This window comes from Saccharopolyspora sp. NPDC045839, from assembly GCF_056431645.1.
The window spans coordinates 1-57671 of the sequence record NZ_JBWKKH010000035.1 but is presented as its reverse complement, the minus strand read 5'-3'; the positions used below and the strand labels follow the sequence as shown (position 1 = coordinate 57671).

At 69.7% G+C, this 57671-nt stretch carries 49 protein-coding genes (1 of these 49 running past the window's edge); 29 read left to right on the top strand and 20 right to left on the bottom strand.

The features are described 5' to 3' along the window. The 3 genes from uvrA to AC07EQ_RS34890 all read left to right on the top strand — a co-directional run. Positions 1-1359, top strand: the final stretch of a protein-coding gene (gene uvrA, locus AC07EQ_RS34900; protein WP_478392085.1) for an excinuclease ABC subunit UvrA. 1503 nt of this gene lie to the left of the window's left edge; the window shows 1359 of its 2862 coding nt (coding positions 1504-2862); its start codon lies off the left edge, out of view; its stop codon occupies positions 1357-1359. Positions 1360-1632: 273 nt separating this feature from the next. Beyond that, on the top strand, positions 1633-2082 hold the full coding sequence (locus tag AC07EQ_RS34895; RefSeq protein WP_478392084.1) for an SRPBCC family protein: 450 nt from the start codon (positions 1633-1635) through the stop codon (positions 2080-2082). A gap of 117 nt (positions 2083-2199) precedes the next feature. Continuing rightward, entirely contained in the window at positions 2200-2646 is a 447-nt protein-coding gene (locus tag AC07EQ_RS34890) for a hypothetical protein (RefSeq protein ID WP_478392083.1), read from the top strand. Positions 2647-2714: 68 nt separating this feature from the next. Here AC07EQ_RS34890 and AC07EQ_RS34885 read toward each other — a convergent pair whose 3' ends face one another. Beyond that, complete coding sequence (locus AC07EQ_RS34885; RefSeq protein WP_478392082.1) at positions 2715-3173, bottom strand: SdrD B-like domain-containing protein; 459 nt, start codon at positions 3171-3173, stop codon at positions 2715-2717. 204 nt (positions 3174-3377) lie between these two features. Here AC07EQ_RS34885 and AC07EQ_RS34880 point away from each other — a divergent pair, with 204 nt between their 5' ends. After that, positions 3378-3521 (top strand): hypothetical protein, encoded by a 144-nt coding sequence (locus AC07EQ_RS34880; RefSeq protein WP_478392081.1) that lies wholly within the window; start codon positions 3378-3380, stop codon positions 3519-3521. Between the two features lie 53 nt (positions 3522-3574). On the opposite strand, the gene AC07EQ_RS34875 is transcribed toward AC07EQ_RS34880, so the two are convergent. From AC07EQ_RS34875 to AC07EQ_RS34855, 5 genes are all read right to left on the bottom strand, one after another. After that, a complete protein-coding gene (locus tag AC07EQ_RS34875) occupies positions 3575-6088 on the bottom strand; it encodes an ABC transporter substrate-binding protein (RefSeq protein ID WP_478392080.1) in 2514 nt (837 codons plus the stop codon). A gap of 90 nt (positions 6089-6178) precedes the next feature. After that, a complete protein-coding gene (locus tag AC07EQ_RS34870; RefSeq protein WP_478392079.1) occupies positions 6179-7657 on the bottom strand; it encodes a beta-N-acetylhexosaminidase in 1479 nt (492 codons plus the stop codon). After that, positions 7654-8505 (bottom strand): carbohydrate ABC transporter permease, encoded by an 852-nt coding sequence (locus tag AC07EQ_RS34865; RefSeq protein WP_132489570.1) that lies wholly within the window; start codon positions 8503-8505, stop codon positions 7654-7656. Before AC07EQ_RS34865 ends, AC07EQ_RS34870 begins: the two co-directional genes overlap by 4 nt. Then, the gene (locus AC07EQ_RS34860) at positions 8502-9383 is read right to left on the bottom strand and encodes a carbohydrate ABC transporter permease (RefSeq protein WP_478392078.1); all 882 of its coding nucleotides are present in this window, start codon (positions 9381-9383) and stop codon (positions 8502-8504) included. The genes AC07EQ_RS34865 and AC07EQ_RS34860 overlap by 4 nt, the downstream gene beginning before the upstream one ends. Positions 9384-9524: 141 nt before the next feature. Continuing rightward, positions 9525-10811: an extracellular solute-binding protein gene (locus AC07EQ_RS34855; protein WP_478392077.1), complete on the bottom strand. Its 1287-nt coding sequence runs from the start codon at positions 10809-10811 to the stop codon at positions 9525-9527. Between the two features lie 284 nt (positions 10812-11095). Between AC07EQ_RS34855 and AC07EQ_RS34850 the strand changes: the two genes are divergently transcribed. After that, on the top strand, positions 11096-12979 hold the full coding sequence (locus AC07EQ_RS34850) for a glycoside hydrolase family 5 protein (protein WP_478392076.1): 1884 nt from the start codon (positions 11096-11098) through the stop codon (positions 12977-12979). 7 nt (positions 12980-12986) lie between these two features. Here the strand turns inward: AC07EQ_RS34850 and AC07EQ_RS34845 are convergent, their stop codons facing one another. From AC07EQ_RS34845 to AC07EQ_RS34820, 6 genes are all read right to left on the bottom strand, one after another. Then, positions 12987-13595 (bottom strand): hypothetical protein, encoded by a 609-nt coding sequence (locus AC07EQ_RS34845; RefSeq protein WP_478392075.1) that lies wholly within the window; start codon positions 13593-13595, stop codon positions 12987-12989. A gap of 298 nt (positions 13596-13893) precedes the next feature. Further along, positions 13894-15054 carry a lactonase family protein gene (locus tag AC07EQ_RS34840; protein WP_478392074.1) on the bottom strand — a complete coding sequence of 387 codons (1161 nt, stop codon included), beginning with the start codon at positions 15052-15054 and terminating at the stop codon, positions 13894-13896. Positions 15055-15146: 92 nt separating this feature from the next. Further along, positions 15147-16868 (bottom strand): amidohydrolase family protein, encoded by a 1722-nt coding sequence (locus AC07EQ_RS34835; protein WP_478392073.1) that lies wholly within the window; start codon positions 16866-16868, stop codon positions 15147-15149. A gap of 330 nt (positions 16869-17198) precedes the next feature. After that, positions 17199-18614, bottom strand: coding sequence for a GntP family permease (locus tag AC07EQ_RS34830; RefSeq protein WP_478392072.1), 1416 nt, complete (start codon positions 18612-18614; stop codon positions 17199-17201). Between the two features lie 265 nt (positions 18615-18879). Next, positions 18880-20466 carry an N-acyl-D-amino-acid deacylase family protein gene (locus tag AC07EQ_RS34825; protein ID WP_478392071.1) on the bottom strand — a complete coding sequence of 529 codons (1587 nt, stop codon included), beginning with the start codon at positions 20464-20466 and terminating at the stop codon, positions 18880-18882. Between the two features lie 268 nt (positions 20467-20734). Further along, positions 20735-21970: an amino acid deaminase gene (locus tag AC07EQ_RS34820; RefSeq protein ID WP_478392132.1), complete on the bottom strand. Its 1236-nt coding sequence runs from the start codon at positions 21968-21970 to the stop codon at positions 20735-20737. 173 nt (positions 21971-22143) lie between these two features. Between AC07EQ_RS34820 and AC07EQ_RS34815 the strand changes: the two genes are divergently transcribed. Together AC07EQ_RS34815 and AC07EQ_RS34810 are read left to right on the top strand one after the other, a co-directional pair. Next, entirely contained in the window at positions 22144-22911 is a 768-nt protein-coding gene (locus AC07EQ_RS34815; RefSeq protein WP_478392070.1) for an IclR family transcriptional regulator, read from the top strand. Continuing rightward, complete coding sequence (locus AC07EQ_RS34810) at positions 22911-23297, top strand: RidA family protein (RefSeq protein ID WP_132493920.1); 387 nt, start codon at positions 22911-22913, stop codon at positions 23295-23297. The genes AC07EQ_RS34815 and AC07EQ_RS34810 overlap by 1 nt, the downstream gene beginning before the upstream one ends. 44 nt (positions 23298-23341) lie before the next feature. Here AC07EQ_RS34810 and AC07EQ_RS34805 read toward each other — a convergent pair whose 3' ends face one another. Next, complete coding sequence (locus AC07EQ_RS34805) at positions 23342-23980, bottom strand: LysE family translocator (RefSeq protein ID WP_478392069.1); 639 nt, start codon at positions 23978-23980, stop codon at positions 23342-23344. 93 nt (positions 23981-24073) lie between these two features. Between AC07EQ_RS34805 and AC07EQ_RS34800 the strand changes: the two genes are divergently transcribed. After that, a complete protein-coding gene (locus AC07EQ_RS34800; RefSeq protein WP_478392068.1) occupies positions 24074-25168 on the top strand; it encodes a calcium:cation antiporter in 1095 nt (364 codons plus the stop codon). A 60-nt stretch (positions 25169-25228) separates the two neighbouring features. Here the strand turns inward: AC07EQ_RS34800 and AC07EQ_RS34795 are convergent, their stop codons facing one another. Next, positions 25229-26503 carry an MFS transporter gene (locus AC07EQ_RS34795; protein ID WP_478392067.1) on the bottom strand — a complete coding sequence of 425 codons (1275 nt, stop codon included), beginning with the start codon at positions 26501-26503 and terminating at the stop codon, positions 25229-25231. Beyond that, positions 26500-27630, bottom strand: a complete 1131-nt coding sequence (locus tag AC07EQ_RS34790) for a M20 family metallopeptidase (RefSeq protein ID WP_478392066.1) — start codon at positions 27628-27630, stop codon at positions 26500-26502. Before AC07EQ_RS34790 ends, AC07EQ_RS34795 begins: the two co-directional genes overlap by 4 nt. A gap of 257 nt (positions 27631-27887) precedes the next feature. On the opposite strand from AC07EQ_RS34790, the gene AC07EQ_RS34785 reads away from it, so the two are divergent. Both AC07EQ_RS34785 and AC07EQ_RS34780 read left to right on the top strand, forming a co-directional pair. Then, positions 27888-28547: a DUF1326 domain-containing protein gene (locus tag AC07EQ_RS34785; RefSeq protein WP_478392065.1), complete on the top strand. Its 660-nt coding sequence runs from the start codon at positions 27888-27890 to the stop codon at positions 28545-28547. After that, positions 28544-29308, top strand: a complete 765-nt coding sequence (locus tag AC07EQ_RS34780; protein ID WP_478392064.1) for a DUF2182 domain-containing protein — start codon at positions 28544-28546, stop codon at positions 29306-29308. Before AC07EQ_RS34785 ends, AC07EQ_RS34780 begins: the two co-directional genes overlap by 4 nt. 2 nt (positions 29309-29310) lie before the next feature. On the opposite strand, the gene AC07EQ_RS34775 is transcribed toward AC07EQ_RS34780, so the two are convergent. Next, entirely contained in the window at positions 29311-29640 is a 330-nt protein-coding gene (locus tag AC07EQ_RS34775; RefSeq protein ID WP_478392131.1) for a DUF1844 domain-containing protein, read from the bottom strand. Positions 29641-29935: 295 nt separating this feature from the next. On the opposite strand from AC07EQ_RS34775, the gene infC reads away from it, so the two are divergent. The 9 genes from infC (at position 29936) to AC07EQ_RS34730 (ending at position 39081) form a co-directional block, all read left to right on the top strand. Further along, positions 29936-30529, top strand: a complete 594-nt coding sequence (gene infC / locus AC07EQ_RS34770) for a translation initiation factor IF-3 (protein WP_093266843.1) — start codon at positions 29936-29938, stop codon at positions 30527-30529. A gap of 83 nt (positions 30530-30612) precedes the next feature. Then, the gene (rpmI, locus tag AC07EQ_RS34765) at positions 30613-30807 is read left to right on the top strand and encodes a 50S ribosomal protein L35 (protein ID WP_010313612.1); all 195 of its coding nucleotides are present in this window, start codon (positions 30613-30615) and stop codon (positions 30805-30807) included. A 98-nt stretch (positions 30808-30905) separates the two neighbouring features. Continuing rightward, positions 30906-31274 carry a 50S ribosomal protein L20 gene (rplT, locus tag AC07EQ_RS34760; protein WP_093266845.1) on the top strand — a complete coding sequence of 123 codons (369 nt, stop codon included), beginning with the start codon at positions 30906-30908 and terminating at the stop codon, positions 31272-31274. Continuing rightward, positions 31274-32122, top strand: coding sequence for a TrmH family RNA methyltransferase (locus AC07EQ_RS34755; protein WP_478392130.1), 849 nt, complete (start codon positions 31274-31276; stop codon positions 32120-32122). The genes rplT and AC07EQ_RS34755 overlap by 1 nt, the downstream gene beginning before the upstream one ends. 249 nt (positions 32123-32371) lie before the next feature. Next, positions 32372-33433, top strand: coding sequence for a phenylalanine--tRNA ligase subunit alpha (gene pheS, locus AC07EQ_RS34750; protein ID WP_478392063.1), 1062 nt, complete (start codon positions 32372-32374; stop codon positions 33431-33433). A 45-nt stretch (positions 33434-33478) separates the two neighbouring features. Then, the gene (pheT, locus tag AC07EQ_RS34745; RefSeq protein ID WP_478392062.1) at positions 33479-35971 is read left to right on the top strand and encodes a phenylalanine--tRNA ligase subunit beta; all 2493 of its coding nucleotides are present in this window, start codon (positions 33479-33481) and stop codon (positions 35969-35971) included. Positions 35972-36049: 78 nt separating this feature from the next. Beyond that, on the top strand, positions 36050-37567 hold the full coding sequence (locus AC07EQ_RS34740) for a PucR family transcriptional regulator (RefSeq protein WP_478392061.1): 1518 nt from the start codon (positions 36050-36052) through the stop codon (positions 37565-37567). Positions 37568-37669: 102 nt separating this feature from the next. Next, positions 37670-38923 carry an NAD(P)/FAD-dependent oxidoreductase gene (locus AC07EQ_RS34735; protein ID WP_478392060.1) on the top strand — a complete coding sequence of 418 codons (1254 nt, stop codon included), beginning with the start codon at positions 37670-37672 and terminating at the stop codon, positions 38921-38923. Then, positions 38920-39081 carry a hypothetical protein gene (locus tag AC07EQ_RS34730; RefSeq protein ID WP_478392059.1) on the top strand — a complete coding sequence of 54 codons (162 nt, stop codon included), beginning with the start codon at positions 38920-38922 and terminating at the stop codon, positions 39079-39081. Before AC07EQ_RS34735 ends, AC07EQ_RS34730 begins: the two co-directional genes overlap by 4 nt. A 51-nt stretch (positions 39082-39132) precedes the next feature. Here the strand turns inward: AC07EQ_RS34730 and AC07EQ_RS34725 are convergent, their stop codons facing one another. The 4 genes from AC07EQ_RS34725 to AC07EQ_RS34710 all read right to left on the bottom strand — a co-directional run bounded on the left by AC07EQ_RS34725 (position 39133) and on the right by AC07EQ_RS34710 (position 47315). Then, positions 39133-39984: a hypothetical protein gene (locus AC07EQ_RS34725; protein WP_478392058.1), complete on the bottom strand. Its 852-nt coding sequence runs from the start codon at positions 39982-39984 to the stop codon at positions 39133-39135. Then, positions 39981-44501, bottom strand: a complete 4521-nt coding sequence (locus AC07EQ_RS34720) for an AAA domain-containing protein (RefSeq protein ID WP_478392057.1) — start codon at positions 44499-44501, stop codon at positions 39981-39983. The genes AC07EQ_RS34725 and AC07EQ_RS34720 overlap by 4 nt, the downstream gene beginning before the upstream one ends. A 365-nt stretch (positions 44502-44866) precedes the next feature. Continuing rightward, on the bottom strand, positions 44867-45460 hold the full coding sequence (locus tag AC07EQ_RS34715; protein ID WP_478392056.1) for a GNAT family N-acetyltransferase: 594 nt from the start codon (positions 45458-45460) through the stop codon (positions 44867-44869). Positions 45461-45518: 58 nt separating this feature from the next. After that, positions 45519-47315, bottom strand: coding sequence for a serine/threonine-protein kinase (locus tag AC07EQ_RS34710; protein ID WP_478392055.1), 1797 nt, complete (start codon positions 47313-47315; stop codon positions 45519-45521). Positions 47316-47585: 270 nt separating this feature from the next. Between AC07EQ_RS34710 and argC the strand changes: the two genes are divergently transcribed. From argC to tyrS, 10 genes are read left to right on the top strand one after another with little or no spacing between them, the layout of a single operon-like run. Next, positions 47586-48614 carry an N-acetyl-gamma-glutamyl-phosphate reductase gene (gene argC / locus AC07EQ_RS34705; RefSeq protein WP_478392054.1) on the top strand — a complete coding sequence of 343 codons (1029 nt, stop codon included), beginning with the start codon at positions 47586-47588 and terminating at the stop codon, positions 48612-48614. Beyond that, the gene (locus AC07EQ_RS34700) at positions 48611-49015 is read left to right on the top strand and encodes an ACT domain-containing protein (protein WP_478392053.1); all 405 of its coding nucleotides are present in this window, start codon (positions 48611-48613) and stop codon (positions 49013-49015) included. Before argC ends, AC07EQ_RS34700 begins: the two co-directional genes overlap by 4 nt. Next, entirely contained in the window at positions 49012-50172 is a 1161-nt protein-coding gene (argJ, locus tag AC07EQ_RS34695) for a bifunctional glutamate N-acetyltransferase/amino-acid acetyltransferase ArgJ (protein WP_478392052.1), read from the top strand. The genes AC07EQ_RS34700 and argJ overlap by 4 nt, the downstream gene beginning before the upstream one ends. Further along, positions 50169-51089 carry an acetylglutamate kinase gene (gene argB / locus AC07EQ_RS34690; RefSeq protein WP_478392051.1) on the top strand — a complete coding sequence of 307 codons (921 nt, stop codon included), beginning with the start codon at positions 50169-50171 and terminating at the stop codon, positions 51087-51089. Before argJ ends, argB begins: the two co-directional genes overlap by 4 nt. After that, complete coding sequence (locus AC07EQ_RS34685) at positions 51086-52276, top strand: acetylornithine transaminase (RefSeq protein WP_478392050.1); 1191 nt, start codon at positions 51086-51088, stop codon at positions 52274-52276. Before argB ends, AC07EQ_RS34685 begins: the two co-directional genes overlap by 4 nt. Next, positions 52276-53202 (top strand): ornithine carbamoyltransferase, encoded by a 927-nt coding sequence (gene argF / locus AC07EQ_RS34680; RefSeq protein ID WP_358572979.1) that lies wholly within the window; start codon positions 52276-52278, stop codon positions 53200-53202. Before AC07EQ_RS34685 ends, argF begins: the two co-directional genes overlap by 1 nt. Then, on the top strand, positions 53199-53756 hold the full coding sequence (locus AC07EQ_RS34675) for an arginine repressor (protein WP_132493938.1): 558 nt from the start codon (positions 53199-53201) through the stop codon (positions 53754-53756). The genes argF and AC07EQ_RS34675 overlap by 4 nt, the downstream gene beginning before the upstream one ends. Further along, a complete protein-coding gene (gene argH, locus AC07EQ_RS34670; RefSeq protein ID WP_478392049.1) occupies positions 53753-55174 on the top strand; it encodes an argininosuccinate lyase in 1422 nt (473 codons plus the stop codon). The genes AC07EQ_RS34675 and argH overlap by 4 nt, the downstream gene beginning before the upstream one ends. 34 nt (positions 55175-55208) lie before the next feature. Beyond that, positions 55209-55832 carry a DNA-3-methyladenine glycosylase gene (locus AC07EQ_RS34665; RefSeq protein WP_478392048.1) on the top strand — a complete coding sequence of 208 codons (624 nt, stop codon included), beginning with the start codon at positions 55209-55211 and terminating at the stop codon, positions 55830-55832. 33 nt (positions 55833-55865) lie between these two features. Then, a complete protein-coding gene (gene tyrS, locus AC07EQ_RS34660) occupies positions 55866-57140 on the top strand; it encodes a tyrosine--tRNA ligase (protein WP_478392047.1) in 1275 nt (424 codons plus the stop codon). Positions 57141-57671 lie beyond the last annotated feature (531 nt).

Genomic DNA, 57671 nt, shown 5'->3' with positions numbered 1-57671 from the left:
GAGGCGCAGCGCATCCGGCTGGCGACCCAGATCGGTTCCGGCCTGGTCGGCGTGCTCTACGTGCTGGACGAGCCGTCGATCGGGCTGCACCAGCGGGACAACCACCGGCTGCTGGAGACCCTCAGCCGGCTGCGGGACCTGGGCAACACGCTGATCGTCGTCGAGCACGACGAGGACACCGTGCGCAGCGCGGACTGGGTGGTCGACATCGGGCCCGGCGCGGGCGAGCACGGCGGTCAGGTCGTCCACAGTGGACCGTACAAGAAGCTGCTGGAGAACAAGCAGTCGCTGACCGGCGCGTACCTGGCGGGGCGCAAGCAGATCCCGGTGCCCGAGATCCGGCGCCCGCGCGACCGCAAGCGGCAGCTGACCGTGGTCGGGGCGCGCGAGCACAACCTGCGCAAGATCGACGTGTCGTTCCCGCTGGGCTGCCTGGTGTCGGTCACCGGCGTCTCCGGATCGGGCAAGTCGACGCTGGTCAACGACATCCTCGCGTCGGTGCTGGCGAACAAGCTCAACGGCGCCCGGCAGGTGCCCGGCAGGCACACGCGGATCAAGGGCCTGGAGCACGTCGACAAGCTGGTGCAGGTCGACCAGTCGCCGATCGGCCGCACCCCGCGGTCGAACCCGGCCACCTACACCGGCGTGTTCGACCACATCCGCAAGCTGTTCGCGGCGACCACCGAGGCGAAGGTGCGCGGCTACCAGCCGGGCCGGTTCTCGTTCAACGTCAAGGGCGGCCGGTGCGAGTCGTGCGCCGGTGACGGCACGCTGAAGATCGAGATGAACTTCCTGCCGGACGTGTACGTGCCGTGCGAGGTGTGCAAGGGCGCCCGGTACAACCGGGAGACCCTGGAGGTGCACTACAAGGGCAAGACGATCGCCGAGGTCCTCGACATGCCGATCGAGGAGGCCGCATCGTTCTTCGAGCCGATCAACGCCATCCACCGGCACCTGAAGACGCTGGTGGACGTGGGCCTGGGCTACGTGCGGCTGGGGCAGCCGGCGCCCACGCTCTCCGGTGGTGAGGCGCAGCGCGTCAAGCTGGCCAGCGAGCTGCAGAAGAGGTCCACCGGCAAGACGGTCTACATCCTCGACGAGCCGACGACCGGCCTGCACTTCGAGGACATCCGCAAGCTGCTCGGCGTGATCAACGGCCTGGTGGACAAGGGCAACACGGTGATCGTGATCGAGCACAACCTGGACGTCATCAAGACGGCGGACTGGGTGCTGGACATGGGCCCGGAGGGCGGCTCCGGCGGCGGCATCCTGGTGGCCGAGGGCACCCCGGAGGAGCTCGCGGAGATCGACGAGAGCCACACCGGCCGCTTCCTGGCCCCGGTCCTCTCCGAGAACTGACCCATCGACGGGGTAGAACACCTGCCGGCCGGTAAATCGGACAGCAGGTGTTCTGCTAGGTCAGGCTCGCCCGTCCGGAATCGTCCGGTCAGGCTCGGGTGTAGTGCACGCCGATCGCGCCATCGGGCAGGACGGTGGTTTGGGCCAGGGACCAGTTCGAGGCGGGAATTCCCGCCTCGGTTCTTCGATCCGCATCCGTGAGTTCGACGCCATCGGCTGGAAGGCGCCTTTCGCGTGTCGGGTTCGTTACCCCGGCTGACTAGGTTCGGCGGCATGGCGCAGAACGAGTTCTCGGTTTCCAGCAGCGTTGTCGTGCAGGCCCCGCCGGAGGCGGTTTTCGCCGTGCTGGCAGATCCGCGCAAGCATTCGGTCATCGACGGCTCCGGCACGGTGCAGGGGGAGATGAGCGGCCCGGAGCGGCTGGTGCTCGGCTCCAAGTTCGGGATGCGGATGCGCAGGGGCGTCGGCTACCGGATCACCAACACCGTGGTGGAGTACGAGGAGAACCGGCTGATCGCGTGGCGGCACATGCTGCCCGGCCGGTGGCGGTACGAACTGGAGCCGGTCGGCGACGCGGCGACGAAGGTGACCGAGACCTACGACTTCACCGCGATGCTGCCGAAGCTGGTCGCGCGCACCGGCCTGCCGAAGCAGAACCAGCGGTCGATCGAAGCCACCCTGCAGCGCCTCAAGGACCACCTGGAGGACGGCGAGCAGGCCTGAATCGGGCGCCTCCGCACTGTTCTCGGTGCGGAGGCGAAGGTGCGCCGCAGCTGCGCCAGTGGTTGCGGTTCGATGAACACTGCCCGCGCAGGTGAAGCCAGATGTTGAACTCGGCTCATGGGATTCTTCCGGGACAAGAAAGTCAACGCCATCGGGGATGAAGCTCAGGCAGCACGTGAAGCCGGTCAGGCACGGTTCGTCGCTCGCCTGAACCTGCCGATGACTCACCACCTTCTCTCCGGGGAAGTTCCGGACTGGTCCATGCAGGTTGAGGTGGTCGAACGCGCCGGGTGGTCGGTGGAGCACTTCTCGGTTACGGCGGACAAGCAAGGTCGCCCCGAGGCGTACGTCCTGTTTCAAACGACAGTGAAGGCGCGGCGCCGCAGATTCTCGTTGGTCGGCTGGGTGACGTTCCACGGGTCACGGGAATCGCAGGTCAGCACCGCGTATTCGAGGCAGATCGAATACGCGGTGCTGCTGCCCACCTTCGCAGGCCGTCCACGGTGTAGCGGACTGGTTGTCAGTCACCGCACCGGTTTCGGCGGGGTTGACCTCTCGCCGTAGCTCCGGCCAGGAACTCCGCACCGGGCAAGTGGTCGCCATCGGTCCACAATGGACTTATGGTCACGTCACTACTGTATGCCGAAGTTCTGAATCGCGTCGACGCCACCCGAGCCGAGCGAGCCCCCGACGGCCCACGGCGTGGTGTGGACGTGTCCGGCGCCGTCGAACTGGACCGAGTACTTGCCCTTCTGGGTGAGATCGGCGAAGCGGTAGTGCCCGTTCTCGTCGGTGAGAGTCGAGATCGTCGAACCATCGCTGGTCAAACCCAGGGATACCCTGAAGCCGGCTGCGCCGGGCTCGTCGGGTTGCTGCTGACCATCGCCGTTCAGGTCGAAGAAGCCGACTCCGGACACCGAGCTGGTTCGTTCTTCGGCATATGCCGGCAATCCGATGGCGGTGACCAGCAATGGGGCCGCGATCAACGCGGCCAGGACTCGTCGCACAGGATCCTCCTCGGCAGTAGACGGCGAACGGGCCGTCATGGACATGTCCCATCCGAAGACCGCCCCGATGCGGCCGGTCTTCACCCTTGCGACGCTCGTGACGGCCCGAGGTTGCCTGGATCGGTGGAGAACCTTCAAGGCGTGCTTGCTGGGAGCCGCGTGCCACCCCGTGGCGAGCTGGGTGAGGTGATTTCGCGTGACGCACTTTCGTGCTGTTGAGCGGGCGGTCTGGCCACTCTTCCGAAATGGTGATCCACGCCCGCGAACAACGCTCGCACGGAGGTATCGATGCGTCGAAAGCTCACTTGGCTCGCAACCCTCGCCGCGGTGGCGACCCTGGTCATGCTCGGAGAAGCCGGGATCGCCAGCGCGGCCGCCGACCCCATCACCGGCATCTTGGGAGGACTGAAGCTGCCGCTGCTGGGCGGCTAGTCGTTTCGCTGCCGCGAGTGCCGGGCATCCCGCCGGGGTGCCCGGCACTCGCATCATCTGGGGCAGGTGGGGGATGGCTCTGGAGTTCTGCCGCAGTGCATCACGACCTCGGGCGTCCGCCCGCTCTTGCCCTCCACTCGCATCACCGAGATCGCCTTCCGCACCGGGACCTGCCCGGTCGGCGAGCCGAAGTCGATGGGGCCGCTGATCGCGCGGATGCCTTCGGGGTTCTCGCTGAGCCGGGCGATCCCGTACCAGACCGCCAGGCCGTTCAACGGCGTCGTCCCGACATCGGCCTGTCCTTCGGTGACCTTCTGCACCGCCTGCCGGACCAGGTGGACCGCGTCGAAGGCCAGCATCGACCGGCCCGCCAACCCGTCGTCGCCTGGTAGCACGCGCTTCCCGGTGAAGTCGATGTAGTCGAGCTGGATCCCCTCCCGCAGCTCCCGGTCGAGCAGGAACTTCGTCGCGTCGTCACCGGCCATCAGCTTCGGCATGTTGGCGTCGCCGACGCACCGGTCCTGCACGGCGCTCAGGTAGTTGCTGAAGTCGTCCGCCCGCGCCGTGTACAGGGCCAGCGATTCGGGTCCGCACTGCACGGCGTCCGATGGGATGCCGTGCTGGGTGTTCCGGAGTTCGGCCGAACCTTCCAGCTGGTCGTCGACGTCGAGCGCGAGGTTCCTGCTGTAGGTGTCGGCTTCGTCGTAGAAGACGGTGACGTTCTTGCTGCCCAGGTCCCGCACGTGCTGCGCGATGACCTCGGATTCCCAGTGGTTCGTCGGCCCCACCTGGTGGTAGAGCCTGCTGAGACCGGGGAAGCTGTCGGCCGAGGTCACCGTCCCCACCATGGCCAGCCCGTTGCTGCCCAGCACGGTGATCGCGTCGCCGGTCTCCCGCCAGCTGCCGCCCAGCCCGACGACCGCCACCACCGGTGCTTCCTGCCGGGGCTCGGTGAAGTCGACGATGTGCTCGGCCACGGCCTCGGCGTGCTTCATCTTCGCGCCGCCGTTGGCGAGCACGATCCGGATCGCCACGCGGTCGTTGATGCGCGCGCTCCGCTGGGCCTCGGCCAGCCCTTCCAGCTCAGCCGCGACGCCGTCCAGCGTCGACGAGTCCGGATCCCGGCCGGTGAGGGTGCTGAAGTAGACGATCGAGAAGTACGCGACCTGCTTGCCGTCCGCCACCGACCGCTGGTGCAGGTCCTCGGACTCGGCGTTCTGCTGGTTGATCTGGTCCTGCGCGGCGATGAGTCGATCACGCAGGACCGGCTCCGAGATGTCGGCGGAGAAGCGGTGCTCCGAGTCGGCGATCCCGACGCACTCGCCGCCGGTCGACCACAGCGCGGTGTTGGTCCACGGCCACCAGCTCCGGCCGCAGTGGCCGTAGTACTGCTGCAGGTAGACGCCGCCGCCCCCGAGCACCAGCAGGACCACCAGCAGGACCGGGATGCGGCGCAGCAGCTTGGAGCGCTTCAGCGGCAACGTCGTCTGGCCCAGCGAAATGCCCGGCTCGTCCTCCGTCGACGGCGGTTCGTCGGCCACCCGCAGCGTCACGTACCAGGCGGTGTTCGAGCGCTTGCGCCGCGCTTCCTGCAGCGTCTCCGGCCAGCTTTCGAGGGTGACCGGCGCGCTCGGCGTCTCGCTGTCCTGCAACGGTTCCGGGCCGCTGCCGATCACCAGCAGCGGATCCGGCAGGCCGGTCTCGTTGCGCACGTCGTTGATGAGCCGGACCAGCACCTTGCCGACGGTGTCCTCGCCGAGGTTGCGCAGCAGCAGGACCGGGTAGCAGTCCTTGGGCACCCACTGCCAGCGCCACAGCCGCCGCGCGTAGGAATCGGTGAGGTCCGCCAGGAACGCGTGCACCAGGAGTTTTCGCACCTGTTCAGCGTTCTCCCAGCGCGACGGTGTGGTGATCAGGCGCTGCGCGAAGCTCGGGAAGTCCGCGGATTCGCCCGGCGACAGGTAGCGCTGCCGCATGAACCAGCGAGCGGCGCGGCTCCGGCGCACCCACCACGCGTAGTAGAGCGGGAAGAACGTCAGCGACAGCACGAAGAGGTACCAGGGCAGGCTCTGCGCGGCCGACTCCCACAGCGCGGCCTCCTGCTGCTGGGGCTGGCCGCGCCGGGGCCGGCGGCTGCGGAGGTATTCGCGCAGCAGCTGGCGGGTGTGCGAATGCGGGGCCTGGGCCAGGTTCGTCGGCGGCAGGTTCTTCTTCAGCAGCCAGCTCAGCAGCGCGTACCGGCGGAAGCGCAGCCGGCCGATCCGCGGCCAGGAGTCGGCGTCGCGCAGCCCCTGGGCCGCGTTGTCCAGCACCTTCCGGATCTGCACCGACTTCTGCCGCGGCGTCTCGGCGGGCGTCCCACCGACGTCGAGCACCACGTGCGGCACGATGGTGCCGAGGTGGTCGGAGAGCTGGTCGATGAGCCGGCCGGAGGAGTTCTCGCGCAGCAGGTGGATGATCGGCTGGTCCGGGAGCTTCTCCACGCGGCGTCGCCGGGCCCACCGCCGCCCGAGGCGGGACGGCAGCCGGGAGACCGGGACCCCCTGGCTCACGGGCGCTTCCGTCATCCTCACCTCCGGTGACCGGTAGATCATTCAACGTGACGTTACCGGTGGCCGAGGCGAATCCGGACGGATTTCAGGGTTTTCTCCGCCGGCTCACCGCGGCCGGCCGGGCACGCCGGGGCGGGTCTGCCAGGGGAGCGGGCCGCCGAGCGGGCGGTATTCGACGCCGTAGGCGTCCAGGCGGGGCAGGTGGTGGTCGACGAGGCGGCGCCGGAAGTCGGTGAAGTCCCGGTTTCTGCTCCAGGCGACCTCGGCGAACGCGGTCAGCCGCGGGAAGGTGGCGTAGTCGACGCGGCGCGGGGTGTCCAGGTGCTCGGTCCAGACCTGCGCCTGCACGCCGAGCGCGCGCTCGGTCAGCGGTTCGTAGGCGTAGACGTCCTCGAGGGTGGTGCGGAAGCCGACCGGGATGGGCTCGTCGGGGTGGTCGGACTGCCGGTGGTCGAAGTAGAGGTGGTGTTCCGGGCACAGCACCACGTCGTGGCCGCGCTCGGCGGCGCGCAGCGCGGTCCGCTCGTCGCGCCAGGTCGCGATGATGGTCTGCGGCGGCAGCGGGTCGACCGCTTCCAGGATCTCGTCCCAGGCCGATGCCCGGCGCCCCTGGGCGTGGATGTGCTCGACGAGCGAGCGCAGGAAGGGGCCGTGCTCCGGCGTCGCGCCCGGGACCTCGTCGCCGCCGATGCAGATCACCGGCGATGGGAAGACCTCCATCAGGTGGTCCAGGACGGCGCGGTAGAAGTCCAGCGTGGCCGGGTCGGTGTTGAGGATTTCGTCGCTGACGCCCCAGGATTCCCAGACGCGCGGCCACTGCGCGGTGCCCAGTTCCGGGTAGGCGGCGATCGCGGCCTGGCTGTGGCCGGGCACGTCGACCTCCGGGACGACGGTGATGTGGTGCCGGGCGGCGTGGGCGACGATCTCCCGCAGGTCGTCGCTGGTGTAGAAGCCGCCGTGCGGGCGTTCGTCGAACTCGGGCTGCTCGCCGCGGCCGACCATCGAGCGCCGCCGCCAGGCGCCGACGCGGGTCAGGTCGGGGAACCGCGGAACCTCGACGCGCCAGCCCTGGTCGTCGGTCAGGTGCAGGTGCAGGACGTTGAGCTTGTGCATGGCCAGCAGCTCGACGAACCGGAGGACTTCGCGCTTGGGCAGGAAGTGCCGGGCCACGTCGAGGTGGCAGCCGCGCCAGGCGAACCGCGGCCGGTCCTCGACCCGGCCGCACGGCAACAAGCACCGTCCATAGTGGATCAGCGCGCTCCGGTACGCGGCCGGGCCGAGCAGCTGCCGCAGGGTCTGCGCGGCGTGGTGCGCGCCGGCCGCGTCGTGCGCGACGACTTCCACGCCGTCCGGCCGGATCTCCGCGCGGTAACCGCCGGGCGCGGACTCGGCCGGGTCGACGCGGAACTCGATCGTCGGCCGCGCCGCGTCCGGCAGCGGCAGCCCGGTGGCGGCGCCGACGTGCCGCCGGAACCAGCCGGCCGTGGTGGGTTCGCCGCCCACCGTGGTGTCCCGGTCCAGCTCGAACATCCCCGCGGCCGGTGCCACCAGCGCGGGCTTCGGTACCAGCGAGTCCCAGCTCATCCCTTCACCGCCCCGGCCAGCCCGGACACCAGTCGCCGCTGCACCACCACGAAGAAGATGAGCACCGGAATCGTCATCAGCGTTGAACCGGCCATGATCGCGCCCCAATCGTTGCCCTCAGGAGTGAAGAACACCAGGATCGCCATCGGCAGCGTCTGGTTCTCCGACGCCGAGATGATGAACGTCTTGGCGAACAGGAAATCGTTCCAGGCGTGGATGAACGAGAGCACGCTGGTGGCCACCAAACCCGGTGCCACCAGCGGGAAGAGCACCTGCCAGACGAACCGGGTGCGGCTCGCGCCGTCCAGCGTCGCGGCCTCCTCCAGCTCGTCCGGGACGGCCGCGACGAACCCGCGCAGCATCCAGATCGCCAGCGGCAGGCTGAACGCCAGGTGCACCAGCACCAGCGAACCGAGGTGGTTGAGCCCGAACGCCGGGGCGACCGAACCGACCTCGCGCATCAGGAAGAACAGCGGGATCGTCAGCGCCTCCACCGGAACCATCTGCGCCACCAGCAGCATCAGCAGCAGCACGGTGCGGCCGCGGAAGCGGAACCTGGTGAGCGCGACGGCGGCGAGGAACGACATCAGCAGCGAGACCAGCACGACCGCGCCGGCCACCAGCAGGCTGTTCACGAAGTACCCGCCCAGCCCGTCCACTGTGAACACGCGGCGGAAGCTGTCCAGGGTGGGGGTGAAGGTCCACGGCCGGGGATCGGTCGAGAGCAGCTCGCCCTCCGGCTTGAAGGCCGAGAGCACCATCCAGTACAGCGGGAACGCCACCACGACCGCGATCAGCACCGCGACCGAGTTGGCGGCGAGCAGCCGGGGTTTGCGCAATGCACTCATGCGTTGGCCTCGTCCTTCCGCTGGGCCCGCAGGTAGGCCAGCGTGATCAAGATGAGCAGCACGGTCATCACCACGCCGATGGCCGAGCCGAGCCCGTAGTTCGAGCCCGCGAAGGCCGACTGGTACGCGTAGACGTTGAGGACCATGTTCTGGCCGGCCACGCCGCCGCCGTTGGTCATCACGTAGATCTGGGTGAAGATCTTGAAGTCCCAGATGATCGACTGGATGGTGGCGATGACCAGCACCGGGCGCAGCATCGGCAGCAGCACGCTGCGCGCGGTGCGCCAGGCCGACGCCCCGTCCAGCGCCGCGGCCTCCACCACCTCGGCCGGGATCCCGGTGAGCCCGGCGTAGGTGGTGACGAGCACGAACGGGAACGAGCACCAGATCACCTCGGCGGCGACCAGGCCGAAGGCCACGAACTTGTCGTAGGTCCAGGAGAAGCCCGCCGCGCCGTCGATGCCGACGCCGGTGAGCACCTCGTTGACCAGGCCGAAGTCCTGGTCGAACAGGAACAGCCAGACCGTCGACCCGGCCATCGCCGGGGTGGCCCAGGCGCCGATGGCGGCCAGGAACAGCAGCAGCCGCGGCAGCGGGCTGATCCTGGTGGCCAGCACCGCGAGCGCGATGCCGACCGCCAGGCTGCCCACCACGCAGACCGCGGCGAAGACGCAGGTCTGCACCAGGATCGTCCAGAACTTGCCATCCCCGAGCAGCGTCAGGTAGTTGTCCGCGCCGAGGAACACCACCGGCGCGCCACCGGACGCCTGCGCCTGCCCGTACTCGTACAGGGAGATCTGCACCAGCTGGTAGAGCGGGTAGCCCATCATGCCGATGAGCAGCAGCGCCGCCGGTGCGAGGTAGAGCAACGCGGCCATCACACCTGACCTCGAACCCGTGTCGTGCAGCGGTGCGGGTAGCGGTGCCTCTCCGGGACGGGCGCAATTTCCATTGAAATTGGACCTTCAATTTCAATGGAAATTGCGGATCCGCCGGTCCGTCGCGTCGAAACCGGCATCTCAGCGACCTTCGAAGACGGTGTTCATCTGCTTGGCCGCGTTGCCGGTCGCCTCGTCGACGCTGGTGCCGGTGATGATCTGCTGCACCATCGTCGGCAGGACGCCCTGCGCGTCGACCTTCGACCAGGTCGCCGAGGTGGGCACGAACCGGGTGCCCGCCTGCAACGTCCGCACGAACGGCGCGACCTTCGGGTCACCGGCCGCGAGTTCCTGCTGCACGTCGGTGAAGGTCGGCAGGTTGCCCATCGCCGCGTACATCTTGCGCTGGTACTCCTTGCCGGCGAGCAGCTGCACGAACTCGCGCGCCAGCGTCGCGCGCTTGGACGACTTCATGACGCCGAGCATGTTGCCGCCGGCGAAGGCCGGGGCGACCGAACCGGCGGTGTTGCCGGGCAGCGGCACGACGGCGTACTTCCCGCCGGCGGCACCGGCGTCGACCGCGGCGCGGTTGAAGTCGCCGCCGATCGTCATCGCCGCCTTGCCGGAGGCGAACGCCTGCACGGCCTGGCTGCCGGTCAGGTCCGCGCACTGCTCGCGCGGGCACGCCCCGCCGGTGATCAGCGACGCGTAGGCGTCGACGCCCTGGCGGGCGGCGGGCTGATCCACAGTGGACACCCACTTCTCGCCGTCCCGGCGGGCCAGGTCGCCGCCGTTGGCCCAGATGAACGGCATCAGCGCGTAGTGGTACTTGCCGCCGATGGAGATGCCGTACATGTCGGGGCGGGCGCTGCGGATCCGCTGCGCGGTGTCGGCGAGTTCGGCCAGCGTGCGCGGCGGCTGCAGGCCCAGCTCGGCGAAGACGTCGGTGCGGTAGTACAACGCGCGGATGCCGGTGTACCAGGGCACGCCGTAGACCTTGCCGTCGACCTTCGCGGTCTCCAGCACGGCCGGGTTCAGGTCGCGGGATTCCGGCCACTGGCCGAGGTTCCCGGTGAGGTCGGCCAGGCCGCCGGCGGTGACGTACCCGGCCACGTCGGTGTTGCCGTACTCGGCGACGTCCGGCGCGCTGGCCGGGTCGTTGAAGGCGCCGGTGAAGCGCTGCGACCGGGTGTCCACGGGGATGTACTGGACATCCACCTGCACGCCCTGGTGTTCGGCTTCGAAGCGGGCGACCGCTTCGTCCACAGTGGCCTGCTTCGGGCCGCGGTTGGTCTCGTCGAACAGCCAGACCCGCAGGGTTCCGGTGCGTTCGTCCTCGGTGGGCGCGGACTGCTGGACCTGCGGCGGGCCGCAGGCCGCGAGCAGCGCGCCGACGGCGGCGACGGTGATGACTTTCCAGGCGCGCATGGGGATTCTCCGTTGCATCATGTGCAATTCCCGTTTTGCATTGAGCAATCGGATCGTAAGGACCGGTTTCCCCGAAGGCAAGGTCTGAACCAATCATGGCGCGTCCGGGATCGTGTCGTTGCGCCGCCGCGACCGGTCCGCGATCTAGCTTTTCCCGGTGAAGAACGGGAAAAGCGTTGATTTAACAGATCGTTTCGACCCGCTGTACCTGCGAAGATTGAGTTCCCGCCGCCGATCCGCGAATCGTTCGACCTGATTGGGAAGCCGACTGTGGAGACGTACGCATGATCGCCGGGGTGCTCGCCGCCGTCCTCGCGCTGCCGCTGCTGGCGCCCGTCCAACCGCCTGCCGAGGCGAAAACCGGGAATATCGCGGAATCCGGCGAAGCCTGGGCCGGACCGCTGCGCACCGAAGGGCGCTACATCGTCGACACGGGCGGGAACCGCTTCAAGCTGAAGGCCGGGAACTGGCACGGCGCCAGCGGAACCTGGACCGGCAGCGGCGACATCAATGATCCCGCCAACCACCATTCGGGTGAGAACAGCAATGGTATCCCGCTCGGACTGGACCGGGCCCCGATGGGTGAAATCATCGATAGCTTCCGGGAGCTTGGGATCAACAGCATCCGGCTGCCGTTCTCCAGCGACATTATCCACGACGCGGCGACCGTGCCGGACGCGGCGGTGGCCGCGAATCCCGAACTGCGCGGCAAGACCCGGCTCCAGATGTACGACGCGGCCGTTGCCGCGCTCACCGGCAGCGGTTTCGCGGTGATCCTGAACAACCACACCAACACGACCCGCTGGTGCTGCGGGCTGGACGGCAACGAGCGCTGGAACAGCAGCCAGAGCGACCAGAATTGGCAGGACGCCTGGGTTTTCATGGCCGGTCGCTACCGGGACAACCCGCGGGTGGTGGGCGCGGACCTCTACAACGAGGTGCGTCGCGACGTGATGGACGACCCGAACTGGGGACTTGGGGACAACCACGACTGGTTCGCGGCATCGCAGCTCGCGGGGGATCGGATCCTGACCGAGGCCAACCCGAACCTGCTGATCATCATCGAAGGCATCAACTGGACCGGCATCCCACTGGACGGCTTCCCGCACGGGAGGCCGACGCTGGAACCGGCGCGCACCCTCTCGCACACGCTGGTGAACTCGGGAAAGCTGGTGTACTCGGCGCACTTCTACGGCTACACCGGCCCGAACCACACCGGCGCCACCGGCCTGGGGGAGACGCACGATCCGCGGTACCGGGACATGGACCGCGACCAGCTCTACGACGTGCTGCGCCGACAGGCGTTCTTCATCACCGAGGAGGGGCAGCACTTCACCGCGCCGCTGTGGATCAGCGAGTTCGGCGTGGGTGGTCGTGACGAGCAGGACCCGAAGGAGCGGGCCTGGTTCGGCAACTTCGTCGACTTCCTCATCGCCAACGACACCGACTTCGCCTACTGGCCGCTGGTCGGCTGGCACGAGAACCGGCAGGGCAACGGCTGGGGCCTGGTGCACTGGGACGCCGCGGGCAACCGGATGTTCGTCGACGACGGCGACGACTGGCGCGCGGAAACCTGGCACCGGCTGGTGAACGCCGAGGCGAGCCCGGCGAAACCGGCCGACACCTGGCGGATGCTGGACGTGGACCACGGTGACCTCGTGCAGTCGGCCCGGCTGCGGGCCGAACCGGATTGGGACCCGGGCGCGGGCAAGGCGGCCTGCCCGGACGGTCAGCGCCTGATCGGCCTGAGCCACACGGGTTCCCGGGGCCTGTGCACCGACACCGGAGGCGGCGGCTGGGATGCGGGCTACGAGGTGGTCCGCGACGAGCGGCACGTGACCGACGACTGGGCGCCGGGCTTCACGAAGTTCCAGTGCCCGCCGGATTCCTTCGTCGTCGGCTACGCGACCAGGGGAGCGGACCTGTCGTCGACGGTGTGCGGAAAGGTCGCGAACCGGCTCGGCACGACCGGGAGCGCGGTCTGGTTCGACAGGTCGGACGCCCGCCCACCGGAGGCCCGCGGCGGAGACTTCGCCACGGGCCACTACAAGGGACAGTGCACGGACGGCGAGTACATCGCGGGAGTCGCCTTCACCGCCCGAGCGGGCTCCCCGGCGAAGGAACCCGACGCGCTGCTGTGTCGCGCCTGGAGTTCCGGCCAGGGGTGATCGCGTGTCAGACCGGGGGTTCCAGGTCTGTTGGGAGGATCTGCTCGGTGAGCAGGCGGCGGACCCTGGTGGTTCGGTCGGCGGCTTCGAGCCAGGCGTCGAGCAGCCGCCAGCCGTGGAAGTAGCCCAGCACGTACAGGGCCATCCCGCTGGCGCGCAGTGACCCCAGCGCCGCACCGGCTTCGGCGTCGGACAGCAGTGCCCAGCGCGAGAGGTATGCGGCGAGTTCCGGCTCCGGGCGTCCCTCGGCGGCCAGGAAAGCGGCGTTGGCCCAGGCTCCGAACAGGATGTTCTGAGCTCGGTGGACAGCGGCGAAATCGCTGCCATCCCGGGCGATTCCCTGTTCGGCGAGGACGTTGTCGGTCAGCCACGCCTGGGCCTCGTCGCCGGGGAACACGATGCTCTCCGTGTGCAGGCCGAGCCCTTCGCTGATCACGAACGACGGCGCGAGCATGAACCGGACCTGCTGGTCGAGGTGGCCCTGCTCGTCGACGAGCAGGCGTTCTTTGAGCATCGACTCGGCGATGTGCCCGGGGTGTCCTTCGTGCGCGACGACGTACAGGAGATCGGCGAGGTTGAACGGCAGATCGGTGTTGATGTGGATGGTCGATAACACCCAGGCATTCGCGGGCGTACTCCGGCAACGGCGGCTCTTCTCCGGCCAGCCGCCGGGCTACCGCGCGCAGCGCCATCAGCTGTGCGCCCAGGTAGCGGGCGCGATCCGGTGCGAACGGCGACTCGTCGAGCAGCGCTTCGGCGTCATCGGCCAATCGTCCGGCCGGGACCGGCTCCTCGCCGCCCAGCGAACGACGATTTCGACGGCTCGTTCGGGCTCGGGCTCGACACGATCCTGGACGGGATCGAGGCCCGGCTCGGCACCTGGCGCCCAGCCGGGCCACCGCGGCGGAAACCGGTCAGCCGTGGAACGTGATGGCCGCGACCGAGGGGCAGGCGTAGCTGTCCTGGGTGGGGGTGAGGATCCCGGTGCCGGGGTCGCGGGCCAGGCGGGTGATCGTGCCCGCCCGCTGGTTCGCCACGAACAGGGACGTCTGCTCCGGGTCCAGGGCGAAATGCCGGGGCCAGCTGCCGCCCGTCGGCGTCGTGCCCTGGAAGGTTAGGCCCGCTTCGTCGATGGCGAACGTGGCGATGCTGTCGTCGCCCCGGTTGGAGGCGTAGGCGAACTTCGCGTCGCGGGAGATCGCGATCTCCGCCGGGAAGTTCTCGCCGGATGCGTCGGGCTCGCGGGTGCCGACGACCTGGCCCGGGGTGAACCGGCCGGCCTCCGGATCCCAGTCCAGCACCGTGATCTCGGACTTCAGCTCGGCCAGCAGGTACGCGCGGGTGTAGTTGAACGCCAGGTGCCTGGGTCCGGTGCCCGCCGGGAGCTCCAGGTGCTGGTGCTGGGTGAGCTTGCCGGTGGCGGTGTCGAAGCCGTAGACGAACACCGCGTCCGCGCCGAGGTCGACGGCGACGACCCACCTCTTGGTGGGGTCCACGAGCACCTGGTGGGCGTGCGGCTGGGAGCCGGGGTGCTTGACCAGGTCGGTGGACTCGCCGATGCTGCCGTCGGCGTTGCGGCGGTGCACGGCGACCGTGCCGTCGGTGTAGTTGGCGGTGAACAGGAATTCGCCGCTGGGGTGCATCGCGATGTGCGTCGGGCCCGCGCCGCCGCTGGGCTGGCTGTTGAGCACCACCGGGTGGTGCGCGGAGAGGTCCACGGCGGTGATCGTGCCCTGCGGGATCTCGTTGGTGACGTACAGGAACTTGTGGTCCGGCGACCAGGCGAAGAACGACGCGTCGGGCACCCCGTCGACCACTCCGGACGGTTCGAGCACGCCGGCCTCGTTGCGGATCGCGACCTCCAGGCCGCGGCCCGGCGGGTTCGCCGAGGTGTAGCTGCCGATGAGCGTCATCAGGCCCGCCTGGTGGTGCGTCGCCGGCGCGGCGGGGTGCGGCGCGGCGGCCGGGGGTGCCGCGCAGGCGGTGCTGGTCGTGGCGATCCCGGCCGCACCGGCGAAGCCGACTGCGCCGACCGCGGTGAGGAACCGGCGACGCGGCATTGCGTTGTCCCGCACGATGTTCTCCCTGTTCGGTGGATGATCGCGGGTCAGTCTGCCGCATCGCGCGCGATTGGACTAGACCAAAACGGCGCAGTTTTCCGCGCGGGTCAGGGGAGCGCCGCCGCGCGCTTCGCGGGTTTCGCGGTGGGCGCGACGTCGGCGCCTGGGTTGCCGCCACAGGGGCCCGCGGTGCTCCAGTCCGGATCGACGTCCCGGCACGCGCCGGCCGCCTTCTGCGCCTGCACCATCTCGGCGACGTCGGCGAGCAGGCGCTTCGCGTCGTAGACGATGCCGTTGCGGATCGTCCACTGCACGCCTCCGATGCGCTTGATGTCGCCGGTTTCGGGGTCGAGCCGGGGAGTTCCGGTGCCGTACAGCGTTTTCAGGTCCTGCAGCGGGTTCTCACCGACGATCGCCAGGTCCGCCAGCAGACCCTCCCGGACGAGCCCGAACTCCGGCGCGGCACCGGTCGGCTCTGCCAGCGTCTGCGCGGTGCCGTACGTCATGGCCTCGATGGCCTCGATCGACGACAGCCCCGCCTCCCGCAGCATTTCCAGCTCGGCGATGTTGGCGAAGCCGTACAGGTTGTAGATGAAGCCCGGGTCGGTGCCGCCCGCGATCCGGCCACCGATCGCCTTGTAGTCGTGGACGAGCTGCATGTACTGCAGGTAGAAGCGCTTCCAGCGCACCTCGTCCTCTGTGCGCCAGTCGTAGTAGAACGAGCCGTGCGCCTCCGGGCTCGGCTCCCAGAAGTTCCACAGCGACGGCAGCGCGAACCGCGGGTGCCACTCCAGGCCGCGCGCCCGCAGCAGGTCCCGCCCGGCCAGGTAGACGCCGAACGTCGGCCCGAACGTCACGCCGTTGTCCAGCTGCCGCGCCAGGTACGACCGCCACTGCGGCGAACCCGGCGGGAAGGTGTAGTCGATGACCTCGGCCACCGCGCGCCAGCGCGACGCCTCGTTCTCGTAGTCGTAGTCCGGCGGCTTCGGGTGTTCGCGACCCTCCTTGAGCAGCGCCTCGAAGTGGCCGTAGAAGTGGGTCACCGTGCCCAGACCGAGCCGACCGGTTTCCAGCGCGTTGAGCTGCGGGTAGATCGGCGGCGAGTGGTGCATGGTGGTGCCCAGCCCGTGTCGCTTCGCCCGGGCGATCGCGGTCTCGATCTCCGGCCGCCCGTACGGGCCCTCGCCGAAGAACTTGATGCCGTCCACGCCGTGCCGCGCGGCCCAGTCAACCCAGCGGCGCGCCTTCTCCGGCGAATCGACCGGGCCGTCCTCCCAGCCGCTGCCCGGAGTCTGGTAGTTGACGATGCGCGGCGCCACGATCTCGTTGTGCTCGCTGCGTTCCTGGTCCGCGACGGCATCGGCGTTCTTGGTCAGCGAAACACCGCGCACCGTGGTGACGCCGTGGCCCAGCCACAGCTTGTACGCGTAGGTCCGCGGCGAACCGCCCGTGCCGCTGTGGGCGTGCTCGTCCACGAACCCGGGCAGCAGCCACATGCCCGTCGCGTCGATCTCGTGCTCGGCGTCGTGCGGCGCCCGGTTCGGCGCGAGCTGTTGCGACGGCGCGCCCGCCGGGATGATCTGGTGGATCCGGTTGCCCGCGATGACGACGTCCACCGGGCCGCGCACCTCGCCGCCGGTCCCGACGATCACGTTGACGCCGCGGACCACGAGCTTGCGGAACGGGCCGAGCCCTTCGCCCGGGCCGCGCGGCGGGGTCGGCGCATCCGCCGGGATCAGCGCGGAGGCGTCCGCCAGCGTCGGCGTCAATCCCACCAAACCCGCTGCGGCACCAGCGGATCGAAGCAACGACCGTCTGCTCAGGCCCATGCGGACACTCCTCGCGTCGGCGTCGGTGAACCCGTTCCTCAGTTGACAATCCGTTGAAGATTACGGGCATTTCCGACGCCGCAGCAAGGAAATCGGCGTCCTTCCGGCCGTTCGGCCCAGCGGTGGCTACCGGGGTCGTTTCAGAATGCGGCGTCAGCCGCATGCGGTGTGGGACTCAGCTCGCACCGCCGCGGGTTCTCAGACGTCGTCTGGCGAGGACAGCCCCGATGCCGCGTATTCGGTCATACGTAAGTCGGGGCTCCCACAGTCCAGGCGGCGTCTGAGGTTCCGCTACCCGCACCGCTATGCAAGCCCATTCTGAAATCATCGCTACGGAACCAGTGCGCTGAGCAGGGCTGCCATCGCGAAGCCCACCAGCGACAGGATCGTCTCCAGCACCGTCCAGCTCTTCAGCATGTCCTTGACCGGGATGCCGAAGTAGCGGCTGATGATCCAGAAGCCGCCATCGTTGACGTGCGAGGCGATGATCGAGCCGGCGGCGATGGCCACCGCGATCAGCGCCAGCTGCGCCTGCGAGTAGTCGCCGGCGTGCAGCAGCGGGGCGATGATGCCGCCGGTGGTCACGATCGCCACCGTCGCCGAACCCTGCGCGATGCGCAGGCCGCTGCTGATCACGTACGCCGACACCAGCACCGGCAGCCCGGTGGACTGCAGCGACCCGGCCAGCGCCTCGCCGACGCCGGTTTCGGCCAGCACCTTGCCGAAGAACCCGCCCGCGCCGATCACCAGCAGGATCATCCCCAGCGGGCGCAGCGCGGCGCCGGTCAGCTCGGAGATCTCCTTGCCGGTCATCCCGCGCCGCGTGCCCAGCAGCCAGAACGACAGCAGCACCGCGATGGTCAGCGCCACGGTGGGATTGCCGAAGAAGGTCAGCACGTTCAGCGCCGTGCTGCCCTTGGGCAGCGTGACGCTGCCGAAGGTGGCGCCGAGGATCAGCACCATCGGCAGGCCGATGATGAACCCGACGGTGCCCAGGCCCGGATCGCGGCGGCCCTCGGCGGCGTTCTTCTCGGCGACCGCGTCGGCCGCGGCCAGCATGTCCTCCGGCACCGGCAGGTGGATGCGGTTGCCGATCCAGACCGGGTAGAGCAGACCGCTGGCGATGAAGGCCGGGATGCCGCAGGCGAATCCCATCAGGATCACCCAGCCCAGGTCCACCCCGAGCAGCCCGGCGGCCACCACCGGGCCGGGGTGCGGCGGCAGGAACGCGTGCGTCATGGACAGCCCGGCCACCAGTGGCAGGCAGTACAGCAGGATGGACCGCTTGCCCTGCCGGGCCACCACGTACACCAGCGGCGCCAGCACGAAGATGCCGATGTCGAAGAACACGGGGATGCCGAACACCAAGCCGGACAGGCCCATCGCCAGCGGCGCGCGGCGCTCGCCGAAGGCGGCGAGCAGCCTGCGGGTCAGCAGCTGCGCGCCGCCGGAGGCCTCCAGCATCGAGCCGAGGATCGTGCCGAGGCCGACGATCGCGGTGATGTGCCCGAGGATTCCGGCGAAACCACCTTCCAGCAGCGATTCGCTGCTCTTCTGCGCGGTGCCGACGATCTCCTGGACCGACAGGCCGGCGGCCAGCGCGATCAGCAGCCCGGAGACGATCAGGGCGATGAACGGTTCGATGCGGAACTTGATGATCATCAGCAGCAGCACCGCGATGCCGACCGCGCACAACGTGAGCAGTCCGGAGGTCTCGTGCTGCAGCCAGTGGAGGAAGGTGTCCACTGCGGGGCTCCTCTAGGGGGGAGGGGAGGGGCGAAGCATCGGGTTCAGTTTGTTCTTGGAGCTTGTTCTCAAGCGGCGCAGCCGCTTAGCCCACGCACGCAACCGGCGCCGCCGCGGGTGCTCAGGGGTCTTCTCGCGAGGACAGCCCCGACGTGGTGAATGGGCATTCATGATGTCGGGGATCCCACAGCGAGAAGGCGACCGTAATTCCCGCAGGGGGGCCGCTACTCGCACCGCCACGTAAAACGAGTCCGGAGATTCACTTTCAGGCGGGCTTGCGCAGGGCGTGGCCCGGTAGGGCGTCGGTGCGGTGGCCGTCGTCGATCACCGGCACGCCGTTGACCAGGACGTAGGGGATGCCGACCGCCTGCTGGCGGGGCTCGTCGAAAGTCGCCGTGTCGGCGACGGTTTCGGGGTCGAACAGCACCAGGTCCGCCGCGAATCCCTCGCGGACCCGGCCCCGGTCGGTCAGGCCGAGCCGGTCGGCCGCGCGGGCGGTCAGGTGCTGGACGCATTCCTCCAGCCCCAGCACCCCGAGCTCGCGCACGTAATGCCCCAGGTAGCGGGGGAAGGTGCCCCACGCGCGCGGATGCGGGCGGGCCCCGACCAGCAGCCCGTCGCTGCCGCCGGTGTGCACCCGGTGCCGCATGATGGCCTGCACGTTCTCCTCGTGGCCGACGTGCATCAGGCACGAACTGCCGAGTTCCTCCGACACCAGCACGTCGAAGTAGAACTCCGTCGGCTGCTGCCCGGCCGTGCGGGCGGATTCGGCGACGCTGCGCCCCACCAGGTGCGCGTTGCCGGCCCGCCGGACGCCGTTGATCTCGATGGTGTCCCATTCGACCGGCACGCCGTGGCAGCCGTCGGAGCCCTGCTCCTCCAGGACGACGCGAATCCTGGCCCGCTGCACCGGATCCCGCAGCCGCTCCAGGGTCGCCGCCACGCCGCCCTCCATCGCCCAGCTGGGCAGCAGCGCGTGCAGCGAGGTGCTGCCCGGCAGGTAGGGGTAGGTGTCGAGGCTGATGTCGCAGCCCCCGGCGAGCGCTTCGTCCAACATGGACAGCAGGTCGGCGGCCCGGCCCTTGTTGACGCTGAAGTTCATGGTGGCGTGCGCGAGGTGCAGCGGGCAGCCGGTGGTCCTGCTGATCTCGATCATCTCGGCGTACGCGGCCAGCGCGCCGGCGCCGTAGCTGCGGTGGTGCGGGCTGTAGAACCCGCCGCGGGCCGCGACGACCTCGCAGAGCGCGGCGAGCTCACCGGTGTCGGCGTACATCCCGGGCGTGTAGGTCAGCCCCGAGGACATGCCGAAGGCGCCCTCGTCCAGCGATCGCGCCAGGACCTCGCGCATCCGGTCGAGTTCGGCGTCGGTGGCCGCGCGGTCGTCGTAGCCGACGCACAGCAGCCGCAGCGTGCCCTGCGGCACCAGGTACGCGGCGTTGGCGGCGATGCCGGTGTCGAGCCGGTCGAGGTATTCGGCGACGCTGCGCCAGTTCCAGTCGAATCCCGGCGGGTCGTCGTTCCAGCCCGCGATCTGGGCGCGCACCGTGGCCAGCGTGGCGTCGTCCACGGGCGCGTAGGACAACCCGTCCTGCCCGATGACCTCCAGCGTCACGCCCTGCGACACCTTCGCGGTGTGGTCGGGCGCGGCCAGGATCTGCAGGTCCGAGTGCGCGTGCATGTCGATGAAGCCGGGCGCGAGCACCAGGCCGTCGGCGTCGATCGAGCGCTTGCCGCTCAACCGCCCCGGCCCGGCGATCTCGGCGATCCGCCCGCGCTCGATCCCGACGTCGGCGAGGTACCCCGGGCCGCCGTCTCCATCGACGACCCGAGCCCCGTGGACCACAATGTCCATGTTGGAACCTTTCGGAATCAGGAATTCTTTTCAGCGGCTTGCGGAGCGGTGCAGGTGGCGGAACCTCAGAAGCCTTCTCGACTCCGGGATCCCCGGCTTATGTATGACCAATACGCGGCGCCAGGGCTGTCCTCGCGAGAAGACTCCTGAGAACCCGCGGCGGTGCGAGCTGAGTCCCACACTGCAAGCGGCTGCCGCCGCTTCTTGAAAGAAACCTCCCAGTTCGGTCCTCGTCGCACCCGGAGGTGCGTGCGTTCGCGCGGTCGTCCTAGAAGAACGTGCGCACCAGGTCGATCACGGTGTCGCCGTCGACGACCGGGATCAGGGTCCACTTGTCGAACACCGTGCAGGGGTGCGACAACCCGAAGCCGATCCAGTCACCGATCTGCAGATCGGCGCCGCGCACGGTCAGGAACGCGTGCTGGTCGGCAAGCGACGTCACCTCGCACGAACCGGCGGCCAGCTCCCGGATCTCGCCGTCCGCGCCGCGGATCACCTGCGGTTCGGGCAGGTCCTGGTCGAAGGACACGTCCCGGCGGCCCATGGTCAGCAGTGCCAGGCCCTCCTCCGGCCGCGAGGTGACCTGCGCCCACACCCGCATCGCGGGGTGGAACGGCCGTTCCTCGCCCGTCAGCCGGTGCTCGCGGCCGAACGGTGAGCGGACCCGGTAGAAGCCGTCGTCGTGCAGCAGGTATCCGCCGCTGCGCAGCACCGGCACCACCGGCAGCCCGGCGGGCCACGGCTCGGTGAACGCCTCGGCGACCTGGTCGAAGTAGGCGCTGCCGCCGCAGGTGACGATCACCTCGTCCAGGCCCGAGAAGTGGCCTGCCTCAGCCAGTTCCGCGACGAGCTCCCGCAAGCGGCGCATGTATCCGTCCACTGCGGACAGCGACTGCTCGCTGATGTCGTGGCCGAGCGCGCCTTCGTAGCCGCCGACGCCGACGAGCCGCAGCATCGGGTTCTCCAGCACGAGGTCGGCGATCTCGCGTGCTTCCGCGATCGTGCGCGCGCCGGTCCGGGCGCCGTCGCTGCCCAGCTCGACCAGCACGTCGACCTGCCGCGACGCGCCGTGCCGGGCCAGCGCCTCGGTCATCAGCCGCACGCCGCGCACCGAGTCCACGAAGCAGCTGAACTCGAACTCGGGGTGGGCGTCCAGCTCGTCGGCCAGCCACGCCAGGCCGCTGGCGTCCAGCAGCTGGTTGGCGAGCATGATCCGCTCCACCCCGAACGCCCGGTAGACCCGCAGCTGGCTGAGGTTCGCCGCGGTGATGCCCCACGAGCCGTTCGCCAGCTGCAGTTCGAAGAGCTGCGGGGCCATCGTCGTCTTGCCGTGCGGCGCGAGCTGCAGGCCGTGCCGGGCGCACCAGTCCGCCATGGTCCGCAGGTTGTGCCGCAAGGCCGCATCATCGAGCACCAGCAGCGGGCCGACGAAGCCCGCCTCGTGCAACTTCGGGCGCTGCGCGAGGAAGTCGCCGACGGTGCGGCCGAAGGCATCGGACGGCATGCCCTTGAAACGCCAGTCGATGCGCTCGTCGTGCAGCGCGCGCACCGCTGCGGTGTTGATCCCCCGTGTCGACACGAAGGCCTCCTATTGCGTAGACTGCAACGCCGGTTGCGTAAAATGCCGGGTAGGTATGTACCATCAGCGGCGCAGCACGTCAACGGATGGAGTGGTCGGTGAGCCAGAGCCTGGAACGCGGTCTGACCGTGCTGACCGCACTCGCCGCCGGCCCGCAAACGCTCGACCAGCTCGCGCAGCGTTTGGGCGTGCACAAATCCACCGCCATGCGCCTGCTGCGCACCCTCGAATCGGGCCGTTTCGTGCGCCGCGAGGACGTGCACCACTACCGCCTCGGCAGCGCCCTGTTCGACCTGGCCCATCAAGCGCTGGAAGACCTCGACGTGCGCACCGTCGCCCGCCGCCACCTGGTCGAGCTGGGGGAGATCAGCGGGCACACGGTGCACCTGGCGACCCTCGAGGACGACCAGGTCGTCTACATCGACAAGGTGGACAGCCGGCACCCGGTCAGGATGTACTCCCGCATCGGCCGTCGCGCGCCGGTGCACTGCACGGCCGTCGGCAAGGCCCTGCTGGCCGACTGGCCGACGCAGCAGCGCCGCCGGTTCGCCGAGCAGCTCAAGTACCCGAAGATGACCGCCAACACGATCGACTCGGCCGACCGGTTCCTGACCGAGCTGGACCGGGTGCGAGCCCAGGGCTACGCGGTGGACCGCAGCGAGCACGAGGACTTCATCCACTGCGTCGGGGCGCCGATCCGCAACCACCGCGGCGAGGCCGTCGCCGCCGTGTCGCTCTCGGTTCCCAAGATATTGCTGGACTTCGACGGACTGCTCGGTCTCGTCGACGACGTGCTGCGCGCCGCCGGCGAGGTTTCCGCCGAGCTGGGGTGGCAGCGCAAGAACCCGAAAGGAAAGGAAGTCTGATGGCCAGGACCGTGGTCAGCACCGACAAAGCCCCCAAGCCGCCGGCGAGCATCCCGCTGTCGCAGGGCGTCCGCAAGGGCAACATCCTGCAGGTCTCGGGCCAGACCGCCGTGGACCCGGCGACCGGCAAGGTGGTCGAGGGCGGCGTCCCCGAGCAGACCGAGCAGTGCCTGCGCAACATCATCGCGATCCTGGAGGCCGAGGGCGGCTCCCTGGAAGACGTGCTGATGCTGCGGGTGTACCTGACGGATGTCTCGCAGTTCGCGGAGATGAACGAGACCTACGCGCGAGTCGTCGGCGAGCCGTTCCCGGCCCGCACGACGGTCTACGTCGGCCTCCCCGCCGGGCTCCTCGTCGAGATCGACGCGCTGGCCGTCCTGGACTGATCGCCTCGCGATGAAGGGCGCCTCCGGCAGGAGGCGCCCTTCGCTCATTCCTTGCGGCCGGTGACGGCGACGGAGAGACCGAGGCCGATCATGGCGAAGCCGCCCGCCTTCTGGACCATCGCCAGGCGGCGCGGGGCGCTGGCGAGCCAATTGCGGGCCGTGGCCGCGAACAGGCCCCAGGCGCTGTCCGAGACCAGCGCGATGCCGATCGGGATCAGGGCGAGCAGCAGCATCTGCACCGGGACGTTGCCCAGTGCGGGATCGACGAACTGCGGAACCACCGCCGAGAAGAAGATGAACGTCTTCGGGTTCGCCACCCCCACCACCACGCCCTCCCGCAGCGTTCGCAGGCTGCCGAAGGCCGGCGCCTGCTCGGGCGGCTGCGCCGCCAGCGGGCGACTGCTGCGCAGCGCCTTGATGCCCAGGTAGACCAGGTACACCGCGCCCGCGACCTTGATCGCGGTGAACACCGCGATCGACTGCGCCACCACCGCACCGACGCCGAGCGCGACCGCGATGGCGACCAGGTAGCACCCGATGGCGTTGCCGACGACGCTGGTCAGCGCGGTGCGTCTGCCGTGGGCCAGGGCCCGGCCGACGACGAACAACACGCTTGGCCCCGGTACCGCGATGATCACCAAGGACATCGCCGCGAACACCAGCAACCGATCAACGGAAACCATTCCGGCACACCTCCTCGGACAGCCTGGCAAGCCGCCGCGCCGGACGCCAGTGAGTTCCACCGTCCCGGGCGGCACGAGATCTACTGTGGACACATGTCGTTGCGTTCGGTGTTGTCCTGGAACGTGCTGGTACCGGTGCTCGCGATCGTCGCGCTGGCCGTCGCCTGGCCCGGCAAAGGACTCGGCATAGGCATGGTGATCGTCCTCGCGGTCCTGCTCGCGGGCGCCGTGCTCACCGCGGTGCACCACGCCGAGGTCATCGCGCACAAGGTGGGCGAACCGTTCGGCTCGCTGGTCCTGGCGGTCGCCGTCACGGTCATCGAGGTCGGGCTGATCGTCACGCTGATGATCTCCGGCGGGCCGGAGACCGTGACGCTGGCCCGGGACACGATCTTCGCCGCGATCATGATCACCACCAACGGCATCGTCGGGCTGTCCCTGCTGATGGGCGCCCTGCGCTACGGCGTGACGAGCTTCAACGCCGAAGGCACCGGCGCGGAGCTGGCGACGGTGACGACGTTGGGCGCGCTGAGCCTGGTGTTCCCGACCTTCACCACCGCGGTGCCGGGGCCGGAGTACTCGTCGTCGCAGCTGGCCTTCGCCGCCGTCGCGTCGATCGTGCTGTACGCCATGTTCGTGTTCACCCAGACCGTCCGGCACCGCGACTTCTTCCTGCCGGTCACCGACGAGGGCGCCGTCGCTCCGGAGGACGACCACGCGCCGCCGCCGACCGGCCGCCAGACCGTGGTGAGCATCGTGCTGCTGCTGATCGCGCTGGTCGCCGTCGTCGGGCTGTCGAAGCTGGAGTCCCCGGCGATCGAGGCCGCGGTCGACGCGTTCGGCTTCCCGCAGTCCTTCGTCGGCGTGGTGATCGCGATGCTGGTGCTGCTGCCGGAGACGATCGCGGCGGTGCGCGCCGCCCGCCGCCGGCGGATGCAGATCAGCCTCAACCTCGGCTACGGCTCGGCGATCGCCAGCATCGGCCTGACCATCCCGGTGATCGCGCTCGCCACGATCTGGCTGGACGACCCGCTGCATCTCGGCCTGGGCGGAACCCAGCTGGTGCTGTTCACCCTGACCGTCATCGTCAGCGTCCTCACGGTCGTCCCGGGCCGCGCCACCCGTCTCCAGGGCTGCGTCCACCTGGCGTTGCTGGCGGCGTTCCTGTTCCTGGCCGTCAATCCGTAGCAACGAGCGAAGGACCACCTCCCGCATCGGGCGGGAGGTGGCCCTTCGCGCTTCGTCCGGTCAGCGGCGGCCGGCGAAGAGCAGGAGGACCGGCCCGATGATGGTGATCGCGCCCGCCACCACGAACACCCCGCCCCAGCCCCACGCCGAGTCGGCGAGGTAGCCGGTCACCAGCGGCGCGAAGATCGACGCGGACGTCGCGAACATCTGCACCGCGCCCGAGACGGCGCCGTAGCGCGACGCGGGCACCGCTTCGCCCACGATGATCCAGTACTGGGCGCCGGTGAGGTACAGCAGGAACACCACGACGGTCATCACCAGCACCGCGGCGAACGTGCTCGTCAGCGTCGACACCAGGGCGAACAGCAGCGCGGTCGCGGTCAGGCAGACGATCACCATCCAGCGGCGCGGGGCGGCCGAGTCGCCGACCCGCCGGACGAGCCAGTCCGTGGCCACCCCGCCGACGATCAGCCCGATGCAGCCGCCGACCCACGGGATCGCGCCGGAGATCGCCAGCTCGTCCAGGTCGATGCCCCGCTCCTGCACGAGGTAGTTCGGGAACCAGGACACGAACGTCCACAGGATCCACGCGTAGCCGAAGTACGCGATCGCGGTCGCCCACACCGCGGGCTTGCCCACGCAGTGCCAGAAGCCGGGCGCGTCGGCCTGCTCCTCGACGCTCGTGGCCGCCTGGTCGCCGCGGATCGCCTGCAGCTCGGCGGCGTTGACCTTCGGGTGCTGTTCGGGGGAGTCGCGGACGACGGCGAACCAGCCGACCGCGGCCAGGATGCCCAGCGCGCCGAAGACCAGGAACGGGATCCGCCAGTTGCCCTGGGTGGCGTGCATGATGCCGACCACGACCGGCGTGGCGATCGCGCCACCCAGCGGCGTCGCCGCGTTGGCGATGCCCAGCGCGGTGCCCAGTTCCCGCTTCGGGAACCAGCTGTGCATCAGCTTCGCGGTGACCGTCGCTTGTGGACCTTCGCCGGCGCCGAAGAGGAACCGGATGATCAGCAGGCTGACGAAGCCGACGCCGGCGGCGGTCAGCGCGGTGAACGCCGACCAGGCGATCACCGCCCAGCCCATCACGTTGCGCGGCCCGAACCGGTCGGCCAGCCAGCCGCCGATGAACCCGAACGGCGAGTAGGCGAGCGCGAAGATGCTGGCCAGCCAGCCGAACGCGGCGTTGGAGAAGCCGAACTCGGCGATGATCAGCGGCCCGGCGATGCCGAACGCGGCCCGGTCGGCGTAGTTCAGGCCGAGGATCATGAAGTCCGCGGCCAGCACGCCGAAGCGCCGGCGGGTCGGGGCCGTGGTCGTTGCGGTGGTCGTCATGCCGGGGCACCTCCGGTGCGCAGGACGCGTTCGACGACGTCGACCGCGGTGCGGACCTCGTCGAGCGGAACGGACTCGTCGGCGGTGTGCGCGCAGGCGATCGAGCCCGGTCCGAACACCACGGCGGGCACCCCGTCCAGGGCGATCTTGCTCGCGTCGGTGCCGTAACCGACGCCCAGCGGCGCCGCATCCAGCCCGGATTCGCGCAGGCTCCCGGCCACGGTGCGGACGAACGGATCGGCCGGGTCGCTGTCCAGCGAGTAGTCGACGATGTGCGGCTCGTGCACCGTCACCGGCCAGCGATCGGCGAGCTCGGCGCGCAGCGCGGCCCACACCTCGTGCGGGTCCTCGCCGCCGACGGTCCGCCGGTCGATGGTCAGCACGCAGCTGTCCGGCAGGACGTTCGGTCCCTGCCCGCCCTCGATCAGCGTGACCGCGAGCGACGGCGGGCCGACCAGTGGGCGGGCCAGCGCCGCCAGCCGCGGGGCGTGTTCGCGCTGCAGGTAGCGCACCACGTCGGCGGCGACCTCGATGGCGTTGGTCTTGTCCCACGGCTGCGAGCTGTGCCCGCCTTCGCCGTGCGCCTCGATGCGGCAGCGCATGCATCCCTTGTGCGCCACCACCATTCGCAGCTCGGTGGGCTCGCCGACGATCGCGCCGACCGGGGTGGGCAGGCCGCTGGCGCGCAGCGCGGTCACGCCGCGGTAGAGGTGCTCCTCGTCGACGACGCCCGCCAGCACCACCGTCCGGGGCCTCGGCCCGCGTTCGGCCAGCCGCGCCATCGCGGTCAGGAAGACCGCCAGCGGCGCCTTCGCGTCGCACGCCCCGCGCCCGTACAGCCGCCCGTCGCGCACCACCGGGTCGAACGGGTCGATCGTCATGCCGTCGGTTTCGACGGTGTCCAAATGTGATTCGAGCAGCAGCGGGCGGTCGTCGTCGCCGGGTAGCGTGACGATCACGTTCCGTCGCCCGTCGAGGACTTCTTCGGTGTGCGCCTGCATTCCGCGTTCGGACGCCCACTGCGCGATGTTCTCGGCGAGCTCGGTTTCGGCCGGTTCAGCGCGCTCTCGCGGATTGATGCTTGGAATGCGAACGAGGTTCGCGAGTAACTCGACCGGATCGGCCACGTTCACCCCTGGAATTTTTTGTTGTGTGGAGCGAACAAACGCTAAGTCAGCATCGGGCAGTGGTCAAGATCTTGCGGCAGTGCAAGGATTTCGGGTATTAACCGTCCACTGTGCATTGCGCGAAGTGCAATGCGATCCACTGTGCATTGCGCCGAGTGCAACAGGTGCCGCCGCGCGGGTCTTTCGGCCGTGCCGATGGGGATGCGGATCATGGATGCTGGCGGCGGACCACCACCGACGCGCCTCGGGGGATCGAGATGAACGCGCCCGGAGTTGCGCAATGGCACCTGGCGGGCGTCTGGTTCGACGCCTGCAAGTGCGCGATCCCGTGCCCCTGCTCGTTCGCCCAACCGCCGACCTACGGCGATTGCGACGGCGTCCTCCTCTGGCACATCCGCGCCGGCAACTACGGCGACCTGGATCTCGGCGGCCTCAACGTCGCGATGCTCGCGTCCTTCACCGGCAACATCTGGACCGGGGAACACCGCGACGCCCGCGCCGCGGTGTTCTTCGACGAACGCGCCGGCGAGGCGCAGTACGCCGCGCTCCGGACGATCTTCACCGGGCGGGCCGGCGGCTGGCCGCAGCGGTTCGGCGAGCTCTTCGGGCCGGAGATCGTGGCCGCGGAGACGAGCCCGATCGAGGTCGACATCGCCGACGACCTGTCCTCCTGGCGGGTGCGGATCCCCGGCTGCGCGGAGGCCGTCGTCACCGCGCTCACCGGCCCCACCAGCGCCGAAGGCGCTCGCGTCCAGGTGCACAACCTGCCCGGCGCGGAGGTCGGCCCCGGTCAGCCGCCGGCGACCTGGGGGAGGGCGACGTCCGACCGGGCCGACGCGTACGGCTTCAGCTGGGAGCGCGTGGGCAATTCCAGCAAGCTCATCCCGTTCGACTGGACGGGACCGGACGCGGCATGACCCGCGCCGCCGCCCGGCGCGGCATCCCGGCCCCGCGCACCTGGTCGCGCGCGGAGCTCGCGCTGGCGGTCGCACTGCTCGCGCTCGCCGGGACGGCCTGGCTGATCACCGGCCTCGCGGCGATGCCCGACATGACCGCGGGAATCCTCACCGGCGCGATGGCGATGTCCGCCATGCCGCTGTTCCTGCTGATCTGGCCGGTGATGATGGCGGCGATGATGCTGCCCGCCAGCACGCCGTTCACCATCGGCGTGCGCCGGCTGGCCGCGGCGCGCCACGCCCGCCGCGGCACCGTCGCCGCCCTGACGGCGGGCTACCTGGTCGTCTGGAGCGCCACCGGGGTGCCCGCCTACGCCGTCCTGCGGGGGTTCGACGCGATCGCGATGTGGGGCGACGAGGTGTCGGTGCGGGTCGGCGCGGTCGTGCTCATCTCCGCGGGCGCGTACCAGTTCACGCCGCTGAAGCGCTGGTGCCTGGCCCGCTGCCGCTCGCCGCTGGCCCTGCTGGTGCGCCACGGCGACACCGCCCTGCGCAGCCGCGCGGGCGCGCTGTGGGTGGGCGTGCACCACGGCGGGTACTGCCTGGGCTGCTGCTGGGCGCTGACCGTCGTGCTGCTCGCCGCGGGCGCCATGAACCTCGTGTGGATGGCGGTCCTGGCGGCGCTGATCGCGCTGGAGAAAGCGGCCCCGCGCGGCGAGGCCATCGGCTTCGCGCTGGGCGTGGCCGCGATCGGCCTCGGCGTCTTCCTGCTCGTCCGGTGAGCTCAGTACACCGGGCCGGTGTACTTCTCGCCCGGGCCCTGACCCGGGGCGTCCGGGTGGGTGGACGCCTCGCGGAACGCGCGCTGCAGCGTCTGCAGCCCGTCGCGGACCGGGCCCGCGTGCGGCCCCAGGTATTCGACGGAGGAGGTGACCAGTCCGGCCAGCGCGGTGATCAGCCGGCGCGCCTCGTCCAGGTCGCGCTCCGCCGCGGTGTCCGGGTCCTCGGCGGCCAGCCCGAGCTTCTCCGCGGCCGCGGACATCAGCATGACCGCGGCCCGGCTGATCACCTCGACGCTGGGAACATCGGCGAGCTCGCGGACGTTGAGTTCCATGTCCGCGTCGGGTACCGGCTCACCTGGCAGGTCGGACGCGTTCGGGGACGGGGTTGGCTGCGGTTCGGTCACGCCTGCTACCCTGACACGCACGACCAGCCCCTGCTTAAGCGGGGGCGGCAAAGTGGAGTCCCGCTCCCACCCGCGTAGCCGCCACAGGCTTCCGGGTTCCGGTCCTGTCGGTGGTGCGAGCCATCGGTGGCACGAACGGTATTGCGGTACCGGTTCGATCGGTTTGGAGTCAGGGTCCCGCGGCCCGCGGAAGCGGTAGCCGGCGGGACCTCTGCATTCCGGGGTGAGCTCTACGCGCCGCGGTGCAGTTACTAAGCCATCGAACCGAGGAGGGCCCATCAGCTCCGAGACGCGCATCAACGACCGCATCCGGGTTCCGGAGGTCCGCTTGGTCGGACCCAACGGTGAACAGGTCGGCATCGTCCGCATCGAGGACGCGCTCCGGCTGGCCCAGGAAGCGGATCTGGACCTTGTCGAGGTCGCCCCGCAGGCGCGCCCGCCGGTCTGCAAGCTCATGGACTACGGCAAGTTCAAGTACGAGAGCGCGCAGAAGGCTCGCGAATCGCGTCGCAACCAGCAGCAGACCGTCATCAAGGAGCAGAAGCTCCGGCCGAAGATCGACCCGCACGACTACGAGACGAAGAAGGGCCACGTGACCCGCTTCCTCAACCAGGGTCACAAGGTCAAGGTGACGATCATGTTCCGTGGTCGTGAGCAGTCGCGTCCCGAGTTGGGCTTCCGCCTGCTGCAGCGACTGGCCGACGACGTTTCCGAACTCGGATTCATCGAGGCCAACCCGAAGCAGGACGGCCGAAACATGATCATGGTCCTTGCGCCGCACAAGACGAACAAGACCAAGCCCAAGGCGAACGCGTAAGTCCGCAGGGCTCGTGATGTGACGCCGGGCCGGGACGCAGTCCGCGCCCCCGCCCGGCATCAGTACGAAACGAGGACGAGAAGATGCCGAAGAACAAGACCCACAAGGGCACCTCGAAGCGCTTCAAGGTGACCGGCACGGGCAAGCTGCGGCGCGAGCAGGCCGGTCGTCGGCACATCCTGGAGAAGAAGTCCAGCCGTGTCACCCGCCGGCTCGAGGGCACCGAAGCGGTGGCCAAGGCCGACGTCAAGCGCATCAACCGACTGCTGGGTCGCTGAACCCCGACCCGCTGCTCCCGGGCAGCAGGTCAGCAACGCAGTTCCAGCAACCCGCACGGGCGGTTCCCCGCCCCCGATGAGATGACAGGACGGACCCCGTGGCACGCGTCAAGCGGGCAGTCAACGCCCAGAAGAAGCGCCGCACCATTCTCGAGTCGGCCCGTGGTTACCGCGGTCAGCGCTCCCGGCTGTACCGCAAGGCCAAGGAGCAGATGCTCCACTCGATGACCTACGCCTACCGCGACCGGCGGGCCCGCAAGGGTGACTTCCGGAAGCTGTGGATCACCCGCATCAACGCCGCGACCCGGCAGCACGGCCTGAGCTACAACCGGTTCGTGCAGGGCCTGAAGGCCGCCGAGGTCGAGGTCGACCGGAAGATCCTGGCCGAGCTCGCGGTCAACGACCCGCAGGCGTTCGCCGCGCTGGTCGAGGTTGCGCGCAAGAACCTGCCGGAGAGTGCGGCCTGATCACCGAAGGCCCCTCCGCTGCACCGCGACCCGGGACGACGACTCCGCTGACGGAGCGATCGACCCGGGTCGCGGTCGCTCGCAAGCTCACCCGCCGCGCCGGCCGGGAGAAGGCCGGCGCGTTCCTCGCGGAAGGCGCCCAGGCGGTCGGCGAGGCGCTGACGGCGCACGCCGCCGGGGTGCTGCGGGTGCGCGACGTGTTCGCCACCGAGCAGTCCCGGCACGCCGAGTTCCTCGACCGGGCGCGCGCCGAGTCGGTGCCGGTGCACCTGGTCACCGAGCGCGCCGCGGCGTCGCTGTCGGAGACCGTGACCCCGCAGGGCCTGATCGCGGTCTGCGACCTGCCGGACACCGCGCTGCCCGACGCGCTCGCCGAACGCCCGAACCTGGTCGCGGTGCTGGTCGGCGTGGCAGACCCGGGCAACGCCGGCACGGTGGTCCGGGTCGCGGACGCGGCCGGTGCCGGTGCCGTGCTGTTCGCCGGTGACACCGTCGACGCCTACAACGGCAAGGCGGTGCGGGCGTCCACCGGCAGCCTCTTCCACCTGCCGGTCGCGCGGGACCGCGACGTCTCCGCCGTGCTCGCCGCCTGCCGCGCGGCCGGGCTCCGGCTGGTCGGTGCCGACGGCTACGCCGCGGGCGACCTCGACACGGCCGACCGCGACGGCCAGCTCGCCGAGCCCACGGCGTGGGTGTTCGGCAGCGAGGCCCACGGCCTGCCGGACGAGGTGAAGTCCGAGCTGGACACCACGCTGCGGGTGCCGCTGTACGGGCGCGCCGAAAGCCTGAACCTGGCCACCGCCGCGGCGGTCTGCCTCTACGCCTCCGCCCGCGCCCAGCACCGGTGAAGCCCGGCGGTTTTCCCGCGCGCACTTCGGGGAAGTTGACGATTTCGCGTGAAATCGCGAACCGGCCGGGTCCGGGACCGCGTGTCGGCACCGGATCTCCGCGAAAAGCGGTTGGGGTCGTCGCATAGAATCCAGGGGTCAGCTTGCGGCTTGAGTCGTATGCCAACGAGCAGGTTCGCCGCCCCCGGGCCACCGGTCCGGGAATCGGGTACTGATGCCTGTCGGATCAACGGGAGTCACGCACTAACGATGTCTGGAGCCAACGACCCGTACGACCCGAAAGAGGTCGCCGCGCTGTCGCCGGAGACGCTGGACCGCGCGGTGGTCGAGGCCAGCAAAGCCTTCGCCGCGACCACCGACCTCGATGCGCTGGCGGCCGTCAAGCCCGCGCACCTCGGGGACCGTTCGCCGCTGCTGACCGCGCGCCGGGAGATCGGCGCGCTGCCGCCGAAGGCGCGATCGGAGGCCGGCAAGCGCGTCAACCAGGCCCGCGAGGCGATCCAGGGCGCATTCGACGAGCGCCGCGCCGCCCTGCAGGCCGAGCGCGACGAGCGGGTGCTGCGCGAGGAGACGGTCGACGTCACGCTGCCCTGGGACCGCGTCCCGGCCGGCGCGCGACACCCGCTCACGCAGCTCGCCGAAGAGGTCGAGGACGCCTTCGTGGCGATGGGCTGGGAGGTCGCCGAGGGTCCCGAGCTGGAGACCGAGTGGTTCAACTTCGACGCGTTGAACTTCGGCAAGGACCACCCGGCCCGCACCATGCAGGACACCTTCTACGTCGGTCCGGAGAACTCCGGGCTGGTGCTGCGCACCCACACCTCGCCGTCGCAGATCCGCTCGCTGCTGGAGCGGGACCTGCCGGTGTACGTGGTGTGCCCCGGCCGCACCTTCCGCACCGACGAGCTGGACACCACCCACACCCCGGTGTTCTCGCAGGTCGAGGGCCTGGCGGTGGACAAGGGCCTGACGATGGCGCACCTCAAGGGCACCTTGGACGCGTTCGCCCGGGCGATGTTCGGCCCGGACTCCAAGACCCGGTTGCGGCCGTCGTTCTTCCCGTTCACCGAGCCGTCGGCGGAGATGGACGTGTGGTTCCCGGAGAAGAAGGGCGGCGCCGGCTGGGTCGAGTGGGGCGGCTGCGGCATGGTCAACCCGAACGTGCTGCGCGCCTGCGGCGTCGACTCCGACGTCTACACCGGCTTCGCGTTCGGCATGGGGCTGGAGCGCACGCTGCAGTTCCGCAACGGCATCCCGGACATGCGCGACATCGTCGAGGGCGACGTCCGGTTCACCCAGCCGTTCGGCATCTGATGCCCACCGACACCACCCACCTGAACGAGAGAAAGGCCTGACCAAGTGCGGATTCCGGTTTCCTGGCTGGCCGAGCACCTTGAGCTGCCCGAGGAGACGACCGCGGAGACGCTGGCCGAAGCGTTCATCCGGATCGGGTTGGAGGTCGAAGAGGTCGTCCACCTGACCCAGGTGCGCGGGCCGCTCGTGGCCGGTCGCGTCGCCGCGATCGAGGAACTCACCGAGTTCAAGAAGCCGATCCGGTTCTGCCAGGTCGAGGTCGGCGCGGACGACTCCGGCGAGCAGCGGGTGCAGGGCGTCATCTGCGGTGCCCGCAACTTCCAGGAGGGCGACCTGGTCGTGGTCGCGCTGCCCGGTGCGGTGCTGCCCGGCGACTTCGAGATCACCTCCCGCAAGACCTACGGCAAGGTCAGCGAGGGCATGATCTGCTCGGCCAAGGAGCTGGGCATCGGCGAGGACCACGACGGCATCCTGGTGCTGCCGCCCGGTTCGGCCGATCCCGGTGACGACGCGGTCGAGCTGGTGGGGCTGGACGACTCGATCATCGAGCTGGCCATCACCCCGGACCGCGGCTACTGCTTCTCGGTGCGCGGCCTGGCCCGCGAGCTGTCCAACGCGCTCGACGTGCCGTTCGGCGACCCGGGCACCCGCCCGGTCCCGGCCGACGACCGGCCCTCGCGCGAGGTGGAGCTGCGCGACCCGGGCGCCTGCTCGCGGTTCGTGTTGCGCCGGGTCACCGGCGTCGACCCGACCGCGCCGAGCCCGTGGTGGCTCCGCCGCCGCCTGGCGCTGGCCGGGATGCGGTCCATCTCGCTGGCCGTGGACGTCACCAACTACGTGATGCTCGAGCTGGGCCAGCCGCTGCACGCCTTCGACACCACGAAGGTGACCGGTGCGCTGGTGGTGCGCCGCGCCGAGCAGGGCGAGAAGCTGACCACCCTGGACGGTCTGAGCCGCGAGCTGGACCCGGACGACATCGTGATCTGCGACGACAGCGGCCCGGTGTCGCTGGCCGGCGTGATGGGCGGCGAGTCCACCGAGATCGGCCACAACACGCACGACGTGCTGCTGGAGGCGGCGAACTGGGATCCGGCCAGCATCGCCCGCACCATCCGCCGGCACAAGCTGCCCAGCGAAGCGGGCAAGCGCTTCGAGCGGACGGTGGACCCGGCGATCGCCGCGGTGGCCACCGAGCTGGCCGCGCAGCTGCTGGTCCGCTACGGCGACGGCACCATCGCGCCGGGCCGCACCGACGTCGGCGCGCCGAAGCAGCCCGAGCCGGTGACCATGCCGCTGGCGCTGCCGGACAAGATCGCCGGGGTGTACTACGACCGCGGCGTGACCGCCCGGCGGCTGAGCCAGATCGGCTGCCGCATCGAGGTCGGCACCTCCGACGAGGGCGTTGGCGTGGTGACCGCGACCCCGCCGACGTGGCGGCCGGACCTGAAGCAGCCGTACGACCTGGTCGAGGAAGTGCTGCGCCTGGAGGGGTACCACACGATCCCCTCGGTGCTGCCAGCCGCGCCGGCCGGGCGCGGGCTCACCGCGGAACAGCGCCGCGAGCGCGCGGTCTCCCGCGCGTTGGCCGGTGAAGGCTACGTCGAGGTCCTGCCGTTCCCGTTCGTCGGCAAGGCGACGCTGGACGACTTCGGCCTCGCCGAGGACGACCCGCGGCGGCGCACCATGACGGTGCTCAACGCGTTGGAGAGCGACCGGTCGCTGCTGACCACGACGCTGCTGACCGGACTGGCGGAAACCTTGCAGCGCAACGTTTCCCGCGGCCAGCGCGATCTCGCGCTGTTCCACATCGGACAGGTCGTGCAGCCCGCGGAGAACCAGCCCGCGGTGCCTTCGGTCGGCGTGGCGTCGCGGCCCAGCGACGAGGAGATCGCCGCGCTGCACGCGGCGCTGCCGGCGCAGCCGAAGCACGTCGCCGTGATGCTGGGCGGCAACCGCGAGCACGCCGGCTGGTGGGGCAAGGGCCGCGAGGCGAACTGGGCGGACGCGGTGCAGGCCGCGCGCGTCGTCGCCGAGGCCGCCGGTGTGGAGCTGACGGTGAGCGCGGGCGAGCTCGCGCCGTGGCACCCGGGCCGGTGCGCGCAGCTGAAGGCCGGTGACGTCGTCGTCGGCCACGCGGGCGAGCTGCACCCGAAGGTCGTGGAGGCGCTGGGCCTGCCGAAGCGGACCTGCGCGATGGAGCTCGACCTGGACGCCCTGCCGCTGACCGACCGCCGCCCGGCACCGCAGATCTCGGCGTACCCGCCGGTGCTGATGGACATCGCCCTCGTGGTGGACGAGGGCGTGGCCGGGGCCGACGTGATCGACGCGGTCCGCGCCGGCGGCGGCGAGCTGCTGGAGGACGTGCGGCTGTTCGACGTCTACGCCGGTGAGCAGCTCGACGAGGGCAAGAAGTCGCTGGCCCTGGCGCTGCGCTTCCGCGCCTCGGACCGGACGCTCAAGCAGGAGGAGGCCACCGAGGCCCGCGACGCGGCGGTGCGAGCCGTCACCGAGCGCCTCGGCGCCAGCCTCCGAGCCTGACCGTTCGGCCGCAATTTCCATTGAAATCGAAGATCTGATTTCAATGGAAATTGCGGCCTTGGCCATCAGGGAGCGGCCGTGGTCAAGCTGGATCGGTTGATCAACGTCCTCGGCGGCCTCGGGGCCCGGCTGGGCAACGCCCCGCGCTCCAGGTCCACGGAGCTGCGGTCGGTGGCGCTGCACGACCCGGCCGATCCTGCCCCAGGCGGTGAGGACGTTCTGCTCGCCGTCGGCGTCGACGCCGACGGCGCGGCGGATCTGCTCTTGAGCACCCGCGCCGAAGTGGTCGTGCTGCGTTGCACCGAACTCGGCGAGCGGGCGCTCGCGGCGGCCCGCGACCGGCACGTGACGGTGGTGCTCGTCGATCCGGCCGTGTCGTGGGGGCAGCTGGCGGCCGTGATCTACGGGCTGGTGCTGGAGGGCCGCGAAACCGAGGCGGGCCGGGGCCCGACGGACCTGTTCGCGCTGGCCGACGCGCTCGCGGACTCGGTCGGCGGCCCGGTGACGATCGAGGACCACCACTCCGGCGTGCTCGCGTACTCCAGCCGGCAGCACAGCGCCGACCGGGCCCGGCTGGCCACGATCCTGGGGCGGCGGGTGCCCGCGGAGATCCGGCGGGAACTGACCGAGCGCGGCGTGTTCCGGCACCTGGAGACCTCCGACGAACCGATCTTCGTGGCGCCGCTGGGGCCGGAATCGTTGCACGGCAGGGCGGTCGTGGCGGTCCGCGCGGGCAAGGAGCTGCTGGGCTCGATCTGGGTGGTGGCGGAGCACGCGCTCACGGACGCGCACCAGGCCGCGCTGGTCAGCGGCGCGCGCACCGCGGCGCTGCACCTGCTCCGCGCCCGGGCCAGCGCGGATCTGGAGCGGCAGGTCGAATCCGATCTGGTCACCGGGCTGCTGGAGGGGCATGAGGACCCGGCCGCGGCGTTGAGCCGCCTCGGCCTGCGCAGCTCGCGGTACCGCGTGGTTGCGGTGCAGGTGCACACCGGTGGCGCGCCGGAGGCCGCGCCGCTGCTCGCCTTCGAGCGGGCGACGACCGGTTTCGGCTGGTCGCGGCCGGGGCGCAGCGCGCTGTTCGCGAACACCGTCTACACGATCCTGCCGCACGAGGACGCCGAGCCTGCGTGCGAGTGGGCGCGGGCTCTGGTCCGGGAACTCGCCGGCGATGCGACGGTCCTCGTCGGGGTGGGCGGGCCGGCAGAGCCCGCGCAGCTGGTGGACAGCAGGCAAGAAGCGGACGAGAGCCTGGCGCTGCACGCGACGCGGGCGGACCGGGTCGCGGCCGTGGTCTACGACGAGGCGTGGCACGAGATCCTGCTGCGGCGGCTGCGGCACGTCGCGTCGACCGGGCGGGTGCCGGATCGAGGCCCCGTCGTCGAGCTCCGCCGCCACGACCGGGAGCACGGCACGAGCTACGTCGAGACGTTGCGGGCGTGGCTGGAATGCCAGGGCGACCTGGGTGCCGCCGCGGCGCGACTGGAGGTCCACCCGAACACCGTCCGGTACCGGATGCGGAAGATGGCCGAGCTGACGCCGCTGGACCTGGACGACCCCGACGCCAGGCTGGCGATGATCATCGCGCTCGCCGTGTAGTCGGTTCCGGCCAATCGGGGCGCCGCGATTTGTGCGATTCCGACACTGGCGCGGCGCCGCCGCCGGGGCAGGCTCCACCTCAAGACGTTTCGAGGAGGAAGCATGCGCGAGGACGGGATCGACGGGGTTCCGCGCCGGGCAGTGGTGATCGGCGCGGGTGTGGTCGGCTTGTCGACCGCTTGGTTCTTGCAGGAGCACGGCGTCGAGGTCACGGTGCTCGACCGCGAGGACGTCGCGGCCGGTGCGTCCTGGGGCAACGCCGGTTACCTCTCGCCGGGGTTCTCGATCCCGCTCCCGGAGCCGAGCGTGCTGCGCTACGGGTTGCGTTCGCTGTTCGACCGGGACGCGCCGCTGTACGTGCCGGCCTCGGTGGATCCCGGGCTGTGGTCCTTCCTCACCGGTTTCGCCCGGCGGTGCACGCCCTGGGCTTGGCAGCGGTCGATGCGCGCGTTCGTCCCGATGAACGCCGAGTGCCTGGACGCCTTCGATGCGCTGACCGCGGGCGGCGTGTCCGCGCCGACGGTGCCCGCGCCGATCACGGCGGCGTTCGAGAAGCCCGAGCAGGTCGCCGAGCTGCGGCACGAGTTCGAGCAGATCCGCCGCTGCGGCCAGGACGTCGAGGTCCGCGAACTGTCCACTTCGGACTTCGACGTGCCGCAGCTGTCGTCGCGCATCGCGGCGGTGCTGCGGGTGGAGGGGCAGCGCTTCGTGGACCCCGGCGAGTTCACCCGGAGCCTGGCGAAGTCGGTGGTGGAGCGCGGCGGAAAGCTGCGCACCGGGTTCCGGGTGCGGGAGGTGCTGCGGGGCTCCGGTCAGGTCACCGTCAAGTCGGAGCAGGACGAGCGGGTGTCGGCCGAGGCGGTCGTGCTGGCCACCGGCGCGTGGCTGAGCCGGCTGGCGAAGCCGCTGGGCGTCCGCACCGCGGTGCGGGCCGGGCGCGGCTACTCGTTCACGGTGCCGACCGAGCAGCCCGTGCCGGGCCCGATCTACCTGCCCGCGGCGCGCGTGGCGTGCACGCCGTACCAGGGCGGCCTCCGGGTGGCGGGGACGATGGAGTTCCGCTCGGTGGACGATCCGCTGGACCGCGGCCGCATCGAAGCGATCGTGCGCTCCGCACGCCCGCTGCTGAAGGGCGTCGACTGGAACGAACGCCGCGACGAGTGGGTCGGCGGCCGCCCGGTGACGCCCGACGGCCTGCCGCTGATCGGCTCGACGAAGATGCCCGGCACCTACGTCGCGGGCGGCCACGGCATGTGGGGCCTGACCCTGGGCCCGCTCACCGGGCGCCTGCTGGCGGAGCAGATCACCACCGGAAAGCGCCCGGCGCTCCTGCGACCGTTCGACCCGCTGCGATGAGCACGGACCTGACGGCGGCGGAACGAGCGGAACTCGACCACCTCCGCCGCGAGAACCAGCTGCTGCGAGTGGAGAAGGAGATGCTCCTGCGCATCGCCACGGAATACGCCCTGGACGCGCACCCGGCGACACGTGAAGCATGGGCTGAATTCGGATAGTTACAGATCAACTACGGTGGCTCCGTCCTCGGCAGGACGGAGCCACCGTGTTTATGCTGCTGTGCCGTCGTCGGTGCAGGGGCCGATCATGGTGGCGAGGTCATTCAGCGCCGCCACCACCACGTTCCAGGCGATCCGAACGGTGTCATCCTTGGGTGAGTAGGACTGGGTCCACTGCTTCCTGGGGTGGACCAGGTTGCGGTGATCGCGGAGGACGTGGGCGTAGTCCGTGACATCCTTGGCAATCCAGCCCTTTTCATGAGCGAGGTTGATCAAGGATTGCAGGTGGTCGGTGGGCGCTTTGCCGTCCCCGGTATGCATGCTCAGCGCAACGTCGTAGAGCACGCCTTCCAAGACGCTGCCGAGCATGATGATCGCGGCCGTGGGAGCACCCGATTGCCAGCAGACGTGCGCTTCTTCGAGCCGGGCCTGCAACTGCCTGCCGAAATCGCTGGCGCTCACGAGTTTGGCGATGTTCGTGGTCAAGGTGACCGGAGTATCGCTTGCAGGGCGGGAGAGCGTTGCTTGGTGCTCGACGATCTGTGGTTTGGTCCCATTGAAGGAGATGCGGTATCCCTCGAGCTCTATCAGCTCGTTGAGTTCGGCTACGACGATCTCCCAGATCTCTTTCTCGCCGACGTACTCCCTGGGGTCGGCCAGCCGGAGAACGACTGCACGAATCCAGTCGGGGTTGCCGCGGTGCTCTCGCAGGCGGTCCAGCACCCACGGCTTACGGTAGCCGTCGAGTTCACCCGCATCGGGTAGACCGGCAGCGCGGAAGAAATTCTCGATCTCGAAGCCCCGCCGATAGTAAGGGGTGCTGTCGTCGCCGCAGATCAGTGTGGCCAGTCCGACCAGCACGTTGTCGTCCAGATACAGGTTCGACGGGTTTTGCCCGGTCACCAGTCCTCCTCGTGATGATCGCTGTTTTCGGTATCGAGCTCGACCGGCTGCCAGCCGGTGTCGGGGTCGTTCTCGTCGTGGCCTGGTTCGATGCCCTTGGCCCTTAGCGCCGCCCACACGGGCGCCAGCTCGCGATCCGGGTTTGCCGTGAACTCGCTTTCCCGGATGCGGATCGTCGTCCAACGCATTCGGGCGAGCTCGCGATCTCGGCGAGCGTCGTTGTCCTGCTGTTGCGGGCTCGCATGCCAGAAGTGCCCATCGCACTCCACCGCGAGTCGACCGCGATCACCAACGACGACAAGATCCAGTCGCCGGGGCCCTACGGGGTACTGCGGGACCACGTGGTAGCCCCGTTTCTTGATTTCGAGGAACACTCGCTGCTCGAACAACGAATCGAACAGCTTGTGATGCTTGTCCGGGCTGACTTCGTCGAGTGCAGGAGAGCGGCCGAACACCGAAGGGGGGTCTTGCATGTACGACAGCAACGAGGCACGGAGGTCCTTCGGCTTGAACTGATCCAGTTCCAAGGAGGTGAACAACCACATCTGGTCTCGTGCGCGGCTCGCCGCCACGTTGAACGCCTGCCGAAACGACTCGGCGCTGATCTGATGCGGAGGTGCAGCAACCACGAGCGACAGCATCACGACGTCGCGTTCATCGCCCTGGAAGTTCGGTGCTGTGCCAACGCGGATCTTGCGTTCTTGTCGTTCTTCCGGGGTGAACTTCTCGTTGATCAGGTTTTCCAGGAGCTGGATGTGTGCGTTGGCGTTGCGCAGCACCACGACCCCGAACGACTTGCCGGCATACGCTGGATCGTCGATGCACGAGCGCAACGTCTGGACGACTTTCTGTGCCTCGGTTTCGTTGCGGATCCTTGTTTCCTTCCCGGTGGTGACCGCGTCGTCCACTTTGGTCACCTTGAGTGGCGCGAGGCTGTCGCCGGTGCGTTCGCGCAGCGCGATGAGCCCAGATGCGCCAGATCCGTCGTCGTAGAACTGGTCCGAGGACCACTTGATGATCTCGGGGACGCAGCGGAAATGCTCCCTGAGGCGGATGAGGGCGTCTTTGCCGGAACGGGCGGATAGCACTTCATACAGATGGGACTTCGGGGTGAAAAGGCGACGGACGTCCTCATCCAGATCGGCGAGGTGCTCATCGAGCTGGGAGAACACGGTGTCCAGCCGCCCGAGCGAACTCGCGCCCGGGGTGCACTGCTTGTCGTCACCCACCACGATCACGCGTGGTGCCATCCACAGCAGATAGAGGTGGTCGATTCCTACCTGGCTTGCCTCGTCAACGATCAACACGTCGAACCTGTTGCGCTCCGCCGCGATGTTCTCCAGCAGGTTCGGGAGTGGAACGACCCATGCCGGAACGGCATCCTGGGCCTTCTGCATGGCGGCGCGAGCGGAACGGCGGAATTCCCTGGTTTTCGTCCCAGTGCCGGCCCCGATGTTCGACATGTGCGAGCGGTAGGTGTTGAGCGCGCGCACATGGTCATCCGACATCCGATCAAGGCAGCCGCGAACGGCTTCGACTGCGACTAGACGTTCGGTGACGTGCTCGATCCGGTCTTCGGTGCGCTTGAACTTTTCAGCTAGCTCTCGTTCCTCTGCGGCGTCGCGTCGCTTCTGCATGAACTGCTCGGTACGCGACCAAGCCCACGCCGCACGGACGTCGCGCTCCTGCCACACCGGATCGGTTGCAGTGCGGACCCACAGATCAGCTAGCTCGAAGTGCACCGTTTTGAGCGTCCTGGTCAGCTTTTGGCATCGGAGCTCATCGTCTCGCTCGGTCCGTGCTGTTTGCAGGTCGGCCAAGCGCTGGGCATAACCTTGCACATCCCGCTGGCCGATCGCAGTGAGAAGGGCGGCGAGTTCCGGGCAAGCGTCAGCCCGTTTTGCCCAGGCATCCACTCTGCGGTAGAGAGCACGAACGCGGTTGCGTGCTTGATCCAACAGCAGCTGCCGCTTCGCGGCAGGCACCGCATGCAACACTTCCGACAATGTTGGGAGATCTGGTATCTCCTGCTCGATTTTGTGGTCAGCGAGAGTCTTGGTTGTCAGGTCGAAGAGATCTCCCAATCGCATTGCGGCATCTAGCAGTTCGGAGTTGTCGGCCAGTTCCGACAGAGTGACGGTGACCTGGCCAGTGGGGACCATTACCCCGACATCTGCCCACTTGGCCGCGAGCTGAACGGCCGCGACTTCGGCCTCGATTTGGTTTATGGCAGCCTTGAGCTGGCCCTGTGTCGTTGGACGCGAGCCGTCCACGCGGACTTTGTCGAGCAGTTCCTGGGCCTCCTTCTGCACCTTCTTCGGTGGTAGCAGGTTGCGCAGTTTTCCCCCGCTTTCGAAGTGCTCAAGCAGCGCATACCCAGTCCGGAGCCAGCCGCGTGTCGTGCCGAGATTATCCTGCGTGATCGTCGGTTTGTCGACTACGAAGCCGGTGCCTTGCTCGGCGAGGCGTTCTTGCAGTTTCCTGGCTTCGTCGCGTACTTCCAGGAGATGTGACCACAGCCCGGAGTTTCGTCGGCTGAGTCTGTCGCGGACGGCCTTGGCCACCCATTCCTGCTCGAAAGAGGAGCTCGCTGACACGTAGCGGCATTCCTGGAGAATCCGACGAAGCTGCGATTCAAGCTGGTGGAGCAGGTTCAGTTCCTCTTCGGGAAGCCGAGCGAGTTCACGTCCCGGTCCGTTGGCCGCCTGCTCTGCAGCCTCCATGGCTTCCCGCTCCTCCTGTACGTGCGAGTTCAATTCGCTCGGCGACGGGAGTTCTTCGGCAGCGGGTATCTCCTGATTAACTCGGTTGGCGCGGCCTTCCGTGCGGCTCGCCAGCAGATTGCGCAGTTCGGTCAAATCAGCAGAGGAGAGCGGAGGTATGTCCGGGGCGCTCTCCGGGACGGGCGGCATCCACGCGTTGATTTCACTGTTGTCGAGGACTTCTCGGACGATGTCGGCCAGTGTGCCCCGGTAGCGACTCGGGTCATAGCCGGGAACGACCGGTGGGAACTGGGCCTGTTCCGTCTCGCGGAGTTTTGCGATTCTGGCGTTCAGTCCGGCGCTGTTACGGCGGAGTTGATCCCGTTCCGCCCGCAGGGCGGCAGCTTCTTGAGAAAGCTTGTTGCGGTCGGTGGCGGCGACCGCCTGCGAAAGCGCGTCCAGGCCGCGTTCCAGTTCGACGGCCGCGTCCTTGCTTCCACCAGCGAGTAGCACGCAGAGCTTGCGGACTTCGGAGGGGATCTTGTCCCGCAGCACCCGTAGGGCCTGATCTTTCTGGCTGGTGACCAGCACGCGCTGGCCCTGGGCGAGCAACGCTGACACGAGGTTGGCGATCGTGTGTGTTTTCCCGGTTCCGGGCGGGCCTTGGACGACGACGCCTGTTTCAGTGCGCAGCAGTTCGAACACACGCGACTGCTCTCCGTTGGCAGGGAGCGGAAAGAGTGGATCCGTGCCGAGCAGGTCGCCGCGCTCAGCGCCTTGAGCGGAAAGCCACTGGTCGCGTTCGTGGCGCTCGGTGTTGACGACCAACTGCGCGAGCGCCACTGGCACCGGAGCGTCGGGTTCCCTGAGTTTCTCGGCAATGCGTTGGTAGGCCTCGGAGATTAGTACGGACGTCCGGCGCTGCAGCAGAAGCGCCGGCGACGGGCTGAACGTGAGGACGTCCGGTAGAGCTGAACCTCGGCCGGGGCGGGTGGCGGATTCGGCGATCCCTCTGTCAAGAGCGGAACCAGCCCACTCGCGAACCGCGCGCAACGTCCGTTCGGCAGGAATCGGCGTCATCGAGGTTTTGAGCTCTCCTTTGAGCTCTCTGGCCCGATCCGGCCGGTACTCCGGGAGCCAGTCGAACAGCTCGCGATCTTCGAAGCGCCGCTTTCCTGGGATTCGGGTGACCGTCACATTGCCGGATTTGTCCAACACGGGAACGGCCTGTTCCACCAAGACGTGGCGGAACAGCGCCTCGCCGCTCGGCATACGCAGACTGAAGAGCCCGACGGCCAGTACGAACTCGAACTCGTCGTCCTTCTGCTCAAGGGTCCGGGCCGCCTTCTCGAGCTTCTCGTAAAGTTCGCGCTGCGGCATCCGGCGACGTTCTTCTTCTGCCCAGGCGCGCCAGCGTGCAAGCCAGAGCTGGAAGCTCCGAGCGATCTCGGGGCCGTCCTCGACGTCGCTTTCCATGAAGTCCGAGCCATCAGCGTTGCGGAGCTTCGGTTCGGGACCGGTAGCAACGGTCGTCTGTGGTAGATCGATGAATTCCGTCAGTTGGTCGGGTGGCTGAGGGGCCGAAACATTGGGCACCGGACGCACTTGCAGGAGCACGTCCTCGGCCGTGGGGTCTGACCTGACGCCAGCTGGGAGGTCGTCGAACCAGATGGTGCTTGTTGGGGCATTCGGGTGATTTCCGGAAATGTCGCGCAGCGGGGTTCGGTTCGCTGCTTTGGTCAAGTCCGCGAGGTAGTTGACCAGGCTTGCGGTCTTGCGCAGGGCTTCGGAGTCGCGTCCTCCAGCCGAGGCCATGAAGTCTCCTCTTCGTAGGCAACAGAACAGAATGCAGACCTCAAAGTGGATGTTCAAGGCTGTATCGGAAAGGTGGGACCTTTTTGAGAGGACATGGCCCATTTGGAGTAACGCCATGGCCGCGTTGGGTGAGGATGCTCCGAACGAGGAACGTTCGCCATGTCGTTTGCTTCTTCGCCGTCAACACTGGCTGAGCACTTTCATGATTGACGACGAGATCTCACGACATCGAAAACATGATTGGCGATCCTGAACCGGAAGACGCTGCTGGTCAGGGGTCGGTTAGGAGATCGGGAATGCAGGGGGCCGAGGCCAGAGTGCGTAGGCCCAATTCGGCGCGGGGATGTTGAGAGCGACGCCGTCAGTCACCGATGGGGCACGCTGCGGGCGGCGAACTCGGTGGCGGTGATGCCCATCAGCACGAGGCACTGGGCTCCGCCGCACAGGAATTCCGGGTCGCGCAGGCGGCCTTCCTCGCGGAAGCCGAGTTTGCCGTGCAGCGCGAGGGAAGCGGCGTTGCCGTCGTAGATCCCGACCTCGCACTTGCGGTAGCGCAGCCGCCCGAACATGAACGCGAGCAGGGCGGTGATCGCGTCGTCGGCGTAGCCGAGGCGGCGGTGCTGCGGGCCGATCCCGATGCCGTAGCCGAACCGGCCGGAACCGGGCTCGGCCTGACTGGCGGACAGCGAGCCGACCAGCGTCCGGTCCAGCAGCGTCTCGATGGCCAGCTGGATGTCGTCGCCGGAGTCGGCGTGGTGCGCCCGGTGCGCTCCCCAGTGCCGGTAGCCGTCGAACTTCGGGTAGTGGGTGTCGGACGATTCCCGGTCGAACCGCATCAGCGTGCGCCGGTCGGCCGGCTCGACGCGCCGCAACCGCACCCGCTGCCCGACCGGGCCCGACGTCATGATCGACATCGAACGGCGGGCACCCGTGCCGGGGCGGGGTGGGGTCATCGTCATCGGCAACGATGATGCCCGGAGAGCCGCGCCGAAGTCGAAGCGGGGTGCCCCCGGTTGCTCAGCTCGGGGTCGTCCAGGATCGCGGGCGCTCGCGGATCGACCGGCCGACCGTGAGCGCGACACCGATCAGCACTGCGAAGCCCGTGAGCGCGACCGAGGCTTTGAACTCGGAAGGCACCGCTGCGACCGGATTCGCGTGCTCGTCGATGAAGCCGTAGGCGGTGAAGTCGAGCAGCACCGCCAGATCGACGGCCGCGCGGATCGCCAGCGCGGCCGTCCAAGCGGCCAGGATGCGGATGCCGGTGGCGCGCGGCGTCGCGACGATGGCGAAGACGGAGATCGCGAAGCCGGGCACGAACAGCGCAGTCGCTGCCAGGTTCGGCCAGCCGTGGGTGAAAGCGCCGAGCGCCAGGCACCCGACCCCGGCGACGCCTGCGGTGATCGCGAGCCCTCGCTGCCGAGGGCTGAGCCGCAAGGCTGCCCGCGGCGCGCGGATCAGCGCGAGGAGCGACGCGACCGCCGGCGGGCCCCAGAACAGCAGGTGGGCGAGGTAGAGCCGCTCGTCGATCGGGCGCGTGAGGCCGACGAAGAAGTAGCCGGTGCTCCACAACCAGAACGGCGAACTGCCCGCGAGGACGGCCGCGACGGGAACCTGGTACCGCCGGACGAACAGCAGCAGCCCGGCGACCGGCAGCACCACGACCAGCGCCCCGAGCAGGGCGAGCACGATCAGCCCGGCGAGCCCGAGGCCGCCGCCGGCGAGCGTTCCGGCGTAGCCGGCTCGGGGCACGTCGGTCGCCCAGGACACCACGCCGGCGAGCCTGCTGCCGGGTGCATCGGCCTGCCGAGCCGCGAGATCCGGGAACCGGGCCGGAAGGGCAGCCGCGTCCATGACATTGCTCAGGGTGAAAACGCCGGGTAGGAGCTTCTGCTGAACGTCGAAGAGCAGCAGGGCGAAGCCGATGCAGCTGGACAGGCAGATCACCCCGGCGACGACCAGCCACGGATCGCGTTGCGGGCGGCCGAGGTGGACGGTCGACTGGTCGCCGTTCTCCGCGCCGATGGCGTTCAGCTGGGCGCGGATGCCCTCGATCGTCGGCCGGTCGTCGACCCGCTTGGCCATCAGCCCGCCCAGCAGCCGTGCGAACGCCTCGCCCGCGCGGACCGGCGCGGGCGGCTCCTCGGAAAGCACCGCGGCCAGCGAATCCCCGGCGGTGCTGCGCAGGTATGGCGACTTGCCCTCGACCGCGAAGTACAGGGTGACGCCCAGCGCCCACAGATCGGAGGCGGCCACGGCGCGGCCCCGGACGTGTTCGGGGGCCATGTAGGCGGGTGAGCCGACCATGATGCTGGACGCCGTCGCGGTGGAGCCATCGTCGAGTCGTGCGATGCCGAAGTCGGTCAGCTTCACCGAACCGTCGGCGGCCACCATGATGTTGCTGGGCTTCACGTCGCGGTGCACGATGCCGAGCCGATGCGCGGCCTGGAGCACGTCCAGCACGCGCGAGGCGATCTCGACGGTGCGGGCGGCCGGCAGCGGCCCTTCGGATTCGACGAGGTCCTGCAGGGTGGCGGCCTCGACCAGTTCCATGACGATGTATATCCGGTCGTCGGCCTCGATGGCGTCGAAGACGGTGACCGCGCCGGGATGGTTGAGCTTCCCGGCGAGCCTGGCTTCCCGCAGCACCCGTGCCCGCAGCTCCGGATGATCGGCCCCGGGAGGCAGGTGGATCTCCTTGACGGCGACGGGCCGGTCGAGCAGGGCGTCCCAGGCCCGCCAGACGGTCCCCATTCCGCCCCGGCCGATCACGGATTCAAGCGCGAAACGCTCCGCCAACAAGCGTTCCTCGCCCACCGGCGCCCCCTTCTCCCGTTCCGGGGGGAACATTAGCGCCGGGATGATCAGTTTGTCCCGCCTTTGCCGGAGCCGGCGAGCTCCCGTGGCTCGTGAGCGCTTTGGGCTGCTATGGCGACTCGAACCACTCACGAGCTCTGCGGCCGGCCGGGCGGTGGGAGGATTGGGGTGAACGGCCCGTTCGCCTCGTCTAGCTGGGTGAATGTGGCGTTCGTCGCGGAGCCGAACGCTCGTTTGATTAATGTTGCATGGGAGTGCATAATCATCCGCATGACGGTTCGAGTGGCAGTTGCCGGGGCTAGCGGCTACGCGGGCGGGGAACTGCTCCGCCTGCTGCTGTCGCACCCCGAGGTGGAGATCGGCGCGTTGACCGCGGGCGGCAACGCCGGGACCAGGCTCGGGCAGCACCACCCGAACCTGCTGCCGCTGGCGGACCGCATCCTCGCCGACACCAGGGCCGCCGAGCTCGCCGGCCACGACGTCGTCTTCCTCGCCCTCCCGCACGGCCACTCCGCGGCCATCGCGGCCGAACTCGGCGACGACGCGATCGTCATCGACTGCGGCGCCGACCACCGGCTCAACGACCCCACCGACTGGGCCCGCTGGTACGGCGGCGAACACCCCGGCACCTGGCCCTACGGCATCCCCGAGCTCCCGGGCGCCCGCGACCGGCTCCGCGGCTCCCGCCGCGTCGCCGTCCCCGGCTGCTTCCCGACGGTGTCCTCGCTGGCGCTCGTCCCCGCGCTCGCCGCCGGGCTCGTCGAGCCGGACGCCGTCGTCGTCGCGGTCACCGGCACCTCCGGTGCCGGCCGCGCGCTCAAGCCGCACCTGCTCTCCGCCGAGGTGATGGGCTCCGCCAGCGTCTACGGCGTGGGCGGCGCGCACCGGCACACGCCGGAGCTGATCCAGAACCTCAGCGCCGTGGCGGGGGAGCCGGTGAAGGTGTCGTTCACGCCGGTCCTCGCGCCGATGCCGCGCGGCATCCTCGCCACCTGCTCCGCCCCGCTGCGCGAGGGCGTCGACGAGGACGCGGCGCGCAAGGCCTACCTCGACGCCTACGGCGACGAGCCGTTCGTGCACGTGCTGCCCGAGGGCCACTGGCCGCAGACCTCCGCGACGCTCGGCGCGAACACCGTGCACCTGCAGCTGGCGGTGGATCCGGACGCCGGGCGGCTGATCATCGTCGGCGCCGAGGACAACCTCACCAAGGGCACCGCCGGCGGCGCCGTGCAGTGCATGAACCTCGCGGTGGGGCTGCCGGAGACCACCGGGCTGCCGCTGGTCGGGGTGGCGCCATGAGCCGGCTGAAGCTCCGGCTGCACGCCGAGCAGCTGGCCGTCGGCATGGTCCCGGCGCACGTCAGCCTGGCGCTGACCGGCGGCACCGCGCCGATCCACGGCAGCCTGACCACCGGCGCGGGCCGCACCATCATCTTCCCGTACTCGCTGGCCGCCGAGTCCGGCCCGGACGTCCGGGTGGAGGGGCCGTTCCGGGCGCTGGAGATCGACGGCCCGCTGGACTTCGCGCTGACCGGCGTGCTCGCGGCGCTGCTGGCGCCGCTGGCCGACGCCGAGATCAGCGTCTTCACCCTGTCCACATTCGACACCGACTGGATCCTGGTCCCGGCCGATTCGGCCGTGCGGGCCGCCGAGGTGCTGACCTCCGCTGGGCACACCGTGGATATCGAGGAGAGCCAATGAGCGTGACCGGACCTGCCGGTTTCCGGGCGGCGGGGATCGCCGCCGGGATCAAGGCCGCGGGCGCGCGCGATGTCGCGCTGGTCGTCAACGACGGGCCACGACAGGCCGCGGCCGGGGTGTTCACCACCAACAAGGTCAAGGCAGCGCCGGTGCTCTGGTCGCAGCAGGTGCTGACGGAGCGCAAGCTCCGCGCGGTGGTGCTCAACTCCGGCTGCGCCAACGCCTGCACCGGCCCGGAGGGCTTCCAGGACACCCACGCCACCGCCGAGAAGGTCGCCGACGTGCTCGGCGTCGGCGCCATCGAGATCGCGGTGTGCTCCACCGGCCTGATCGGCGAGCGGCTGCCGATGGACGCGCTGCTGTCCGGTGTGGACACCGCGGCGAAGGCGCTGAACGCCACCGACCAGGCCGGGCTCGACGCGGCCACCGCGGTGCTCACCACCGACAGCAAGCCGAAGCAGGCATTCGGGAAGCACGACGCGGGCTGGTCGGCCGGCGGTTTCGCCAAGGGCGCCGGGATGCTCGCGCCGAACCTGGCCACCATGCTCAGCGTCATCACCACCGACGCGGTGATCGCAGGCGACGACCTGGACGAGGCGCTGCGCGCGGCCACCAGGGTCACCTTCGACCGGCTCGACGTCGACGGCGGCACCTCCACCAACGACACGGTCCTCGTCCTGGCCTCCGGCGCCTCCGGCGTCGAACCGTCCAAAGAGGACTTCGCCGCGCTGCTCACCGCCGTCTGCACGGACCTGGTCCGCCAGCTGCAGGACGACGCCGAAGGCGCCACCAAGACCATCGACGTGACGGTGCGCGGCGCGGTCAGCGAGGCCGACGCGGTCGCCATCGGGCGCACCATCGCCGAGGACAACCTGGTCAAGACCGCGATGTTCGGCTCGGACCCGAACTGGGGCCGGATCGCGATGGCGCTCGGCCGGGTCGACGCCGAGATCGACGTGGCCAAGCTGGAGATCGCCACCAACGGCGTCACGCTCTACGCGAACGGCACCAAGGCCCGCGACCGCAGCGAGGCCGACCTGTCCGGGCGCGCCATCGAGATCGTCGTGGACCTGCACCTCGGCGAGCACGCGGCGACCATCCTGACCACCGACCTGTCCCACGCTTACGTCGAAGAGAACAGCGCGTACTCGTCATGACCCAGCAAGAAGCCGGCGACCGGCTGGCCACCGCGGCCGAGAAGGCCAGCGTCCTCGTCGAAGCCCTCCCGTGGCTGCAGCGCTTCCACGGCGCGACCGTCGTGATCAAGTACGGCGGCAACGCGATGATCGACGACGAGCTCAAGCGCGCCTTCGCGCACGACATGGTGTTCCTGCGGCTCGCCGGACTGCACCCGGTGGTGGTGCACGGCGGCGGCCCGCAGATCACCGCGATGCTCGACCGGCTCGGCATGGAAGGCGAGTTCCGCGGCGGCCTGCGGGTGACCTCCCCGGAGACCATGGACGTGGTGCGCATGGTGCTGGTCGGCCAGGTCGGGCGCGAACTGGTCGGGCTGATCAACCAGCACGGGCCGTACGCGGTCGGCATGTCCGGCGAGGACGCCAGGCTGTTCACCGCCGAGCGCCGCACCGCGACGGTCGACGGCGAAGCCGTGGACGTCGGGCTCGTCGGCGACGTGGTGTCGGTCAACGCCGACGCGGTGCTCGACCTGATCAAGGCCGGCCGCATCCCCGTCGTCTCGACCGTCGCCCCCGACGCCGACGGCGTGGTCCACAACGTCAACGCCGACACCGCCGCCGGGGCACTGGCGGTCGCGCTCGGCGCCGAGAAGCTCGTGGTGCTCACCGACGTCGAGGGCCTCTACACCAACTGGCCGGACCGCGGCTCGCTCGTGTCGCGCCTGGACGCCGACCAGCTGGCGGAACTGCTGCCGAGCCTGTCCAGCGGCATGGTCCCGAAGATGGAGGCCTGCCTGCGCGCGGTGCGTGGCGGGGTGCCGCGGGCGCACGTCATCGACGGCCGCCTCGCGCACTCGGTCCTGCTCGAGGTGTTCACCAGCGCCGGAGTCGGCACGATGGTTCTGCCGGTGCAGGCAGAGGAAGGCGAGAACTCATGACCACCAACGCCGCGGGAGCGCAGCGCTGGCAAGCGTCCATGATGGACAACTACGGCACCCCGAAGCTGACCCTCGTCAGCGGTTCGGGCGCCGAGGTGACCGACGCCGACGGCAAGACCTACGTGGACTTCCTCAGCGGCATCGCGGTCAACGCGCTCGGCCACGCGCACCCCGCCGTGGTGCAGGCCGTCTCCGAGCAGATCGGCAAGCTCGGCCACGTCTCCAACCTCTACGTGCACGAGCAGGGCCTCAAACTCGCCGAACGGCTGCTGGCCCTCGCCGGCGCGACCGGCCAGGGCCGGGTGCTGTTCTGCAACTCCGGCGCCGAGGCCAACGAGGCCGCGTTCAAGATCGCGCGGCTGACCGGCCGCGCCAAGCTCGTCGCCGCGCACGGCGGCTTCCACGGCCGCACCATGGGAGCCCTCGCGCTCACCGGCCAGCCCGCCAAGCAAAAGCCCTTCGAACCGCTGCCACCCGGCGTGGTGCACGTGCCCTACGGCGACGTGGCCGCGCTGGAGTCCGAAGTGGACGACAACACCGCGGCGGTGTTCCTGGAGCCGATCCAGGGCGAGAACGGCGTGATCGTGCCGCCCGAGGGATACCTCCAGGCGGCCCGGGAGATCGCCACCCGCAACGGCGCGCTGCTGGTGTTCGACGAGGTGCAGACCGGCATCGGCCGCACCGGCTCGTGGTTCGCCTTCCAGCGCACCGGTGTCGTCCCCGACGTGATCACCCTGGCCAAGGGCCTCGGCGGCGGCCTGCCGATCGGCGCCTGCATCGGCATCGGCGCCGCCGGAGACCTGCTGCACCCCGGCCAGCACGGCACCACCTTCGGCGGCAACCCGGTGGTCTGCGCCGCCGCGCAGGCGGTGCTGGACACCATCGCCGCCGACGGGCTGCTCGAACACGTCGAGCAGGTCGGCAAGGAACTGGTCACCGGCCTGCAGCAGCTCGACCACCCGCTGATCGGCGAGGTGCGCGGCGCGGGCCTGCTCATCGGCGTCGGCCTCACCGAACCGGTGTCGGCCAAGATCGCCGTCGCCGCGCTGGACGCCGGATTCCTGATCAACCCCATCCAGCCCGACGCGATCCGGCTGGCCCCACCGCTGATCGTGCGGCCCGACCAGGTGCAGCGGCTGCTCGCCGCCCTGCCCGCGCTGCTCGACGCTGCCAAGGAGAACCACTGATGCCCCGGCACTTCCTCCGCGACGACGACCTCACGCCCGCCGAGCAGGCCGAGGTCCTCGACCTCGCCGACCAGTTCAAGGCCGACCCGCACGGCTCCGACGCGCTGGCCGGGCCCAAGTCGATCGCGGTGCTCTTCGAGAAGAACTCCACCCGCACCCGGCTGTCCTTCGAGGTCGGCATCGCCCAGCTCGGCGGCCAGCCGATCGTCGTGGACGGGCGGATGATGCAGCTCGGTCGCGAGGAGACCATCGAGGACACCTCCCGGGTGCTGTCCCGCTACGTCCACGCCGTGGTGTGGCGGACCTTCGCGCAGGCCCGCATCGACGCGATGGCCTCGGTTTCCCGGGTGCCGGTGATCAACGCGCTCACCGACGAGTTCCACCCCTGCCAGGTGCTCGCCGACCTGCAGACCGTCCGGGAACGGCACGGCAAGCTCGCCGGCCTCACCCTGACCTACCTCGGCGACGGCGCCAACAACATGGCGCACTCGCTGATGGTCGGCGGGGTCACCGCGGGCATGCACGTCCGCATCGGCGCGCCGGCGGGCTTCCGGCCGCTGGACTGGGTGCTGGACGCGGCCCGGAAGCGCGCCGCCGAGACCGGCGGCTCCGTCGAGCTGTTCAACACCCCGAACGGCGCGGTCGAAGGCGCGGACGTGCTGGTCACCGACTCCTGGACGTCGATGGGCCAGGAGAACGACGGCAAGGACCGGGTCAGCCCGTTCCGGCCGTTCCAGGTCAACGCCGAACTGCTGGCCGCCACCGGCAAGACCGACACCAGCGTGCTGCACTGCCTGCCCGCGCACCGCGGCATGGAGATCACCGACGAGGTGATCGACGGCCCGGCCAGCGCGGTGTTCGACGAAGCCGAGAACCGCCTGCACGCTCAGAAGGCGCTGCTGGCGTGGCTGGTGCGACAGCCATGACGACCCGCGTCGCGCGGCAGGCCCGCATCATCGAACTGGTCGCGTCGATGGGCATCCGCAGCCAGACCGAGCTGGCCAAGCTGCTCGCGGGCGACGGCATCGAGGTCACCCAGGCGACGCTGTCACGGGACCTCGACGAACTCGGCGCGGTCAAGCTGCGGGGTGCCGACGGCGGGGCGGCGGTCTACGTCATCCCCGAGGACGGCAGTCCGGTCCGCGGCGTGCAGGGCGGCACGTCGCGGCTGAGCCGGCTGCTCGGCGAGCTGCTCGTCGGCGCCGACGGCGCGGGCAACCTGACCGTGCTGCGCACCCCGCCCGGCGCGGCGCAGTTCCTGGCCAGCGCCATAGACCGAGCGGCGCTGCCGGAAGTGGTGGGCTCCATCGCTGGCGACGACACCGTGATGATCGTCGCCCGCGAGCCCCTCACCGGGCACCAGCTGGCCGCCCGGTTCACCGACATGGCCGCGGGCGAAGGGCAATCCGAAGCGGACGCCGAAACGCCGCGGTCCACAATGGATGACGACGACCCACACCAGACCGGGGGAACACCGTGACGCAGCAAGGCAGCGAGCCGACCAAGCTCTGGGGCGGCCGGTTCGCCTCCGGCCCGGCCGAGGCGATGGCCGCGCTGAGCCTGTCGACCCACTTCGACTGGCGACTGGCGCCCTACGACATCGCCGGATCACGCGCCCACGCCCGCGTGCTGCACCGCGCCGGGCTGCTCACCGCCGACGAACTCGAGCGGATGCTCGCGGGCCTGGACGTCCTGGCCGCGGACGTCGAGGCAGGCACCTTCACGCCGGTGATCGACGACGAGGACGTGCACACCGCCCTTGAGCGCGGCCTGCTGGAACGCGTCGGGCCGGAACTCGGCGGCAAGCTGCGCGCCGGGCGCTCCCGCAACGACCAGGTCGCCACGCTGTTCCGGATGTGGCTGCGAGACGCCAACCGCCGCGTCGTCGCCGGCGTCCTCGACATCGTCGACGCCCTCGTCGCCCAGGCCGCCGAGCACCCCGACGCGGTGCTGCCCGGCCGGACCCACCTGCAGCACGCGCAGCCGGTGCTGCTGGCGCACCACCTCCTCGCGCACTGCCAGGCGCTGCTGCGCGACGTCCAGCGCTTCCGCGACTGGGACGCCCGCACCGCGTACTCGCCGTACGGCTCGGGCGCCCTGGCGGGCTCCTCGCTCGGGCTCGACCCGCAGGCCGTCGCCGCCGAGCTCGGCTTCGCCGGTGCCGTCGACAACTCCATCGACGGCACCGCCTCGCGCGACTTCGCCGCCGAGGCGGCGTTCTGCCTCGCGATGCTCGGCGTGAACCTCTCGCGCATCGCCGAAGAGGTGATCATCTGGAACACCGCCGAGTTCGGCTACGTGACGCTCGACGACGCCTGGGCGACCGGTAGCTCGATCATGCCGCAGAAGAAGAACCCGGACGTCGCCGAGCTGGCCCGCGGCAAGTCCGGGCGGCTCATCGGCAACCTCGGCGGCCTGCTGGCCACGCTGAAGGCGCAGCCGCTGGCCTACAACCGGGACCTGCAGGAGGACAAGGAGCCGGTCTTCGACTCCGTCGAGCAGCTGGAGCTGCTGCTGCCCGCGATGGCGGGCATGCTCGGCACCCTGACCTTCCACACCGGGCGGCTCGCCGAGCTGGCGCCCGCCGGCTTCACTCTCGCCACCGACATCGCGGAGTGGCTGGTGCGCCAGGGCGTCCCCTTCCGGGTCGCGCACGAGGCGTCGGGGGAGTGCGTGCGCACCGCCGAGGCCCGCGGAGTCGGGCTGGAGGACCTGACCGACGAGGAACTCGCCGCGGCCAACCCCGCGCTCACCCCGCAGGTGCGCGAGGTGCTGACCGTCGAGGGCTCCATCGCCTCTCGCGACGCGCACGGCGGCACCGCCCCGAACCGGGTGGCCGAGCAGCGCGAACGCGTCGCCGACAACGTGCGGCAACATCGCGAGTGGCTGTCTAAGTGATCACGGTTTGGGCACGACCGGTAGTGTCTTGCCTGTGAGTCAGGTGACGCGCGACGAACTTGCCCTCGATCCACTGTGGGTGGCTCGCCGCCTGCTCGGCTGCGAGCTGCGGTCGACCGGGCCGCAGGGCGAGGTCGGCGTGCGCCTGGTCGAGGTGGAGGCCTACCGCGGCATGGACGACCCCGCGTCGCACTGCTACCGCGGGCGGACCGAGCGCAACGCAGTGATGTTCGGTCCGGCCGGTCACCTGTACGTGTACTTCGTGTACGGGATGCACTTCTGCATCAACGTCGTGTGCCTGACCGACGGTGTCCCCGGCGCGGTGCTGCTGCGCGCCGGGGAGATCACCACAGGCCCCGAGCTCGCCCGCGCCCGCCGCCCGGCGGTCCGCAAGGACACCCAGCTCGCCAGCGGGCCCGCCCGGCTGGCCGGGGTCCTCGGCATCACCCGTGAGCACAACGGCGTCGATCTCACCGACCCGGAGTCACCCATCCGGCTGTACAACGGCACCCCGGTCGGTGAGGACGACATCCGCAGCGGACCCCGGGTCGGCGTCGCCGCGGCGATGGACCTGCCCTGGCGGACCTGGGTGGACGACTCGTCGGCGGTCAGCTCGTACCGGCGCGGCGGCCGCCGCCGCACCCAGGCCCGGGCGTAAACCAGGTTGCTCGCATGAGCGAGACTTGGACGCGTGAGTGAGAACATCCTTGACGAGCTGACCTGGCGCGGCCTGATCGCGCAATCCACCGACCTCGACTCGCTGCGACGGGAACTCGACCAGGGGCCGCTCACGCTCTATGCCGGTTTCGACCCGACCGGCCCCAGCCTGCACGCCGGGCACCTGATCCCGATCCTGACGCTGCGCCGCTTCCAGCAGGCCGGGCACCGGCCGGTGGTCCTGGCCGGCGGCGCCACGGGCCTGATCGGCGACCCGCGCGACGTCGGCGAGCGCAACCTGCACGACGAGAACACCGTGCTGGAGTGGACCGACAAGATCCGCGCCCAGCTGTCCGCGTTCGTCGACTTCGACGACTCGCCGACCGGCGCGATCATGGAGAACAACGCGCACTGGACCGCGGACCTGCCGGTCACGGCGTTCCTGCGGGACATCGGGAAGCACTTCTCGGTGAACACGATGCTGGCGCGGGAGACCGTCAAGCGGCGGCTGGAAACCGACGGCATGTCCTACACCGAGTTCAGCTACATGTTGTTGCAGGCCAACGACTTCGTGCAGCTGTACCGGAAGTACGGCACCCGGCTCCAGCTCGGCGGCTCGGACCAGTGGGGCAACATCATCGCCGGCGTCGACCTGGTCCGGAAGCAGGAGTCGGCCGCCGCGCACGCGCTGACCCTGCCGCTGGTCACCGACTCGGAGGGCCGCAAGTTCGGCAAGTCCACCGGCGGCGGCAACGTCTGGCTGGATCCGGCGATGACCACGCCGTACGCCTGGTACCAGTACTTCGTCAACGCGGCCGACGCCGACGTCGCGAAGTACCTGCGGCTGTTCACCTTCCTCGACCGCGAGGAGATCGACGAGCTGGAGCGGAGCACGGTGGAGCGGCCCCAGCTGCGGGCCGGCCAGCGCAAGCTCGCCGAGGAGCTGACCACCCTGGTGCACGGAGCGGATCAGACCCGCAAGGTCATCGCGGCCAGCCAAGCGCTGTTCGGCAAGGGCGAGATCGCCGAGCTCGACGAGGCGACCCTGGACGCGGCGATGGCGGCGGTGCCGACGGCGGAAGCCCGGCTCGCCGACGCCCCGACGATCGTGGACCTGCTCGTCGAAACCGGTCTCGCCACCGGGAAGGGCGCCGCGCGGCGCACCATCAAGGAGGGCGGCGCGTACGTCAACAACGGCAAGATCGGCGATGAGGAGTGGTCGCCGAGCAAGGACGACCTGCTGCACGGCCGTTGGCTCGTGATCCGCCGTGGCAAGCGTCACACTGCGGGCGTTCGGGTCGTGCACTAGCCTGGAATCAGCACCGGAAAGGGGCGCTGAGCTGCATGTTCGGGCTCCGCCGGTGCTGATTCGAGCCGATTTGACTCGGCGCTGAACGACGCGTAAATTGTTTCAGGTCAGCGCGGAACGGGCCGATGAAAAACGGACCGGGCACTGACGCGGGGTCGCGAACCAAGCTCCTGCCTCCGGGTGGTAGAGTGGGCGTCCCGATCAGGAAATCGAAATTCAGAAGCCGGACCTGGTTGTCCGTGCGACGAGGTTGCGGTTTCCGACCAGATCTTTGATGAAAAAGTGCTTGGCTGCGGCCGGCGGAATAGCGAGCCGAAATACGGCGATCCGGTGGGAGTGACCCCCCGGGAAAGCCGAAAAAAGGGTCTGCTACTCTGGTCGACAGCAAAAGCGAGAAAGAAAGTGCTCCCCGGAGCTGCGGTCCTGATTAGGGATCGGGTGATGGTGTGGGTGTGTTCTTTGAGAACTCAACAGCGGACTGTTTTGGTTAGTGTTCTTTTATGCCCCCGACCATTTCGGTGGTTGGTGGTT

Bases quoted from the DNA above. Each gene is read 5' to 3' on its own strand.
- AC07EQ_RS34895 (WP_478392084.1), top strand. From the start codon at position 1,633: ATGGCGCAGAACGAGTTCTCGGTTTCCAGCAGCGTTGTCGTGCAGGCC.
- AC07EQ_RS34890 (WP_478392083.1), top strand. From the start codon at position 2,200: ATGGGATTCTTCCGGGACAAGAAAGTCAACGCCATCGGGGATGAAGCT.
- AC07EQ_RS34880 (WP_478392081.1), top strand. From the start codon at position 3,378: ATGCGTCGAAAGCTCACTTGGCTCGCAACCCTCGCCGCGGTGGCGACC.
- AC07EQ_RS34875 (WP_478392080.1), bottom strand. From the start codon at position 6,088: ATGACGGAAGCGCCCGTGAGCCAGGGGGTCCCGGTCTCCCGGCTGCCG.
- AC07EQ_RS34870 (WP_478392079.1), bottom strand. From the start codon at position 7,657: ATGAGCTGGGACTCGCTGGTACCGAAGCCCGCGCTGGTGGCACCGGCC.
- AC07EQ_RS34865 (WP_132489570.1), bottom strand. From the start codon at position 8,505: ATGAGTGCATTGCGCAAACCCCGGCTGCTCGCCGCCAACTCGGTCGCG.
- AC07EQ_RS34860 (WP_478392078.1), bottom strand. From the start codon at position 9,383: ATGGCCGCGTTGCTCTACCTCGCACCGGCGGCGCTGCTGCTCATCGGC.
- AC07EQ_RS34855 (WP_478392077.1), bottom strand. From the start codon at position 10,811: ATGCGCGCCTGGAAAGTCATCACCGTCGCCGCCGTCGGCGCGCTGCTC.
- AC07EQ_RS34850 (WP_478392076.1), top strand. From the start codon at position 11,096: ATGATCGCCGGGGTGCTCGCCGCCGTCCTCGCGCTGCCGCTGCTGGCG.
- AC07EQ_RS34835 (WP_478392073.1), bottom strand. From the start codon at position 16,868: ATGGGCCTGAGCAGACGGTCGTTGCTTCGATCCGCTGGTGCCGCAGCG.
- AC07EQ_RS34825 (WP_478392071.1), bottom strand. From the start codon at position 20,466: ATGGACATTGTGGTCCACGGGGCTCGGGTCGTCGATGGAGACGGCGGC.
- AC07EQ_RS34820 (WP_478392132.1), bottom strand. From the start codon at position 21,970: ATGCCGTCCGATGCCTTCGGCCGCACCGTCGGCGACTTCCTCGCGCAG.
- AC07EQ_RS34810 (WP_132493920.1), top strand. From the start codon at position 22,911: ATGGCCAGGACCGTGGTCAGCACCGACAAAGCCCCCAAGCCGCCGGCG.
- AC07EQ_RS34805 (WP_478392069.1), bottom strand. From the start codon at position 23,980: ATGGTTTCCGTTGATCGGTTGCTGGTGTTCGCGGCGATGTCCTTGGTG.
- AC07EQ_RS34800 (WP_478392068.1), top strand. From the start codon at position 24,074: ATGTCGTTGCGTTCGGTGTTGTCCTGGAACGTGCTGGTACCGGTGCTC.
- AC07EQ_RS34795 (WP_478392067.1), bottom strand. From the start codon at position 26,503: ATGACGACCACCGCAACGACCACGGCCCCGACCCGCCGGCGCTTCGGC.
- AC07EQ_RS34785 (WP_478392065.1), top strand. From the start codon at position 27,888: ATGAACGCGCCCGGAGTTGCGCAATGGCACCTGGCGGGCGTCTGGTTC.
- AC07EQ_RS34780 (WP_478392064.1), top strand. From the start codon at position 28,544: ATGACCCGCGCCGCCGCCCGGCGCGGCATCCCGGCCCCGCGCACCTGG.
- AC07EQ_RS34775 (WP_478392131.1), bottom strand. From the start codon at position 29,640: ATGGAACTCAACGTCCGCGAGCTCGCCGATGTTCCCAGCGTCGAGGTG.
- rpmI (WP_010313612.1), top strand. From the start codon at position 30,613: ATGCCGAAGAACAAGACCCACAAGGGCACCTCGAAGCGCTTCAAGGTG.
- pheS (WP_478392063.1), top strand. From the start codon at position 32,372: ATGTCTGGAGCCAACGACCCGTACGACCCGAAAGAGGTCGCCGCGCTG.
- AC07EQ_RS34735 (WP_478392060.1), top strand. From the start codon at position 37,670: ATGCGCGAGGACGGGATCGACGGGGTTCCGCGCCGGGCAGTGGTGATC.
- AC07EQ_RS34730 (WP_478392059.1), top strand. From the start codon at position 38,920: ATGAGCACGGACCTGACGGCGGCGGAACGAGCGGAACTCGACCACCTC.
- AC07EQ_RS34720 (WP_478392057.1), bottom strand. From the start codon at position 44,501: ATGGCCTCGGCTGGAGGACGCGACTCCGAAGCCCTGCGCAAGACCGCA.
- AC07EQ_RS34715 (WP_478392056.1), bottom strand. From the start codon at position 45,460: ATGACGATGACCCCACCCCGCCCCGGCACGGGTGCCCGCCGTTCGATG.
- argC (WP_478392054.1), top strand. From the start codon at position 47,586: ATGACGGTTCGAGTGGCAGTTGCCGGGGCTAGCGGCTACGCGGGCGGG.
- AC07EQ_RS34700 (WP_478392053.1), top strand. From the start codon at position 48,611: ATGAGCCGGCTGAAGCTCCGGCTGCACGCCGAGCAGCTGGCCGTCGGC.
- argJ (WP_478392052.1), top strand. From the start codon at position 49,012: ATGAGCGTGACCGGACCTGCCGGTTTCCGGGCGGCGGGGATCGCCGCC.
- argB (WP_478392051.1), top strand. From the start codon at position 50,169: ATGACCCAGCAAGAAGCCGGCGACCGGCTGGCCACCGCGGCCGAGAAG.
- AC07EQ_RS34685 (WP_478392050.1), top strand. From the start codon at position 51,086: ATGACCACCAACGCCGCGGGAGCGCAGCGCTGGCAAGCGTCCATGATG.
- argF (WP_358572979.1), top strand. From the start codon at position 52,276: ATGCCCCGGCACTTCCTCCGCGACGACGACCTCACGCCCGCCGAGCAG.
- AC07EQ_RS34675 (WP_132493938.1), top strand. From the start codon at position 53,199: ATGACGACCCGCGTCGCGCGGCAGGCCCGCATCATCGAACTGGTCGCG.